A 56,345-nucleotide genomic window follows, 5' to 3' on the forward strand; every position below is an offset into this window, starting at 1 on the left:
GGCTTGCGGTTGTTTTCTTCTGTTCTCTCAACTTAACCCGCAACTTGGATTAGTACTTACATCTAGAGAAAGCCTTTGAGAATTGATTATCAGATTGAAGGATTGAGAATGCGGTAGGGTGAGAGGACAACGATTTCTAAGAAATTATGCGGGCAAGCAATCCTACTCTTTTGGCGCTCGACTTTGATGGTGTGATTTGTGATGGGCTGAAAGAGTATTTTCAAACGGCGTGGAGAGCATATTGTCAGATTTGGCAGCCTGATCAAACGGTTCCACCACAAGGTCTTGATGAAGGCTTTTATCGATTGCGCCCTGTCGTCGAAAGTGGTTGGGAAATGCCAGTTTTGCTGCGGGCATTGATATTGAAAACGAATGAAGATGAGATCTTAGAGCGATGGGCCGCGATCGCATCGGAAATCATCGCCGAACATGAGTTAAAACCTTTAGAAGTCAGTGCGATCGTAGATACCATTCGGGATCACTGGATTGCATCTGATTTAGATAGCTGGCTGGCAGAACATCGATTTTATCCAGGTGTACTTCAGCGACTTCAAAAAGCCATTGCTCGTTCAACTACTTCGGTCATTATTAGTACTAAAGAAGGACGATTCATCCAACAGCTTCTGCAACAGCAAGGATTGAATTTCTCAGATTCTCAAATTTACGGTAAAGAAGCAAAGCGTTCAAAATACCAAATTTTGCAAGAGCTGCAAGAGAAATATGGTGCTGATTCGGTGATCTGGTTCATTGAAGACCGATTAAAAACATTGCAAGTTGTGCAACATCAACCTCAGTTAGAAACGGTAGAACTTTTCCTTGCAAATTGGGGTTACAACACTCCTGAAGAACGACAAGCCGCATTTAAAGATAATCGGATTCACCTCCTTTCGCTGGATCAGTTTTGTCGGGATTTTGCTGTATGGCGATGATTCTGCTGTAATTATTTTTTTCAAGTTTTTCCAAGATAGATGGCAAAGCGCTATGCTACTAGTGCAAAAGAACTGGTAGTAAGCGAATGCTGGATCTAACCAAACTAGCTCAGCAGATGCAAGGCATTAGCCAACACCTAACCGTAGAGGCAACTGCAACTCGTCAACGAATCGAACGAGCCGAACTACTTATGGCACAAGCCCATGAGCGGCAAGCCGAGCTAGTAGAAATGCAGAAAACGTGGCGCGATCGCTTCATATTCACCGCCGCCGAGCCGATTGAATCGTTGAATAGCCGGATTGACATTGACTCGGCTCCGTCTGCTCACACGGTTATTGCTACCGATGGTTCTCAAATTGCGCCAAGTCACCACGAAATTGCGTACTGTTATCTAATCAACATTGGGCGTATTGTTCTACATTATGGCCAAAGCAAATTTCCCCTGTTGGATAGCTTGCCCGAAGCATTTTACCGTTCTGAAGACCTTTATGCGTCGCGGCAGTGGGGCATCCGGACTGAAGAATGGATGGGATACAAGCGTACAACTCAAGAAGCGTGTGTGCTGGCAGAATTGGCGGAAGCGTTGGTCGAAGAAGACCGCGATCGCTTAGCGCCTGCGATCGCGCTCGTTGATGGCTCACTACTGTACTGGTTTCTAGAACCATTGCCTGCTGAAGCGCGGGATCAAATCTTGACGCCCATTTTGGAGGCGTGGGATAAGCTGCGATCGCTTGACGTTCCGTTAGTTGGATATATTAGTGCGTCTCGCAGTGGTGAAGCGTTAAATTTTTTGCGGCTCCAGAGTTGCGCCTATCTTGCCCCTGATTGCGCCTCTCATTGTGCCGGACAAACAGGTCGCGAAGCGTCTTCCAATCGCGCTCCCTGCCAAGTGCTTGATCCTTTGAAAGACACAGCGTTGTGGAGAAGACTGCTACAGCCTGGGCAGCGCAGCCCCTTATGGAAAAGTTCGGCACGAATTCAAGAGTTCTATGGAGATCATGCAATTCATTTCTGCTACGTGCATGTGGGTAGCGAGATTGCGCGGGTTGAGGTTCCAGGCTGGGTGGCGAGCGATCGCGAGATGTTAGATTCAGCATTAAGTCTGGTGTTAGCCCAAGTCCAAAAGGGCTATGGCTATCCGGTAGCCTTGGCAGAAGCGCATAATCAAGCGGTGGTAAGAGGCGGCGATCGCGCTCGGTTTTTTGCCTTACTTGAACAACAAATGATTCGAGCTGGACTCAAAAATGTGGGAACGTCTTATAAGGAAACTCGTAAGCGGGGCAGCATTGCATAATGAACTTTCAAGACTTGCAAGAAAAGCGGGATGAAATATTAGCGATCGCAGCAAAACACGGCGCTCTTAATGTCCGTGTCTTCGGTTCTGTGGTACGTGGTGAAGCAACTCCAGAGAGCGATGTTGATTTTCTGATTGATTTAGGCGAAAAACGAAGTCCCTGGTTTCCAACCGGATTAATTCGCGATCTTGAAAGCCTATTGGGTCGAAAAGTTGACGTCGTAACTGAAAGATCGGTGCATTACTTTATCCGCGACCAGATTTTAAGAGAAGCAAAACCACTATGAGAAACAATAGGGTTTATCTCATTCATATACGAGATTGTATTTCTAGATTAGAAGAGTATACAGTTGATGGAAAAGCTGCATTTTTAGCAGATATAAAGACACAAGATGCAGTAATCAGAAATCTGCAAACCATGTGTGAGTCGACCCAACGATTACCGCTTGAGTGGAAAGCAATTTGCTTGGACATGGACTGGCAAGGAATTTCTGATTTCCGTAATGTTCTGACTCATCAATATTTAGAGATTGATCTTGAAGTCGTCTGGGATGTTGTTGAAACCTACTTGCCGCCTTTAAAGATAGCAATCGAAGAGATTTCTCAAGAATTTTGGAACGTTTAGAATTCAGCTTCGTCGGTCAATGTTTCAATTAACAAGTCAACTTGTTTCTGTCGTTCGGCTAGAAAAGATTCGCATTGGCGCAAGTACTCGACTGCCGCAGAAAACTCTTCAAAAACAGCCGCAAGCTCTAGTTCGCCAGATTCAATTCTTGTCAAAATTTCTTCAACTCTAGCAACCGTTCTTTCGTAATTCCAATGCTCGTAATCAGGTGAAGATGGCAAGCGAGTTACCTTAGCAGCAGTTTTGGGACTTAGCCATACGTTACCCTAAAAACAAGCGAAGTAGGCGTTCTCTTCTCTGTTAGTTCCTATTTAGAGAACTTAGGTGAAGCACCTGATACATCAGTAACTGTAACCTTAATGTGTCCTTGACCGAGTTGAATGGTTAAATTTTCGTTCTGATTTACATCATTGATTGATCGCACAATTCTGCCGTTCTGCTGCCTTACCACCGCATAGCCTCGCTGCAAGACGGCTTGAGGATCAAGAGTCGTCAATTTTTCTTGCAGCATTTGATGATGTTGCTGTGCGGATTGAAAGCGACGTTGGGTGGATTGAATCAGCCGTTGCTGTAGCCAAGACACGACTTGATACTCTTGTTTAAGTAACCGATCGAGCTTTAATCGACCGAAGCGATCGCGCATTGTCTGCACGCGATCGCGTTCACCGCTCAGATATCTGTTCACAGCCTGGTTTAAGGCGTTCAGCCGCTCCCCATGCTCAACCCGCAAATCTGCAAGACAAGGAACCGCTAATTCGGCAGCAGCAGTGGGCGTGTGGACATGAACATCTGCTGCTAAATCCGCCAACGACTCGTCGCGCTGATGCCCAATGCCCGCAATGACCGGAATGGGACAGTTTGCCACCGCTCGTACCACAATTTCATGATCAAAACAGGCCATATCCTCGATCGCACCGCCGCCGCGTGATAGAATTAGTACATCCGCTCTATTGTCGCGTTCGACTCGAGCGATCGCGGCCACAATAGACGCCGGAGCCTGATCTCCTTGGACAAGTGCCGGAGAGAACAGGACACGCAATCCTGGATAGCGACGCTTTAGCGTGCGTTGGATATCACCCCAAGCTGCAGCCTGGGGTGAGGTGACAACGGCTACAGTTTGCGGATGAAGCGGTAGAGGACGCTTTCGCTCTGGGTCGAACAGTCCTTCTACCTCTAGGCGATGCCGCAATTGGCGGTAGCGCAATGCTCTTAATCCTTCTCCTGCGGGCAGGGCTTGCCACACAATCAGTTGGTAAGTACCCCGGTGGGGTTGCACATGCACCCGACCCAGCAAAATAAATTGCTCTCCCTGAACCGGTAACGTCGCTAACTTATGCAACTGACTGTTCCAGATCACACAACTGATTGCGGCTTTAGCATCCGGGTCTTGCAGCGTGAAAAACAAGCCACTCTTGTATTGCGTTGCGCTCGATACTTCTCCCGTAATCCAAACTTGGCGCAACTGATCATCTTGCTCAAGCAGGAGCTGGATGTACGCCGTGAGACCCGCCACAGAAAGGGCGGTATCTGGCACCAGTAAAGACGGCAAATTAGAGGTCATCGTGTGTACCCTGGAAGAAGAGCCAATTTACACCTTACCGAGCAACTTGACCGAGCAAATCGTAGAATAGCTGCTTCCATGCTACATAAGTTTGAGAATGAGTTGTTCGTCCTACATCGTTAGTTGTTAGATACTAGTCATACCTAACCTCGACCATTCTTTCCCCCACCCCATACTTTCATTTTCTGAGGCGCTAATGGCAACAAAAACAGAGAGTTCTGACAAGCAAAAAGCACTAAGCATGGTGCTGACTCAAATTGAGCGCAACTTTGGTAAAGGCAGCATTATGCGCTTGGGCGATGCCACCCGAATGAAGGTGGAAACGATTTCGAGTGGCGCACTGACGCTAGATCTGGCACTTGGTGGTGGCTTGCCCAAAGGTCGAGTGATTGAGGTTTACGGTCCTGAAAGTTCGGGTAAAACGACGATCGCGCTTCATGCTGTGGCAGAAGTTCAGAAAGCTGGTGGCGTAGCCGCGTATGTCGATGCAGAACATGCCCTTGATCCGGCGTATGCCGCTAACTTAGGGGTAGACATTGAGAATCTGTTAGTGTCTCAACCGGATACTGGAGAAGCGGCGTTAGAAATTGTTGATCAATTGGTGCGATCGACGGCTGTAGACATCGTGGTCATTGACTCGGTAGCTGCTCTCGTGCCTCGCGCTGAGATTGAAGGTGAGATGGGCGATTCTCACATGGGTCTGCAAGCGCGTCTAATGAGCCAAGCCTTGCGCAAGATCACTGGAAACATTGGTAAATCTGGCTGTACGGTAGTATTCATCAACCAGTTGCGTCAGAAGATTGGCGTCACTTACGGTAGCCCTGAGACGACCACAGGTGGACAAGCGCTGAAGTATTACGCCTCGGTGCGACTCGATATTCGCCGGATTCAAACGCTGAAGAAGGGCAACGAAGAGTATGGCACTCGCGCCAAGGTGAAAGTCGCGAAGAATAAAGTCGCGCCGCCATTCCGCATTGCGGAGTTTGACATCATCTTTGGTAAGGGTATCTCGACGCTGGGCTGTCTGATTGATATGGCAGAAGAAACGGGCGTTGTGGTTCGCAAGGGGGCTTGGTATAGCTACAACGGCGACAATATTAGCCAAGGTCGCGACAATGCGATTAAGTACATGGAAGAAAAGCCTGAATTTGCCGTGGAAGTTGAGAAACTGGTGCGCGAGAAGCTAGAAATGGGCGCTGAGGTTTCGGCGAACACGGTTGGTGTAGTCGATGAGCATGATATCGACGATGATGGTGAGCTAGAAGAATAAGCGCAGTTTGCCTCACAGAAACTTGCAAGAGCGCGTTAATAGTTTAAGAGTACTAGGGTAGGCGGTTGCCTACCCTTTCGAGTATTAGGAATCAAATTTGAGAAAAAACAATTCTGAGTGTTACAAGCATTGCTTTTACTCTATTGTTATGGATTAAGAATAGTTGCGTTGATCCGTGAAGTATCCAGTATTCTGAAACTGTGATAATTCCCGGCTTCTACATCACTGCTTAACCCATATACCTTTGCTCCGCAGTCTTTTTGACACTATGAAACTTTGCGTTTTTCATACTCCTGAACTTACTCCTGACCAGAATCATGCGGATTGCGCGATCGCGATCGATGTGTTGAGAGCCACAAGCACGATCGCAACGGCATTAGCGGTAGGAGCTGAAGCGGTTCAGGTCTTTAGTGATATGGACAAGCTGATGCACGAAAGCGAAAGCTGGATGCCAGAGAAACGGTTACGGGCGGGTGAGCGGGGTGGCAGCAAGGTGGCAGGCTGCGATTTAGGAAATTCTCCGCTTGACTGCACGCCTCAGTTAATGGATGAAAAACGTCTCTTCATCAGCACAACGAACGGAACGCGGGCGCTCCAGAAAATTCAGGCATCGCCAACCGTTTTAGCGGCAGCATTGATTAACCGCAAGGCGATTGTCGAATATTTGCTCAAGCAGCGACCGGAAACCGTATGGATTGTGAACGCAGGATGGGAAGGCTCGTTCGCGTTAGAAGATACGGTCTGTGCAGGTGCGATCGCGCATACTCTAACTGAAAGACTTGACTGCTCACTGGAGGAGATCACGGGCAACGATGAAGTAGTGGGCGCAGTGACTCTCTATCAGCAGTGGAAAGAGAATCTATTGGAACTCTTTCACCATGCCAGTCACGGTAAGCGCTTGCTTAAACTCGATTGCCATGACGATTTGAAATATTGCGCCGGATTAGATGTGCTAGATGTTGTGCCAATTCAGCGTGAGATTGGAGTGCTGGTGAAAAACAGCTAGTCTGAGGAAGTTTTAGCTAGGGCGATAAAAGTGCTAATTTTTGACATCTGATGGATTTAGATATCGTTAGAACTTTTCGCAAGACTATTGAGTAAAGTTCTGTTTCAACCAAAAAGAGAGGCAAGCGCTTGCCTCTCTTTTTCTATGCCTAATCTCTTTTTCTATGCCTAATCTAGAGTCAGAACCGCTTGCTCTATCAGCGCTTCAGCCAAATATTAAGTTTTTATGCAATTCAAAAACACACGCCTATAATATGAACGATTGTTAAGCAAAGCAAAAGTAGACGCTTTCAGCCGAAAGGAACTGGTTTTATAGCTTATTGGATCAGCAAATTCAGCGATCGCGCCTTTCTGAACGCAAGCTTTCAATCAAAAACCGTCACACTCTGTTTTTAAAGTTTAATAAACTTCATCAAACTAGAGTAAGATGAGTCAGTAGGTATTAATCCTCATCGGATTAACCTCCTCCTTTCTCGATCCGCTCAATACAGCCTTTTGGTTGATTGAACTGTGGGATTTGTGGATAGTCACCGCCTCGCCTTGAGACACTTCGATTCACTCGCGAATCCTGCTTAGCTCACTTATCGATTTAAAGATTTGGCACACTACAGCCTCTTGCTTCACCCGATACACGAGCCTCTTTGCGGATTGATTAGGTGTGCTTCACATCGAACCGACCTCTCTACATCCCTACAAACCTGGTTTCAGTTCTAATGGTGAGTACCTCTTTTCCTTGGCTAACGACCCTAATCCTGCTGCCCCTGGTAGCCTCTCTCTTAATCCCGATCCTGCCTGACAAACAGGGCAAAACAGTACGCTGGTATGCTTTGGGCATTGGACTACTTGATTTTGCGCTCTCGGTCTACGCGGTTTGGAGCCACTACGACTTCCAAAATCCTGATTTTCAATTGGCTGAGAGCTATGCTTGGGTGCCGCAAGTTGGTATTAATTGGTCGGTTGCGGTCGATGGAATCTCGATGCCGCTCGTTGTTTTAGCGGGATTAGTTACCACTTTATCGATGCTGGCAGCCTGGCAGGTGAAAGAAAAGCCCAGGCTTTTTTATTTTCTGATGCTAGTGATGTATTCCGCTCAGATTGGCGTCTTCTGCGCTCAAGACATGATTCAGTTCTTTCTTATGTGGGAAGTTGAACTGGTTCCGGTCTACATCCTGATTTCGATTTGGGGTGGTCCGAAGCGGCTCTATGCGGGTACTAAATTTATTCTTTATACGGCAGTTGGTTCTATCTTCATTCTGGTTGCTGCTTTAGCAATGGCATTTTCGGGCGATGTGATTACCTTTAACCTGCATGAGTTGGGCTTGAAGGAATACTCCTTGCCGTTTGAGCTATGTGTTTATGCTGGATTGCTGATTGCGTATGGCGTTAAGTTACCTATCTTCCCGCTTCACACATGGTTGCCAGATGCTCATGGTGAAGCATCGGCTCCGGTTTCAATGATTCTGGCTGGAGTATTGCTAAAGATGGGTGGCTATGCCCTCATTCGTATGAATGTGGAAATGTTGCCTCATGCTCATGTTTACTTCGCCCCAATTCTGGCGATTCTCGGTATTGTCAATATTATTTACGGAGCATTAGCGTCTTTTGGTCAGCGAAATCTGAAGCGTCGGATGGCGTATTCGTCGATCTCTCACATGGGCTTTGTGCTGCTGGGAATTGCCTCATTTACTGAATTGGGTATGAATGGGGCAGTGCTACAAATGCTCTCTCACGGATTGATTGCACCCGCGTTGTTCTTCTTGGCTGGAATTGTCTACGATCGCACCCATACTCTCAATATGGATGATATGGGCGGATTGGCGAAGAAGATGCCGACAACCTTTGCTCTATTTACCATCTGTTCAATGGCATCCTTGGCACTGCCAGGAATGAGCGGCTTTGTCGGGGAATTGGCAATTTTCTTAGGCTTCACCACGAGCGATGCTTACACTTCTGCCTTTAAGGGCGTTGTGGTTCTACTAGCAGCGGTGGGTCTGATCATTACGCCGATTTACCTGCTGTCGATGCTGCGCGAAATGTTCTACGGCAAAGAAGGTAAAGCGGTTGCACAGAACATTGTGTTAGATGCGAAACCAAGAGAGTTTTTCATCGCGGCTTGTCTGCTACTGCCAATCATTGGGATCGGGTTGTATCCAAAGCTGGCGACTCAAACCTATGACGTGAAAACGGTTGAGATCGCAAGTCATGCGCGCAATGCAATTCCGGTAATTGCCAGCCAAGCGTATCAAGATTTGCCTCAGTTTGCGATCGCGCCAAAGCTGCCTGCTGCAAATGCTGAGCTTTTAGGCATGGTCAAGTAAATCTCTCGTAAATATTGCTGCACGCCTGGGGGTTCTCCCCCAGGTTTTTTTTGGACTCATATTTATGATTTACAGAAAGCGACCTGAACAGACGTAGAGCAGTAGATGCAAGAAACGTTTGCATTTACAAAGGATGAGCAAAGAAGGTCTACCGTTCACGGGGTGACAACGACCTTGAAGCGCTTGTCTAGTAGGAAATTCAGGCATTGAGCAGCAGAAAGAATCTGGTTTTGATTCTATTAAAAAATACATATCGCTGCTTGGATCAGGCATTTTATCAGGCCTTAGCTAGAGCGAATGTTCTACAAATAGCAAAAGCAATGCCGTTTTTTATCGGTAGCAGAATGGCTGTAACTGCGCTGTAGTGATGATTACAGGCTCGTTGTCACCCCCTGAAGGTCTACCGATTCCTGGGCCAGCAACGTGCCATGAAGTTACTGGAAGGGGATCAGTATGTGGAAGTTGGCATGTTCAGAAAAAATGACGGCATTCAATACCAGACATTTTTAGGATTCAACCTAACCCCAACCCATATTTTTCAAGCGGTGTAGTGATGATTAGGCTTCTGGGAATTGATGCGATCGCACTTCGCCACAATACTCCTGTGTCGCTGTCGTAATCAACTCATATAAATTGAGATAGGACTTTGCAAACTTTGGCTTCCACGTGCCCAGCCCCAACACATCTGACGTGACAAGGACTTGACCATCGCATTGGTTTCCCGCTCCAATGCCAATTGTGGGAATCGCTAGTTTCTCGCTAATTGTTTTGGCTAAATCCGACGGAATGTGTTCTAACACAATCGAGAATGCGCCTGCTTGCTCGAGCGCGATCGCTTCTGCCACAATCCGCTTACGGTCTTCACTGGATTTCCCTTGCTGACGAAAGCCTGTTTGCCGAACAGACTGAGGTGTTAATCCAACATGCCCCATGACCGGAATGCCAATGTGAACAAGTTTAGCAACGGTTTCTGCCATCGCAGGATGACCGCCTTCGAGCTTTACGCCGCCTGCGCCAGTTTCTTTTAGCACCCGCCCTGCCGATCGAATTGCCTGCTGCGGACTTTCTTGATAACTCATGAATGGCAAATCGACAATCACTAATGCCTGCTTGACCCCGCGACAAACTGCTTTTGCGTGATGCAGTGTTTCCTCTAGCGTGAGCGGCAGGGTTGTTTCATGTCCTAAGGCCACCATTGCTAACGAATCGCCGACCAAGATCACATCGACGCCTGCTTGATCCAAAATTTGGGCAATGGCATAGTCCCAAGCGGTGAGGACTGCGATCGCGCGTCCTTGCTGCTTCCACTGAATGAGTTGCTGCGGAGTAAGCATAGCGTAAGTCGTAATTTGGAGTTTCTCAAATTACGGGTAGATTAGTTCTATTTTACTCTGCTCGTTAAGGGGAACGATGGCTGAACATGATATGAGGCTTGGTTTGGTAGGTCGTCATGCTGACCCACGCCAGTCCTTCGGTTGTGCCGACCCAAAGTTTGTTGCCCGTGTCAGGAGACAGGGTCAGTACTCGGCTTGATGGCAAGTTTGGAACCTGACCGACGATCGCACCATTGCCAGGATTGACCCGAAATAATCCTTGGCTCGTTCCAGCCCAAATGCTGCCCACTTGATCAGTTCCGAGGGATAAAACGTTTCGTCCTCTTAGTTGAGTGAGCGAGCGCACAATTTTTCCGTCTAGAGGATTAATCTGCGTTAAACCACTGGGAGTGCCTGCCCATAGCGAACCCTTGGAATCTAACGCCAGAGTTTGAACAGAGCCACCTGAGATTCCACTCATTTCATGCAGGACTTGAGCGCTGGCAGTATCGACTTGGACAAGTCCTTCTAATGTACCGACCCAAAGTTGACCTTCAGAATCTAGGCTGAGTGCATTGGCGCTGACTCCGGGTAGTTCTTTCAAAGTAGTCATCACAAGTCCTTTGTCTGGGCTAACCAATACCAAACCTTGGTCGGTTCCCACCCAGAGGTAACCCCGTTGATCGACGAGCATCGATAATACTCGGTTAGAAGGAAGCGTGATGGTTTGAACCGTCACCTGGTTGGTACGCGGATCGATGCGCCAGATACCTTCGTAAGTTCCGACCCAAATTCGCCCGACGCGATCTTGGGCGATCGCCGCGATCGCAAGATTCGGGAGCGACACTCTCGCCAACACTCGACCTGTGTTGGGGTCAAGTTTTGCAACGCCTTTTGAGGTTGCAATCCAAAGGTTGCCTTTAAAGTCACGCTGCGAGGCACTGACCCGAAATTCTTCAGTAGCGTTGTCCTGGGTGGAAGTAGCCGGTAGATTTGGCGGCGGAGCGATGGGAGTATAAGGCAGCGTTTGGGCGCGGCTCACAGAAGAAATACCAAGAGCCAACACTACAGAACTGAGAACAGAACTGAGACCGATCCCCATGCGCACGGGTAAACCCAACATAATTAATACTCCATCGCCCCTTGAACAGCCATAGTGTGCCCTAAGCGATAGAACAATGCTGCAACGAGACCGCTGACGAGTAGAAAGGATTAATGCCCCAGCAGCTTATCGCGCAAGTGTTTGATTTTGTCACGGTATTTAGCGGCGTCCTCAAACTCCATCTTTTTAGCGGCGTCTTTCATCTGAGCCTCTAGCTGAGAGATCAAAGTTGGAATATTTTCAAGCGGGATATCGCTGGCGTGTTCGTAAACTTGGTCGAGTTCTTGAGCGTTTAATCGACGAGAAACCTCTAGAAATGACAAGATCGCATTATTGGATTTCTTAATAATCGGCGTTGGCACAATGCCGTGCTTTTCGTTGTACGCCATCTGAATCACGCGACGACGCTCCGTTGCTTCGATCGCTTTCGCCATGCTGTCCGTATAGTTATCAGCGTAGAGAATCGCTTTGCCCTCGACGTGACGTGCTGCCCGTCCGATCGTTTGGATCAGCGATCGCTCGGCCCGCAAAAAACCTTCTTTGTCTGCATCTAAAATCGCGACGAGCGACACTTCGGGGAGATCCAATCCCTCTCTCAGCAAGTTGACGCCAACTAACACATCAAAGATGCCTTCGCGTAAATCCTGTAGGATCTCGATTCGCTCGATGGAGGTAATCTCTGAGTGCAAGTAGCGAACGCGAACGCCGCGCTCCTGAAAGTACTCCGTTAAGTCTTCTGCCATCCGCTTTGTCAGCGTCGTGATCAGCGTCCGTTCGTGTTTTGCAACACGCTCTTGAATTTCGTGCAACAAATCATCGACTTGCCCATTGGTCGGGCGCACAAACACTTCCGGATCGAGAACGCCAGTGGGTCGAATCACTTGCTCCGCAATGTGATCTTCAGAGATTTCAAGCTCCCAGTTTCCGGGAGTCGCTGATACGAATATGCACTGATTCACCTTCTCCCAAAATTCTTCCGCCTTGAGGGGACGGTTGTCTGCAGCACTCGGCAGGCGGAAGCCATGCTCGATCAAGACACTCTTTCGAGCTTGGTCGCCGTTGTACATCGCTCGAATCTGAGGAATTGTGACGTGAGATTCGTCAATCACCAACAGCCAATCTTTCGGAAAATAATCGATCAAGCATTCGGGCGACTCTCCTGCTGCCCGTCCAGCTAAGTGTCGAGAATAGTTTTCCACCCCGTTGCAAAACCCAACTTCTCGCAAGACTTCTAAATCGTATCGAGTGCGTTGCTCTAAGCGTTGGGCTTCGAGTAACTTTCCGTTAGTTTCTAGCTCAACTAAGCGTTGTTTGAGTTCTAATTCGATTTCATCGCACGCCAATTGCAGCCGGTCTTCTGGCGTGACAAAGTGACGAGCCGGATAGACGTTAACGGCTTCCATGCTTTGCAACGTCGCGCCTGTAACCGGATCGACATATCGAATTGCATCAATTTCATCGCCAAAAAACTCGACGCGGATGATCCGATCTTCGTAAGCAGGTCCAATTTCTAATACGTCGCCTTTAACGCGAAACTTTCCGCGACCTAAATCTAAATCATTGCGGGTGTACTGCACCGAGGCAAGATCGCGCAGGATCTGACGCTGGTTGATTTCTTCCCCCACGCGCAGAGGAATCGAGGCATTCAAATATTCCGATGGAATTCCCAAGCCATAAATGCAGCTAATCGAGGCGACGACGATCACATCTTTACGCTCAAATAGCGATCGCGTGGCGGAGTGCCGCAGCATATCGATTTCATCATTGATCGATGCAGTTTTTTCGATGTAGGTGTCGCTGACCGGAACGTAAGCTTCGGGCTGATAGTAGTCGTAGTAACTGATGAAATATTCGACCGCGTTATCAGGAAAGAATTCTCGCAACTCGTTACAAAGCTGCGCGGCAAGCGTTTTGTTATGAGCTAAAAGCAGAGTCGGTTTACCAATCTTGTCGATCACCCGGGCGATCGTATGCGTTTTTCCGGTTCCCGTTGCACCGAGGAGGGTCTGAAAACGGTTGCCAGCGTGAATGGACTTGGCGAGTGCTGCGATCGCGGTTGGCTGATCGCCCTTCGGTTCAAACGGCGCTTGGATGTTGAAATCTGCCATAGTGATGAAGAGGTTAAGTGGCGACCATCCTCTAGTGTAACGAGTTCTACTCGAAGCGGGATGTCGCTACCATAGACGTTTTTGAGTAGCTTCTCGTACCAAATTGTTCTATAAATTTTTATCTCGACATTTTATTAGGTTGACTTAGCATCAAATGACCTATTCTGCTCAGGGTAAGGGCTTTGTCCTTAGAGAGATGACATTGATTAACTTTTGCTGAGACTCTAAAACCTAATCTTTGAAGTTGTGTTCCTATGTCGTTCAGATTTGCCTTGGTTGCTCTAGCCGTCAGCCCCTTGGCATGGCTTAGTGCAGGTTCTGCTATGGCTGCAAGCTTTTATTCAGTTCAGCAGATTCCGTTTACGCCTACTGATCTCAACGATCGCGGCGACGTAGTTGGAGGACAGTATGTATGGAATAGCGGCAATCTAACAGATTTAAAGTCGCAGCTTGGAGTCACCAATACGACGTTTGCAGCAAAAGCAATCAACAATTCGGGGCAAATCTTAGGAGATGGACTGGTCGTTAGTCAGCCTGCTACCGATGCGCCTTTCACTCCCACACTCAGCTCAGATCGAGTTTTTTTGACCGATGGCAAAACGGTTTCTCAAATTAGCCTCAATGCGTCCTGTGTGGGTTATGCCTGTCCGACGACCACTGCCATTGACATTAACGATCGCGGACAAATTCTCTATGGGGTACAGGTTCCGTCAGGTTCCTTTAGTCAGGGACAAAACCCTGATGGTAGTAAATTTACATTTAATGGAGGTCAGCTTGCTACAGGCATTAATAACCAAAGCCAAATTGCGGGGCAGCGGTTTGGTTCAGGTCGTTCTGGTCCGGGCGTTGGCATTTTTGAAGAGGAGCAAACGCTCGTTTTGACAGGAACCGTTTATTGCCCAATCCCAACGGATTGCTTTCCGCGAGAAACCGTAGCTAAGGGCATCAACGATCGCGGACAGGTTGTCGGCTACGGCCCAATTGACGTGGCATTCAGTAGTCCGCTTCGGGCGCTGTTTTGGGCAGATCCTAAACGGCATACGGTCGGACAAGATTTGGGAACGTTGGGGGGAAGCAGCGGCTATTTTTCTTTCTCAAGCGTTGCCAATAGCATCAACAACAGTAGCCAAATCGTAGGCTATTCCTACACACCCGACGGAGAGCAACGAGCAGTGATCTGGGAAGATGGTGTCCTCGTTGATCTCAACACTCAGCTGCCGATCGAGGCGGGATGGACGCTTTCATCGGCAACGCGGATTAATAATGCCGGACAGATTATTGGAACCGGACTGGTCAATGGGCAGGAACAAGGCTATTTGCTAACACCGGAGCCTATACCCGAACCCGATGGCGCGATCGCATCGTTTGCGGGATGCAGCATTCTTCTATCGGTTGCCGGATTCAAATATCGAAAGCAACTCCGCTAGTTGTCGTTCGCATTGCCGCTTCTATGCGAACGCATAAATGTAAGAAACAGTAACAGTAAATCTGCTTTCGATATTGAACGTAACTCTAAACACTAAAGAAGTAGTAAGAAGCGATCGCGAAATGACACTTTGTGATTGAATTTGTGTGTGACAGAAAGTACAAAATTATATAAAACCAAATGTCCTTAGATTGATTAATAGTATTAACTACGAACACAGACACACAAGCGATTACTACGTTAATCTATGCACCCCGCGGCCCCTCCAGAGTTGCGTTAGCGCTAATCGCACAACGTGAAATTCCTGTCTAATTTTGGAAGCATCACGCTCTCATATGAGGAAATCAATCACTCCTTGGAAGCTTGCCACTAATCGCGTTTTGTGCTGTTTCGGACTAAGTTGGTCAGTATTCTCGCGTAGTCACAAAGATAACTAGCACAAGGCAAAACTTCAGAGAAACCGCACTCAATATAATATTCCAAAACCGTTTTAAGGTTTTCCTAACCTCTGTTAGGAATTAACCTGCAAACTGCTGTGCTTAATTTTATTTCCACCGTCTATGGTTCGTCATTCTATGGTTCGTCATTTTCTCTCAGATAGAGAACTCAATCGCTCTGCTTGTCTCCGCTCTATTACTGTCGCTACTGTGACCCAAACATTTGGAGGAGCAAGATGAGAATTCAAGACATCTATCAGTTTTTTCAGGCTCCACAACCGATCTTTCTCAACCAAGAGTTGGCAGTATGCTACATTCTCAAAGTCTTGTCTGAGCAACATTCGTATGGAACTGAATTGATTCAGCAGCTAGAAACTCAACATCCCCAATACAGGCTGTCGGACACAGTACTATGTGCGGCACTTAAATTTTTAGAACGGGAAGAAGTGGTTACTTCCTACTGGAAGAAAGTTGAGGGGCGAGGGCGTCCGCGCCGAATGTATCAGATTCAATCAGAGAAGAGGGGCAAGGCTCATAGTTTGGCTCAACTGTGGCACCAGTATGCTGAACACTCAGAAACTGTAGAGTATCAGTCCACCAAACCTACATAGTGCTTCCTCAAAGAGCGTTCGTCAAAGAGCGCTTCGTCCTTCGTCAAAGTAGGGACACCGCAGGCGTCCCTTTCCAAACCCATCAGTCTAAGTTTGACAAACTTTTCTACTAGTACCGCGTCAAGCTGGGGATGAGAGACGCTTTACAGCAGATGCAAACTATCTCTCTGTTCCGAACGACTGTACACAGCGAGTTGGTCTCAAAACAGTAGAGCAAGAAGTTGAGGAAATCTCCAGGTTTAAGATTTCCTCAAACCTGCCAGCAAAATAATCAAATTAGAATTAAATCATGGTTACCACACTAAAACCTGTGAGTAAGCTCCATCAATTGCGAATTACACATAGCGAATTACTATGAAGCTTTCCAAGAAAAATCTCGAAGAGCGGCTTGACCACGTTTATGATGCGATCGTTGTGGGCGGAGGTGCCGGAGGTTTATCTGCCGCTATCTATCTACAACGCTATCGGTTGTCTACTTTAGTCATAGAAAAAGGACGTGGGCGATCGTTCTGGATGCAAGAGCTTCGCAATTATTTAGGATTACCTCCCGAAACCCCCGGAAGAACTCTATTACAGCAAGGACAATCTCACGTGCTGTCCGTCGGTGGAGATTACCTTGCAGGCTTTGTAGAACAGGTGACAGACGAAGGAGACACGTTTGCGGTCAAGGTCAAAGTTGGCAAAACGGGTGACAGCTATCCCGTCTTTCGCTCTAAATATTTAGTGTCCGCTAGTGGCATCATCGATCATTTGCCGCAGTTAGAAGATCAGCAGAATGTCTTTGATTATGCCGGATACAACCTCCATGTTTGCCTAATTTGCGATGGCTACGACATGGCAGATCAAAAGTGCGGGCTATTCGTTAATTCTGAAGCGGCAATTAATACTGCCTTCGTCTTGAACTGGTTTACGCCATACATCACGGTGTTTACGCAAGGACTGTGCGAGGTCGGTCAAGACATGCGAGACAAGCTCAAAGCTCACGGTTATCCACTCATCGAAACTCCCCTACGTCGGTTCCTCGGAGAGAACCATCACATGACGGGCGTTGAACTGACTGATGGAACCACCGTAGAATTAGAGACAGGACTCATCTCAATGGGTTCCCATTTTTACAATCAGTACTTGCAAGGGCTTGACCTGGATTGGAAAGGCGGTAATCTAGTCACAGACGATATGTGTCGGACATCTCACCCTCGAATTTTTGCTCTTGGTGACCTCAAAGAAGGACTAAATCAAGTTTCAATTGCGGTTGCAGATGGTACATTGGCTGCAACTGCAATTTGGCGAGATATTCGTCGAGCATCTCCTCCCCGTCTATGGGAAGACCATGTTCAACTGACTCAAGCGAAATAGCAAAATTTAGCCAACAACGGAGTACCTCTATCGTGACTGATATCCCCCGTCCCCAAGAATTTCAGGCTGAAGTGGTGCGTCTGCAAGAAGAATTGCAGATGCGCGATCAGTTGGTGCAACAACTGTCGCAAGAGCTATTTCGCTTAGTGAAAGGAAACGTCAATGCCAGTACTGCTGCGACTCCTGGCCATAGTGAACCCTCAGAACGGCATCTCACTGAAATGTCCGCCCTGCGCAAACAGCTTCATGAGATTGAAGAGCAGGTGACGTTTTATCAGGGGAGAATCGAAGAGCAAAACACAGAGCTTCAGCAGTCCAGGCAATCGGTCGAAGAACTGACCGAGCGCTCTAGAATGCTAGAACAAGTTGTGCAGGAATTGCCTAAGATTTATCGGCAAAAGTTTGCGGAACGGATGGCTCCGGTAAAAGAGAAAGTGGCGATGATTCAGCGCGAGAATCGTCAACTCCATGCGGAGCTACAGAGCGTGAGCTACCGCTTGGCAGTGAAGAACCGCCGTGCCTCTGACTTAGATTTACCCAGTTTCTCGCAAGGTAACCTTTCGCTCCCTAGCCTTGGTAATGCCTAGAGGTTGATGTTTAGGTTTCAGCTTGCTAGGGAGCAACGCCCGTCACGAGAGAAGTTACGTCTGTGGTAAATGCTTTGCAAAGTGTTACCGCAGACGTCTCTACTTTGATCAAGCCCTAGGAGAGCAAGCCACTTCTAGAGCGGGCGCAATCTCTTCAGAGACTTGCAATGACAAAAGTAACGCATCATAGTCCTCAAAAATGGTGAAGACTCGATCGAGTTGTGTAATGTCAAAAATTAATTTTGCTGAAGGAGGCAAGCCGCATAAGATTAGCCTTGCACCTGCTTCAGTTGCCACCTTTAGCCCTGATACAAGGGCAATCAGCCCAGAGCTATCGATAAACTCTACGCTGGACAAATCGATAACCCAAAGTTTGTAGCATCTTGGAGCGATAGACTCTAGCTGCTGCTGCAACCAATTTGCTCCTCGCGAATCTAGATGACCACAAGGCTGTAGCAAGATTTCTTCACGGTTGTTGGCTAAAGCCATAACGTCGTCCCCGTATGTATTACTCCTCAACCCTTCCATCAACACCCTGCACAATGCCAGATTTTTACTAGATTTCTGATTGTGCCCATCTGAGACAGGCTATTAGCTACTACTGTGGCTTGTGTCTGCGTAGCACTTGTGCCCGTACGAGATAACTTAGACCAGATGCACAGTAATATTACATAAAAGTAATATTACGGACTGAAGATTTAATTCCAGTACATTTACTGAAGTTAGCGTCTTCACTATAGGAACTAAATTCCATTGGCGCATCTAAGATTTCAAAGGTTTATGGAAACTTTATGTCTCCTCTAACTGCTTTCTAGTTTTAATGAAGTCTTCGATGAAAAGTTGCACGAAGGTTACAGGCAGAAGGATTTAGGATTTGTAACCGGCCTTTTTAGATATTTGCTACTTCTTGATTCGCTACTTTTTGTGGCAAGTATTCAAGCTCTGGTTTCATTACAATTCATTCTGTGCCTAACTTTGCTAAACCTATGATTCTGCAAAACTTGGCAATGCTCACTATTGCCCCACTGAAATCTTGGCATTGACACAACCAGTCAACCTACGCCAAGATCAGAAGGATGAAGCTTTGTAAAGGTTGCTCTAATGTCACTCGACTTTCTCTCGCCAGAAGTCATCCAAGAAATTGCTCAGCAGTACGGTTATTGGGCTATTTTTTTCGGGATTTTACTTGAAAATTTGGGGTTGCCGATTCCGGGGGAAACGGTCACGATCGTGGGCGGTTTTCTCGCAGGCAGCGATCGTTTAAACTATTGGCTTGTTCTCGGAGATGCGGCGCTTGGAGCTGCAATCGGGGGCAATTTCGGTTACTGGATCGGTCGGCTTGGTGGATGGGCGTTGTTGCTGAGGCTAGGCAGCATTTTCCGTTTTCAAGAAACACAACTGCAAGAATTAAAGAATCAGTTTACTCAGAATGCAGGAAAAGCGGTTTTTCTAGGTCGCTTTATTGCATTGCTGAGAATTTTCGCTAGTCCACTAGCGGGAATTGCAGAGATGCCTTACTGGAAGTTCATGCTCTACAACGTGACTGGAGCTATTTCTTGGGCATCAGTGATGGTGACGCTGGCATTTTTTGCGGGTCAGCTTGTGCCGCTTGAGAAGCTAGTCACGTTGGCCTCTCAGTTTGGTGCAGTGGCGTTACTTCTAGTTGTGGCCTGGATTGCGGTGCCGCTTTGGTTGGAGTCTCGCAAAGCTAAACAAACGATCGCTGATCCCCCAGTTTCGGGCGACAGCGAGTAGTTCCCAAGTTCTCAAGACTTAGCCATTCGCAGCGGATTTTGTAACAGATCCACCAGATGCGAGGATGATGTTCGGAGGCACTTTGCTAGGCGCGGAGTGTGGTCAAAAGCGTGTGCTACAGCCGCTATTAATCCCGTTATCAGGAAGAGCTGATTGCTTCTGTCCTGATGTCTGTTGACCTAAGACCAAAGAGAGGCATACCCTGTGTGGGATGCCTCTGATGAATCAAATCTGAGTTTATCTGTTGAGGGTAGAGCGTCTACTTACTGAGATTCTGCGACCACACGCGAGTCGGCAAGCCCCAAACGTAAATGAACCCTTCTGCTGCTTTATGGTCGAACTTGTCGTCTGAACTGTATGTTGCTAGGTCTGGCGTGTACAGCGAATGAGCCGACCGACGGCCAACAATCGTAGCATTCCCTTTGAACAATTTAATCCGAACTGATCCCGTGACTCGCTCTTGAGTTTTGGAAATGAACGCATCTAGCGCCTCTTTTAGGGGACTGTACCACAAGCCGTTGTAGACAATCTGAGAGTAGGTTTCCTCGATCCCACGCTTGTAGTGCATCACATCAGAAGTCAAGGCTAGGCTTTCTAAATCCCGGTGGGCGTGAATTAGCGTCAGCAAGGCAGGTGCTTCATAAATCTCACGAGATTTGATGCCGACGAGCCGATTTTCAATCATGTCGATGCGTCCGATGCCGTGGTTGCCGGTGCGATCGTTCAGTTGCGTCAGCAAATCAATAGGGTTAAGGGGCTGGCCGTCTAGACTAACCGGGATGCCTCGCTCAAATCCAATCTCTATATACTCCGGTTCGTTTGGAGTATCGGCGATCGCTTTGGTCATTAAGTAAACTTCTTCGAGCGGTTCGGTCATCGGGTCTTCGAGCGGTCCGGCCTCGATACTGCGCCCCAACAAGTTGCGATCGATGCTGTACGGAGACGACTTTTTGACCGGGGAGGGAATGCCGTACCGCTCGCCGTATGCGATGGTTTCTTCGCGGCTCATGCCCCACTCACGAGCAGGCGCAAGAACTTTGAGATCGGGATTGAGAGCCGCGATCGACACATCAAATCGGACTTGATCATTTCCTTTTCCGGTGCAGCCGTGTGCTACGGCATCCGCGCCATATTCTTTGGCAGCATCAACGAGCAGCTTCGCAATTAATGGACGAGCCAGCGCTGTTGAGAGCGGATAGCGATTTTCATAAAGTGCATTGGCTTGAATGGCAGGAAATGCGTAGTCTTTGACAAAGCTTTGCGTTGCATCTGCGACCAGCGATTGAGACGCACCCGACTTGAGGGCCTTTTCACGAATCGGTTCGAGTTCATCTCCTTGACCTAGATCCGCGGCTAAGGTGATCACTTCCTCGACGCCCCATTCTTCTTTTAGGTAGGGGATACAGACCGAGGTATCCACCCCACCTGAATATGCCAGCACAACTTTCTTGGCTCGACCCATGACGTTTCCTCGGTTTGATTAGAACAACAAGCTTATAATTATGCAGCTAATTGTTGATTTCAACCGTTAGGAGATGCACAGAATTAAACCTAGTAGGGATGATAAGCGGTTGAAATTTGTTCATGAACCCGAAGTGGAACTGAGTTTGACGTTGGGCGTCTGTTAAAGAGGACCATACCTTGATTGAGCTAAAACACTTTGATTGAGCTAAAACTTGATTGAGCTAAAACTTGATTGAGCTAAAACCGAGATGAAACCAATGGCGCTTGAGAGGAAAGCCGTGTACTTCAGTGTTGTTATTCCCACGTATAACCGCAAACCGATTTTGGAAAAGTGCTTGCGATCGCTAGAAGACCAAGTATCAAGTCCGCTGTTTTCGGCGTACGAAGTCGTCGTCGTAGATGACGGTTCGAGCGATGGCACAGTCGATTGGCTCAAATCAGATCCGTTTCCTCACGTTCGGTTGATTTGCCAAGCGCATTTAGGACCGTCTGCGGCTCGGAATCGCGGTGTTGAAGAAGCAAACGGCGACACGATTATTTTTATTGATAGCGACCTAGTGGTGACAGATATTTTTCTCAAGTCCCACGCTGAAGCGCTGATTCAGGGTCAACACGACTTGGGTAGCGATCACTTGTTTACCTACGGACGGGTGATTAATACCTGTAATTTTGAGCGTCCGACATCAGAGCCTTACAAGGTAACGGATTTTTCGGCGGCGTACTTTGCCACGGGAAACGTTGCGATCGCGCGTCATTGGCTGATTGAAGCTGGACTGTTTGATACCGAATTTCAACTCTATGGCTGGGAAGATCTCGAACTTGGCGTTCGGCTCAAAAAACTCGGACTCCAATTAATCAAATGCCCTGATGCAGCCGGATATCACTGGCATCCAGCGTTCTCGTTAGATCAGATTCCAAGCTTGATTGACAAAGAAATTCAACGCGGTCGAATGGGAGTTTTGTTCTACCAAAAGCATCCAACATGGGACGTGAAAATGATGATTCAGATGACGTGGATTCATCGCACGCTATGGGGATTGCTGACGCTGGGTGGATTGCTCAACGAACAAACAATGGCTCCGCTACTGCGGTGGCTGATTCAACAGGGCAAACCGCAATTAGCGTTAGAAGTCGCTCGAATTTTCCTCAATTGGTACAACGTCAAAGGCGTTTATGCTGCCTATGCTGACGCTCAGAAGAATTAGATTATCGTAATTCTCCACGTTCAACTTTATGCCAAATCGATATTCTCTAGTGACGATCGCTCTAGTTTCCTGGACAATTTTTGGGACGCTTATCCTAGCACCCGGCGCGCATTTCATTCTCGGTTACGGGCTGATCCAAAACGCGATCGCGGTTGGAGCCTGTTTTGGGGCCATCATCGGGTTGGTTGTTGGAATAATTGGAGTTTCTCCTCTCATCAGTGCCAATCGGGTTTCAGCCTTTCGCTGGGTACTATTTGGTTCAATGATTGGAGCCGTGATTGGAGCCGTTGCTCTACTCTGGATTGGTGGTTTTCCGAGGAGATCGCAAGCTGACCTGTCACTCGTGTTTTTAGCGCCAGCGAGTCTAGTTGTAGGTGCTGCTTGTGGGATAATTTGTGCTGGAGTACTGTGGCGCAATCAGCGATCGCACTGACGCGGGTTCAATCGCTAAACGTCCTCCAAAACGTTAAACTAGATTCTCCACACCTCTGCTTTCCATGCCTCAACTCGTTGCCACCTTCTACAAATTCGTGCGGCTCACGGATTACGCTGAAAAACGAGAGCCTCTACTGACGTACTGTTTGGAGCAGGGGTTGAAAGGAACCATTTTGTTAGCAGAAGAAGGCATTAACGGCACGATCGCAGGCGATGCTACTGCCGTTCATAACCTGCTTGCCGTTCTAAAAACCGATTCGCATTTAGCAGATCTAGAACACAAAGAATCAATCACCCAGTCTTCCACTTTCGATCGGATGAAGGTGAAGCTGAAAAAAGAAATTGTCACTCTCGGAATGCCAGAGATTGATCCCAGTCAGGGAACCGGAACCTATGTCAAGCCACAGGAGTGGAACGCCCTACTTTCCGACCCGGATGTAACCGTGATTGATGTTCGGAATGCTTTTGAGGTGAGTGTCGGCACATTCAAGCGATCCTTTGGAGCTTCGTGCAGCGAATCGCACAATCCTCAAACCGACTCGTTTCGGCAATTTCCGGAGTACGTAAATCAGCTCGATCCGCAGCAACACCCGAAGGTCGCTATGTTCTGCACGGGTGGCATTCGGTGTGAGAAAGCATCCGCGCTCATGCTAGCTCAGGGATTTGAACAGGTCTATCACCTGAAAGGCGGCATCCTCAGCTATCTAGAAGCCGTCCCAGCCGAAGAAAGCCTTTGGCAAGGAGAATGTTTTGTTTTCGATCAGCGCGTTGCCGTGACCCAAGGCATGGAAGACGGCATCGAAGACGGCTCTTATGCCATGTGTCGTGCCTGCGGACATCCCCTTTCCCCCGCCGAGCAAACCACCGAATATCAAGCTGGAATTGCTTGTCCCTACTGTGCTAATTCGTAATTGATTGCGGGAGACGACCGATAGCTTAGCTCTATGTCGTCAGCGTCGGGCATAACGGCAAGAGAATCGGGAGCGGTTAATATCAGAGGTTGGTGCAGACGCTTTGCGATCGCGCCCACTAACGGATGCTTCCTAAGCTGATTGTCGCGGCGCAATTCCCATCGCAAAGCAGAGCGCACGATCGTATCTAAATCATCAAACTGCGGTTGCCACTTCAAAATCTGACGAATCTTATTCGCGCAGGCTTTGACACACGCCGGATCGCCCGGACGCCGCTCTGTCTCAATTACCGAGAAATTGCTGCCCGAAATTGCCTTCACCCGATCGATCACCTGCCGAACGCTATATCCCTGACCGTAGCCACAGTTTAGAATTTGGCTTGGCTGTTCCGCTTCGAGATATGTGAGAGCGGCTAGATGGGCTGAGGCCAAATCTTCGACATGAATGTAGTCTCGAATGCCCGTGCCATCGGACGTTGGAAAGTCAGTTCCAAAAATGCGCACACCTGGTTTACGGCTAAGGGCAGCATCGCACGCTACGCGAATTAAATGAGTTGCATTGGCAGAGAGTTGCCCAATGCGTCCGCCAGGGTCGGCTCCTGCCACGTTGAAGTAGCGCAAAATCACATAGCGTAATCGAGATGCATTGGCCGCGTCTTGAATGAGCCATTCACTCATCAATTTTGAGCGTCCGTAAGGATTGATTGGCGCGGTCGGGCAACCTTCGGTGACAGGCGTGAGTCCAGGTTCTCCATACACGGCGGCAGTACTAGAAAAAATCAATTTATCAATGCCAAAGGCATCACAGCAGCGCAAAAGATTCAATGTGTTGCGCGTGTTGTTGGCGTAATAGTCTAGAGGATTGACGACCGATTCTGGAGCGATCAAACTAGCCGCAAAATGTAAGACAGCATCAAATTGATGACGAGCGAACGTTTGATACAGTCGATCGAGATCGGCTAAATCGCCAACGATTAATTTTCCAAACAACACCGACGAGGCAACCCCGGTCGAACAGTTGTCGTACACTACGACCTCATAGCCCGCCTCGCCCAGTTGTCGCACCACATGCGAACCGATATAGCCCGCCCCGCCCGTGACCAATACTTTCTTCATCTGCCCTTGCCTTGTAAAATAACTTGAACGGTTCTCACTGCGATCGCAACATCCAACCAAATAGAATAGTTTTTGATGTAGTAAAGGTCATACGCCACCTTTTCGTAAGCATCCTCAACCGATGCTCCATACGGATACATCACTTGTGCCCAGCCCGTGATGCCTGGTTTGACGCAGTAGCGCAACTGGTAATGAGGAATTGTTTGAGCCAGTTGAGCATCAAATTCAGGACGCTCTGGGCGCGGCCCAATGAGGCTCATGTCTCCCCGCAACACATTCCAGAGTTGTGGCAGTTCATCAATTCGGGTCGATCGCATCCAGCGACCGACTCGCGTTATCCGAGAGTCGCCTTCCTGCGCCCACTGTGCGCCTAGCGTCTCAGCATCCTCACGCATTGAGCGAAACTTATACACCCGAAAAGGAACCTGATTCAGGCCGGTTCGGATTTGGCTATAAAAAATTGAACCTGGACTGTCTAATTTGATTAGCGTCGCAGCAATGAACATGATCGGAGCAGTAGCCACTAGTAACGATATCGATGCTAATAGGTCGACCAATCGTTTTAGATGCTGAACTAAGCCGTTAGAAACCAAGGCTAGATTGAAGTTTAAAGCAAACCACGCGGGCGTTAAATAAACAGATGGTAGTTTTAAGTAAAACGCTTCGTAGAATCCTGGTAAATCGCAGATTGGAACGCCTTGCAACCGAAGTTGTATCAATCGTCTTGATTGATGCTCAGTTAACTCAGACGGTTGAGTAACAATCACCCCTGACCACACCTTAGACAGGTCTTCGGTTGAGCAGGACTGGTGAGTGAGCGTCGTAATTGTGGGCGGTGGTGATGCGCTCTGTAAGGCTTTCTCTACTTTAGCAACAGCGTCGTCAACAACAGGATCGTCTGACCCTAACACTAACCACTGCGGCGACAGAGAGAGAACCCGCGCTCTTCGAGACTTCGCAAAGCGAATTCCTTTCGAGTGTGGCAGAACCGATCCTTCGGAGCTTGGCGGAGCCAATCGCGAATTTGTAATACTGAGAGAACGAATACTATTTATTGACATTGGCATCGCCGACCTGCAAAAAATACGGAGACAACCGAATTAGTACCTAGGATGCCCTGAAACTTGAAAACCTCACCTTACTGTTGAAAATTCTGCGTAAGAATAGTAATTCTACTGAGTCAGCTAAAATCACTTCAGAAGTTACACGGATGCTCAGTAAAGCCTGTTAAAGCACAGTCATGGGGAAACTAAGTATCCTCTCTATCGTGACTGAGCTTGCCATGCAATCGACTCGCGCTGACCAAGATTCGGTGAATGTTCAACAGTACTGGCAGATCCTAAGGCGACGATGGCTGCCTGCCTCTCTGTTAATGGGGTCTGTGTTTGCGTTAACAACGGCTTTTACGCTGCTGCAAAAGCCGACTTACGAAGGCGAGGGAAAGCTCCTGTTTAATAAAACAAGCCGAGTGTCATCGCTAACGAGCCTCAGCGAGAAAGCCGGTGAACTGAGCGGCTTAACCCAGTTAAGTAATCCACTTGATACCGAAGCAGAAGTCATTCGATCGCAGCCGCTTGCTAGAAAAGCGATCGCAGAACTGCGCCTCAACGATCGCCAGGGAGAACCGCTTTCGATCGAGGAGTTTCTCAAAAAACTGAAAGTAAAAAGCGTTCGTGGAACCGATATTCTCGGAATTTCTTATCGCAGCACTGATGCCAAAGAAGCGGCTGACGTGGTTAATTTTCTCGTTCAGACGTATTTAGAGAACAACATCCGCAACAATCGGGCTGAAGCCACTGCCGCACGAGAATTCATTACAAAACAACTGCCCGAAGTCGAGGCGAGAGTTTCACAAACTGAATTGTTGCTGCGGCGCTTTAAAGAGCAAAACCGAGTCGTCGCCCTAGGAGAAGAGGCAAAGGTCGCAGTAGAAGGATTGAAAGAGATTTCAGATGAGATTACCAAGGCAAAAGCCGAATTTGCAGACGCGAACTCGCGATCAATTCTGCTGCAAGGTCAATTGGGCTTTACTGCCTCTCAAGCAACGGCTCTAACGGCATTGAGCCAGTCGAATTCGGTGCAGCGGGTGCTGTTAGAGTACCGACAAGTTCAAGATAAATTAGCGGTGGAACGGACTCGCTACACCCCCAGTCATCCTGAAATTGTGAACTTGAGAGCCAAAGAGGAGGCACTGCGATCGCAACTCAACACCCGAATCGCTCAAACGTTAGGAACGCCCGAAGCTGTACCCGATCAAAACCTGGAATTGGGAGCGCTAAGGCAAACGCTCACCTCAGACTTACTGAAAGTTCAAGCTGAGCGGCAAGGACTGCGCGATCGCGTTTCGGTGTTAACGACCGCTTTAGCAACGGATCAAAAACGAGCCGACCAATTGCCTCGGCTAGAGCAGCAGCAGGGAGAATTGCAGCGCCAAGTAGAAGTAGCGCGGTCGACCTACGAGCAGTTGCTTAAACGCCTGCAAGAAGTGCAGGTGATTGAAAATCAGAATGTCGGCAATGCTCGGATTGTCTCAGCCGCGTCTGTTCCTGACAAACCTGTTGCGCCTCGCATCTTGCTCAATCTGCTGCTGGGTGGTTTTGTAGGCGTGATGCTAGGGTTTATGGCCGCACTCTTGCTAGAAGCGATCGATAAGTCTGTGAAGACCGTCGAAGAGGCAAAACGGTTCTTAGACTATCCGTTACTAGGAACAATTCCTCAACTAGAACAGAAACCGAATAAAGAAATTGATTCGTCAGTTTTACCCGTGCGAGATAATCCTCATTCTCCCGCGAGTGCAGCGTTTGAAATGCTAGAGACAACGCTAGGGTTTACGCTAACAGACAAATCGTTGAAAATGATTACGGTGACAAGCGCATTGCCTACAGAAGGGAAATCATTTGTTGCAGCAAATCTAGCAGTGGCAACAGCGCAGATGGGGAAACGAGTCTTACTGATTGATGCGGATATGCGGCGTCCGACGCAGCATCATATCTGGAATCTGACCAATCTAAAAGGACTCAGCGATATACTAGTGGGTCAGGCAAATAGTCAGACAAGCGCTCAGGAAGTGTTGGTCAACTTGGATGTGTTAACCGCAGGTACGATTCCACCTAACCCAATGGCACTTTTGAACTCTAAGCAAATCGCAGATACCTTAGAAGAAATCCGGGATGAGTATGACTTCATCATCATTGATACACCCCCGATCGCGCTGACGGCAGATGGTTTAACCTTGGGTAAATTAGCCGATGGCGTATTATTAGTAATTCGTCCAGGAGTGGTTAACTCAGATGCTATTCACACGATGACATCGCTATTCTCGCAAGCGTCTTCTCACGTGTTGGGAATTGTTGCTAATGGCATTACTTCTAAAAATGAATCTGGCAGCTACTACAACCGCGATCGCTACTACGGTAATTCCCCTCACACTGGAAAGAAGGGGATCAAAGCGGTCTTCAAATAGCTTGTCGAGATAGGATGATCAAGAAAGAGTTAGCGGCTAGGGGTTCGTCTGATTTGTTAGGCATCGAAACCTTTTCCCTAGTCGCTAACTAGCAACTGCTCGAACAGTTCCACCATAGGTTAGAGAAGAACGAACTGACAGTACCCGAACGGGTGAGTTTAAGCTGGAGCTTAATGTTTAGAAATGATAAGAGCAACGCGTTTCATTCTAGAGACTTCGGAGTTTAATCTCGGAGCCTAATGTTTAGAAATAATAAGAGTAATACGTTTCATTCTAGAGACTGACGATATAACGTCAATTGCAAGAAACACTAGAGTTAGATCACAACTGACAATAGCTATGATCTAGCTTTTACAAGCAATTTGATGGCGAGTTGTCGATTGCAAATTAATGGGAATTCAGTTATGGCAGACACAACTCAAAATGTAAATGTTGATTCCACGATCGCAACGCTGCAAGGCGGCTTAACCTCAATTCCTCCAGAAGCGGCGGTGAGTACAATTGAAGCGTGGCAACAGCAGCTACACGGAACCGCGATCGCAGAAACCCTCGGTCAACTGAAGCTGGCATTGACTGGCGGAGGAAGTGGAGTATCTGGAGTGAGACAACTCTTGGTCGATCTGAGTTCTCAAGCCGAAACTGCTGCTGGCTCTGCAACTGGAAGTGACGCTTCTAAGCTTCAGCAACTTGCAAAATCGCTTTCAGACGTGAGTAACTCGATCTCATAACGAACGCTGAAACCTAACTAACACTGAAGCTATAAATAGATTAGGAGGTGTGAACGTCACACCTCCTAGTTTTTTAACAACGTTGTAGAATTCCCCATCTATCGATGCGGTGGAGAATCAATATAAGAATACTAAGCCTGTTTGCTCGACTCTGAGCGTAGTTGCGTCAGCGCTTAAATCTGTTGTCGTATTCAACAACACCTCTAATGTTTCTGGAGACGTAGCCGAGGGTGTAGGCGTAACGAGCAGCAATCCGGCGTCTTGTCGGTCGAGCGTGAGCGTTACAGGCGCTCGAAGACCTTTTAGCGTGACGCGGGTTCGTCCTTGTAGAGTTCTGGGCTGCGTGTCTCCCACAGCTTGATACGCGATCGTGGCATAGGTATTGTTAATCAGCGTAATGTTGGTGCGATCGCTGTTTAGTTGAATCCGGGCTTTGGGAACAAATTGCGATTCAGGAGCAGGAGTGACCACCGTGGCAGGTTGGGCGATCGCAGGTAAGGTTGCGCGATCAGCCGCAACGGCACTGACTATGACTCCAAGACCCATCAGACCCAAAATCGGTTTTCCTAATAGTTTTTTCACCATATTGACCTCATGTTTGAATGGAATTACTGACAATCATAGCTACGAAAACGAAGCTACATTTCAAACCTAGTCTATTTTTACGACACGTAGGGTTTTAATGAACACCTTGAGGCGGATCGGCATATGATAGGTGCGGAGTCGCTCTAAGCTTACTCATGAAGTCTCAGCCTGCATCTCTTCTCAGTCTTCTCTCGCTCATAGTCCTAACCAGTTGCGGAAAAACTACGCAAGCTTGGTTGCCTCAGGAGATATCAACCCCGCAACCAACTTGCTCATTTAGCGCGTCCAAACCTATACCTGCTAATCAACTAGGTTCGCTGAACTATCAGATGCAAACTTATTCTAGCTCAGCATTGGGTGAAGACCGGAAGTATGGCGTTGTGCTGCCACCGGGGTATGAGCAACATCCCGACCAATGTTATCCGGTGATCTTTTTGCTACATGGAGGGCACGGAGAACCTAAAACGTGGTTTGTGTTTGGCAAAGCGATCGCAACTCTCAAACAGCTCTATACGACAGGAACACTGCCGCCTAGCATCATCATTACGCCCGATGGCAATGATCTACGAGGATCAAGCCCATATTGGGATCCGGCCTATATAGACGGGCAAAACGGCAACGTGATCAGCGCGATCGCGGATGAACTGGTCGAAACCGTGAAGCAGCGCTATCGAACGCTAGATGATCAGAAGTTTTGGGCGATTGGTGGGCTGTCGTCTGGTGGATGGGGCGCGATGAATATTGCTTTACATCGACGCGATCGCTTTTCAATTGTGTTTAGCCACAGTGGATACTTCACAGATAAAAGCGGAATTGAGAACAGCCCCATTGAGTTTGTGAGAACGCTGCCGCCACAAGAGCTAAAACAGTTTCGCATTTACTTGGATACCGGAAATTCTGATCCAACGTACTTGAGCCAGAATCAACAGTTTCATCAAGTTTTAACCGAACTGGGAGTAGAAAATCAATTGAAAACATTTTCAGGTGAACACACTTGGAAATACTGGCAAACTCACTTATCAGATTCCCTAACCTTTGTAGGAGAGCAGTTTAAGCAGTCTGAAGTTGCCAACAAGTGATGGCGGATTCTACAAATTAGTCCACAAATTAATCTACAACGAAGAATTCTTCTGCTGAAGAGGGATGAATGCCGATCGCGTCATCAAGTTCTTTTTTAGTCACACCTTTTTGGAATGCGAGTGCAAAGCCCTGCAGAATTTCAGCCGCTTCATCACCAACCATGTGAATTCCCAACACCCGATCGTCTTCGTCATTCACCACAAGCTTAATGATGCTCTTAGCAGACTGTCCACTTAAACGATGAAAGAGTGGCTTAAATTCAGTCTCATGACAACTGATCTGATCGGGTCTGTTAAGCTCCGAAGGATTGCTATTTTCTCTCGCTTGCGCTTCTGTCAATCCCACAGAAGCGGCTTCAGGGCGAGAGCAGACCGCAGAAGGAACACTACCATAGTCCACACCACACGATCGGATGCCAAACACAAGCTCTGCAAACACCTTTCCTTCAGCTTTTGCCACCGGAGTGAGTTGCATTCGATTCGTGCAATCGCCCACTGCGTAGATGTTGGGTACGCTGGTGAGGCTCGACGAATCTACTGCGATCGCTTTCCCTTCAACCTCAACGCCGATTTGTTCTAATCCTAGCCCGTCTAAATTTGGAGAACGCCCAATCGCGCACAGTACTAAATCTACCGTGAGTGTCTCGGTCTGCTCACCTTGTAGCTGAACAGAAATTTCCGTTCCGGTTTTCTCAATTGCCTTGACCGTCGTGTTGCAATAAATCGAAATTCCGCGCTCCTGCAAGCGATCACGGACGGTAGTGCAAACGAAATCATCAAACCCAGAGAGAATACAAGGTCCTCTTTCGATCAAAAAAACCTCAACTCCAAGTCCTTGCATCATGCTAGAAAATTCAACTCCGATGTAACCGCCTCCCATGACTGCCATCCGTTTCGGAAGTTCGGTCAACTGGAACATCTGATCCGAGGTAACGGCATGCTCAATTCCTGGCAAGTCTGGTTTAGAAGACTTCCCGCCTACGGCAATTAGAATTTTATCGGCTGTAATTTTGCGATCGCCACCGTTGATCTCTAGCCTCTGCGTATCGACAAATTTAGCTTGCCCGTGGATTACCTCAATTCCTGCATCTGCTAGCGATCGCGCTTGGCTTTGACGGATGCGATCGAGTTCCTGATCTCGCGCTGCAACAAACTGTTTCCAATCAAATTGCGGCTCGCTCGGCATTGTCCATCCATAGCCTTTATAAGCCTCCACGAGCTTAGGAAAATCGGCAGCGTAGACCATTAGTTTCTTGGGAATGCAGCCCAAATTAGAACATGTTCCGCCGAGTTGACTCGACTCAGCGATCGCGACCTTCGCGCCATATTTCGCGGCTCGTTTCGCCGCAGACAATCCACCTGGACCTGCCCCAATGACGAATAGATCATAATCATGAGTCATAGCAAAACTTCTTTAAATCTGAAATTACTAACAGCAAAAATAGAGAAGACGTAACGCGTATTCAACTACCGAAAGATAGGTAAGTGAATATAAATTGGTTGTGAAAATTGTAGACTATCAAAAGATAGAGGTTGCTTTGGGATCGTGTGCCTATGCTGGGGCAGAAGCATACAGAGTAAGGAAAATGACAGATAATCTAAAGAAAGGCGATCACGTTGAATGGAACACTTCCGGTGGCAAAACCGAAGGCGTAATCGAAGAAAAAATTACGAAGCCGACTGATTTCAAAGGTCATCATTTTGATGCATCCAAAGACGATCCTGAATACAAGGTGAAGAGCGATAAATCTGGTAAAGACGCGATTCACAAGCCAGAGTCTTTGAAGAAAAAGGACAAGTAGGTATGGCACATCACACCGAAGCAGAGAACAAAACTTCTCTCAAGGAGTTTAAGGCGGCAGTCAACATGTCGGCTAAAGAACTTCAGTCCTGGCTAGACACCGAAGAGTCAAAGTCAGTTGGCATGAAAAAGCATGAGGGTGACGAATCTACTGGTCATGAATCTGGGCGTCAGATCGTCAACTTGCTGCACAAGAAAGAGGCGGACTACACAGAAGAGGATTATGGGCAGGTTCGACGAGTCATTAGCTATATTCATCGCCATTCGGCACAGCGCCCTTCTAGCGAGATTGAGCATTCGCGCTGGCGCTACTCCCTAAAAAACTGGGGGCATGACCCACTCAAAAATTAAAGAGTCAAGGTTAAAGAGCTAGCACTAAAAAGTCATTGAATGAATAGGCGCTTTAAATCGCCAACCTCTTGTGAATTCTCAATGTGAGCCATGCGATCGCGTCTTAAACAAAGTGCGATCGCATGGCTTATCCTACCTGGAATTTGAAGCCACTAAATTTAGTCATATCGGTTTATGAGCCTCGGTTTATGAGTAATTCTTTAGCCACAAACTTAATTACAAATCACGAATTGCAAACTACAAATTATCCACTGGGCCTGGTCTGTATTTCAGCGTCCAAAACGGTTCGATTTAAAACCGTGACGCGCAAGCGATTGTTGCAGTTCGAGACGGCTGAGCAAGAGAGAATATTGCGAGATTTGTATGCTGAGAACCTAAGGCGACTGGGCATTGCGCTCGATTTTTGCGCCGCAAATGGGATTGGGCTATATCGGCTTGGTTCGGGCTTATTTCCGTTTGCAGATGACGCGAGCGGATCAGAAATTTTGACAGAATTTGCCGACGGCATGAGTTTGATCGGAGACCAAGCTAGAAGACTCGGCATTCGATTGGTGCTGCACCCTGAGCAATTTATCGTCCTCAATTCTGATCGCCCAGAGGTGATTGAAAACAGTATCAAGGTGCTATCCACCTACGCGCGCACTTTCGATTTTCTGGGGTTGCCGCGATCGCCGTGGGCACTGATGAATATTCATGGCGGCAAGGGCGATCGCGCCGAGCGATTGGTACAAGTTGTACGAGACTTACCAGATAATGTGCGACTCCGGCTCACCTTCGAGAATGACGAGTACACCTATGGCGCAACCGATATTTTAGAAATTTGTCATGCTACCGGAGTTCCAATGGTGTTTGACGCGCACCATCATGTGATTCACGAACAAGCGGAGAGCTACGAAGATCCAAGTGTAGCATCTGCCTTTAACGCAGCCCGAGCAACATGGCAAATTCCCGACTGGCAACTGGTGCATATTTCCAATGGGGCAGAGTCGTTTGCTGATCAGAAACACAGCGACTACATTACCGTGATGCCAAGCTGCTACCGCTCTGCGCCATGTTGGATCGAAGTCGAAGCGAAGCAAAAAGAATTGGCGATTGAGAAATTACAAAACGAATGGTGGAACTCTAACATCAATGTCTTAACGCCTGTATCAACGCTTGTGAGTGAATCAGAAATATCTGAAACTGAAACATCGGAAACAGTAGAAGAACCAGCATCGCAAAGCACAATGAAGGAACCGCAAACAGAACCTGTAACGTCATCAGCTTTAAACGAAGATATTCCTAAATACGTACAAGAAGCCGTTTAGGTATTGCCCCTTTGTGTCTGAAGCTATTCAAAAAACATTACATCTATTCGCAAGATTTAACCTTCCAACCTGTAATTAAAATAAAACATGCTATAACACGCTAAGCTTGGGTAAACTTTGATTCCCGTAATTATCACTGTTGTGAGGGCGTTTATAGAATGCGAGTTCTGCTGATTTATCCGATTTTTCCACAAAGCTTTTGGTCATTTGAGAAAGCGCTACAACTGGTCGATCGCAAGGCAATGCTGCCTCCTTTAGGGCTGATTACAGTTGCGGCTATTTTGCCTCAGGAGTGGGAATTTAAACTCGTCGATCGCAACGTGAACACGCTGAGCGATGCAGATTGGGATTGGGCAGATCTCGTGATTTTGTCCGCCATGATTGTGCAAAAAGAAGATTTTCTCGCTCAAATTCGGGAAGCGAGACGACGGGGTAAGCCAGTCGCAGTCGGTGGACCTTATGCAACCGCCCTCCCTCAGGAAGCAGAAGCTGCTGGAGCCGATTATCTCATTTTGGATGAAGGCGAGATTACACTCCCGATATTTGTTGAGGCAGTCCAGCGAGGCGAATCGCAAGGCGTCTTTCGTGCTCCTAACGGCGATCGCCCGGATGTGACGATCACGCCAATTCCCCGCTTTGACCTGCTGAGCTTGGAGCTTTACGATAATATGTCGGTGCAGTTCTCTAGGGGCTGCCCCTTCCAGTGCGAGTTCTGCGACATTATTGTGCTGTACGGGCGCAAGCCACGCACTAAGAGCCCGGAGCAACTTCTAGCCGAATTAGAGGCGCTCTACCAACTGGGCTGGCGACGCAGCATTTTTATGGTGGATGACAACTTTATTGGCAACAAGCGCAACGTTAAGTTATTTCTCAAAGAGCTGAAAGTGTGGATGGCGGAGCATGAGTATCCGTTCCACCTCAGTACAGAAGCGTCGGTCGATTTAGCCAACGATCAAGAATTAATGGATTTGATGGTTGAGTGCAACTTCAATGGCGTCTTCTTAGGCATTGAAACGCCTGATGAAGCGAGTCTCACGCTCACCAACAAACATCAAAATACACGTAACTCGCTTAGTGATGCTGTCGATGCGATCGCGTCTACCGGACTGCGCGTGATGGCAGGATTCATCATTGGGTTTGACAATGAAGCGCCGGGAGCGGGCGATCGCATCGTGCGATTTGTTGAACAGACGACTATCCCAATCGCCATTTTCAGTATGCTGCAAGCCCTGCCTGACACAGCACTGTGGCATCGGCTGAAGCGAGAAGGACGCCTGATGGAAGATGTTGCCAACATCAACCAAACTACGTTAATGAACTTTGTGCCGACTCGCCCGTTAGAGGAAGTCACCCGCGAATATGTGCGCGGATTCTGGCAGCTTTATGATCCGAGCAACTACCTCAATCGTACCTACCGCCATTTCTTGAAGCTCGGCGCACCCCGGCATAAATCTAAGCTCAGAAAAGTTACCTGGAAAGTCCTACGAGCTTTCCTAACGGTGTGCTGGCGACAAGGTGTGGCGCGAGAAACACGTTGGATATTTTGGCATCACTTGTTTAGCATTCTCAAACGTAATCCGGGTGTGTTCGAGCATTACCTTTCAGTGTGTGCGTTAAACGAGCATTTTCTGGAATATCGCCAGGAGGTGCGATCGCAGATCGAAGCACAACTGGAGGAGTATTTGAAGAACCAACGTCTGCACGCGGTATCTGAGAGCCGAGAGCGAGACGCGATTAGCGCAACTCCGTAGGAACCGCGAGTTACGCTAATCCCGAATGTTTAGGCGGAAGATTGAGTGAGCCATTCAATCTTCCGCCTAACATTTGCCTTTTGTAACGTGAATTCGGGATAAGACGAGATGTGTTAGAGCGGGTTGGGTGGCGCTGCCACAATTCGGGGGACTTTCCCCCGCGCCCCCGCCCGTCAGGAGACGGAAGCCGTCCCCCGACACCCCCTCGCTAAAGGAAATGAGAGGGGACGGGTCGAGAAGCTAGGGCGGGTTGGAGCGTGGCTTTGGCACTGATGGCTTAACCCGAATTAACGTTTTTGTAAGAAGCCCAGATGAACAAACGGAATTCTTAGAATTAGGCATTAGACTGCGAGACGCTGATTGATCTGATCTGCCCACGTTTGGTTTTGTTCGATCGTTAAGACAATTTTTTGATAGAACTCGTCCCTCAATTCCAACGTTAGATAATTGCTGCCGCGAGTCACATACCAAAATTCTTTTCCCCGCGACGTGTAATAAGTTCCGGCCTTAATCACGCCCGGAATGGTAGTTCCCGGCATCCGAACTTCTCGCCAATCGCTGGATGGCTCCTCGGTTGATGCCCGAACGATGTGAGCCAAGGGAATATGTAAATCTGCGTTGAAATAAAACGCCCAAATTCGTTCCCAAAGATCTAAATCAATTTTGAAATGAGTATCAGAAATAGATAATAGCATTGAAGATTTCCTTTAATATTTTGTTTGCTTTAGTGCAAAATAATTGGCTCTTGAACTGATTGCTCTTTAACTATCTGTCTCGATTTATCAATCAGTTGTTTTGCTGCAACGTGAAGAGGTAATTCTGTCACATCAACTGATTGAATGATTGTATTTCGGCGTTGCAGATCATATAAGTAAGTTTTGTCGTAGTAATTTAATACGATGTTGATTGCAGGCGCTAAATTTCCTTGACGGATATACTCAGTCGCTTGTTTCGTGTGTTGTCCTCCTAACTTTTTACTAATGCGTGCGGTTGCCACGATCAACTCTTCAGGATTGGCAGAACCGTATACATCCAACAGTAAATTAATTCGTTCTTGCCGCGATCGCACCATTCTCACAACGGGCGATCGCATCATTTGCGTAAACAGTTCATCCGGTACACGACACATACCAACCCGCCGACTTTCCGCTTCAATCCACACCGGGCGAGCCGGATCAAATTTCATCCACTGCATCGCGATCGCATTCTCAAACTGCTCGGTGGTTGGCTGATCGGGCAGTCCTAACGCTCCGTAACTGCTGCCGCGATGATTGGCTAATGCTTCTAAATCTAAAATTTGTTCTCCTTGCTCAGCCAAGGCATACAGCATCTGAGTTTTGCCTGTTCCGGTCATGCCACCAAGCGTGAGAATGAGTCGAGGTGTAGAAAGTGTCGATCGCACCCATTCCCGAAAGGATTTGTAGCCTCCTTTCAGGCGTGTCACATCAAAGCCTGCGGTTTCTAAAAGCCATGCCATGCTGCTGCTTCGCATTCCACCACGCCAACAGTGCAACCGTACTTGCCGAATTGGGGCAAGCTGCTTTGCGGTTCTAACAAATTCCACCATCTTCGGCGCAACTAGTTCTAACCCCAGTTCGATCGCGTCTTCTTGTCCTTGCTGTTTGTAACACGTGCCGACTTGCGCCCGTTCTGCGTCAGAAAAGAGCGGAAAACTGGTTGCACCCGGAATTCGTCCTTGTTCATATTCTCCTGGGCTTCGAGTGTCTAGAAGCAGGGTAGAACGATTTAGAAAATCATCAACAGAGTAGCTTTGCGACATGAAGATACGGTGTAATCGCCACTTAACTATTGTGCGATCGTAACGGGTTCTAGACCATCGTAGTGAGAACGGACAGATCCGATGATAGTGCTGTGAACGTATCCTGCGGCTTTAAGAGACGATAGACAGGGATTGGCATGAGCCGATGGCACAGCAGCAAGCAATCCACCTGAGGTTTGCGGATCAAACAGGAGTGGGAAGGCTGGGTGAGAGCGGACAGCAGAAAGGTCTTCGATCCATTGACTCGCTCGGATATTCTGCGGGTAAAGAGAACTGAAAATTTCTTGCTCAACACAAGCTTGCGCCCCTTCCAGAAAGGAAAGTGCTTCTAAAGACAGCGTGACCGCAACCTTTGAAGCGCGTACCATTTCAAGCAAATGTCCCAATAGCCCAAATCCCGTAATATCGGTGCAAGCGGTTGCGCCATGCTTGAGAAAGCAGTCCGCCGCGTCTTGATTGGACAGGAGCATCGATGCGATCGCACCATCGATCCATCCTGCTTTTGCTTTTTGGCGCATCTCGGCAGCAAACAGGGTTCCGGTGCCCAGAGGTTTGGTCAGAATTAGAACTTGTCCGGCTTGCATTCCGGTTTTTCGCAGCAATCGATCTGGATCTGCGACTCCATTACAAGTTAAGCCAAACGCGAGTTTTTCGCCTTCAACAGTGTGCCCGCCAATCAAAACAGCCTGCGATCGCTGCAAGGTTTTAACGGCTCCTGAAAGGAGTTGATAGAGCATTTCTTCTTGTTTGACTTCGGTTGCGTAGGGGAGGGTTGCGATCGCAAGAGCGCTCTGTGGTGTTGCACCCATCGCAAACAGATCACTCAAACTATGATTCGTGCTAATTTGCCCAAATAAAAATGGATCGCTCACTAACGCGGGAAAGTAATCGATTGTTTGCACCATTGCTGTTCCCGATGGAATTTGCATCACAGCCGCATCATCAGGATCATCAAGTCCAATCAAAATATCATTGCGTTGAGGATTGGGTAATTCATCTCCAATGCGTTGTAAAACTCGTTCTAAGATGCTACTACCGACTTTTGCACCACAGCCTAGACAGCGCATTTGCTCCACAATAGCGCGAGTGCGATTCGTCTCCTTCGTCCTAGGTGTTGTCATTGATGTTGCCATTGTCGCTTCTAACTCAGTAAAGCGATTCATAAACGCTCGATCAATACGATCTTTGACTGTCCACAACCAGCCCGCCTGAAATCCCAACTGCCCATAAGATGCAACGGCTGACTGGTCGCCAGTTCCAATCAAACTGAGATAGTTTTTCTGCGGTCGATAGGGCTTCAATGGTTTTGCCAGCAGAGCATGTTGGAGATTTCGGAATAGCGGCTTTCCCTGACGCACTGCAAACACACCCGCTTTTGGTCGAGAATAGTTCACCATTGTGGCAACATCTCCCGCCGCAAAAACTTGGGAATGGGAGACCGATTGTAAGGTGTCATTAACTAGAACGAATCCATCCGAGTCAACGGTCAATCCCGATTCTGCTAGCCACTTTGGAGCCGTTGCTTGCGTCACCCAAACGGTTTCATCACATGGAACCATTAGTCCCGATTCACATACGATCGCATCATTCTCAATTTCCTGAACCGTTTCTCCTAAATGGAGTTGAATCCCGCGATTGGCTCTATTAAGCTCCGAAGAACCACGCAAAAGTTGCTCGAAATGCCGTTGCACCCACGCATTATGCTTTGGCATTAGCGTTTGGCTACGCTGAAATAAATGAATTGTGAAATCATCCGATTCGGGTTGACAACGCAGATCACGCAATCGATGTTGCATATTCAACGCAAGTTCAACGCCACCAGTTCCACCACCAACAATGCCAAGGCTCAGATTCGGTGGAACATTTTCACTTAACCGATACCACCACTTTAGAAACGTTGCAATTGGTTTTGCGGCTACGTGGTGTTTAGAGTCCGGAAACGCTGACGGTAATTTTGGTGTGCTGCCAGTATCAATCGATACAACATCAAATGCGATCGCAGGATGATTAGCACATTGCACGCGATCATGGATCAGATCTAATCCGATAACGCGATCGCGGATGAAATTAACCTGAGCTATTTGACAAAGCGATCGCAGATTAATATGACATTCCTCATACGAGTAAAATCCGGCTACATGTCCTGGCAACATGCCCGAATACGGCGTATCTGAAGCGTCGCTAATCAGCGTTATTCGGACTCCGGGTAGAGGATGCATGGCAAACATGCGAAGCGCGATCGCGTGGCTGTGCCCACCACCAACCAGAACAAGATCTTTAGAAATAGGGTGCGTTGCTCGGTTCATCTCTCCATTCTAGAAAAGCCAGCGAATGAATTCTCCGTAAATCTTCTCTATTGAAATAAAACTGTTGGAATAAAACTTGCGTTGGGAAGAATAGAAAACATCCTGAGAGAAATGAACCCCGTGTGAGTAAAAAGTCAGTATGAAAACCCTAAAATTAGTGACTGGTCTAGCTTTAGCAGCATTAGTACTGTCAAGCTGCCGTAGCAATAATGTCGCCAACCAAGCAAAGGCACCTTTACCAGCACCTCAGACTTTTTCCCAGCCTACTGTTCCTGCCGCCAATCCTCCTCTCTCTCCCATCCCGATCGCAGGCATGATTCAAGTTACGAACGGATCAACGCGATTAACTGAGGTTGCAACAAATTCCTCTCAGCCTGACACGCCCGACCGTGATCCGTTTGCAGCATTACCGCCGGGTGACTTAAGAGCGAGCCCAACGGTGGCGGCTCAGTTTGCAGCAACTACCCCTCAGCCTGCTGCTACTAAGCCACAAGCCAGTAAATCACAGGCCAGCGCCAAGCTCAGCTTTAGCCAGTCGATGCCATTGCCAAGAGTACAAGTCAAACCAACGGCGCTAAGTTCGCAACCTGTGCAAACGGCGATTCTACCTGTCCCTGCGCCTATTACGGTTCTTCCTTCTTTACCCGTAGCGCCTCCCCCAGCCGAAACGTTTCAAGCAGCACCCCCAACCCTTACAAACTTAGCCGACACCGTAGCAATTACTGGTGTGCTGCAAGTGGGCGGTAAGTTGACAGCGATCGTGCAAGAACCCGACGCTTCAGCGCGATATGTGCAGTCTGGAGACTACCTTGCCAATGGGAAAGTTCTGCTGAAGCGCATCACCATGAGCAAAAACGGACAGCCTACCGTGATTCTTCAGCAAAATGGTCAAGAAGTGCTGAAAACGTTGGGTGCGTAAGCGCAGCCATTGAACAACATTCGTGACTCAACATCAAATAACGTCACAACAGGGTTGGTTTGAACCTCCAGAGACATCTAATGTTAGATGTCTCTTTTTATTAAGAGATGAATCATTTTGGAGAGTGAAACCAATCGGCAAACTCGATCGTTTAGATTGAAGGAAGCCTAGAGTTGAAGAAAATCCTTCCCATGAAGGAATCAATTATGCCGCATTCTAAACACGCTTCTGGTTCTCACGATCCGCTCCGCGAAGCTCCGAAGGGTTTGGCAAAGCCAAGGCTAGAAGATCGACGCGCTCTCACCTTTCAAGAAACTTACATTTGTCCGATTTGCCGCCACGGTCACATCGAGTCTCTGACCTTGATGGATGCGTTTGCCTGTAATTTTTGCCGTCACATCTTCACCGCCAATCTGCGAGAGCAGTCTATTCATGTTGAAGATAGTTCTCAACCCATGACTTGGCGGTGGACGGGGCGAAATTGGCAAGCCGCAAATCAGCTTGATGTCGATCTAACGGTCGTGATCTGGCTAGTAAGCGTGGCGCTGGTGGTCTTGCCTCCTTCGCTGATTTGGCTTTCGTCTCACGCTTTTCCACCGCTTGACGACAGCCCTGGGTCTTGGCTACCTACGGTTTGGCTCGGGCTGACTTTTGGGCTGCATTTTGCGTTTGTGTCGTGGTTGATGGCAGAACACTATCAGTTTCCGTTCTATGTCTCGACTAAGGTGCGACTGCAGCGGTTGTTCGATCAGCGTTAAGCAATTGCGGAAAAAGATTTAGCGTTTGGACGGGGGATCTGCCAAACCTTTTTCGCCTATCGTAGAAGCTGAACCTCCAGTGTAAAGCTCTCATTATGCCGATGGACTTCAGTGCAGCAATTCCCACGTTTATCATTACTTTGCGGGAGGGTGTCGAGGCGGCTTTAGTCGTTGGAATTGTCTTGGCATATCTCAATAAATCTAACAAATCTAATCTGAATGGCTGGGTTTACAGTGGCATCGGAACGGGCATTTTAGCCAGTGGTTTAGTGGGTTGGCTGTTTGTCTGGACGCTGCAACTTCTAGAGCGCTCAAATCAACCTTATGCGCCAGCCTTGAAACCGATTTTAGAAGGCGTGTTTGGAGTCGTTGCGATCGCGCTACTCAGTTGGATGCTGATCTGGATGACGAAGCAAGCTAAATCTCTCAAATCCGAGGTCGAACAGGAGATTGGTAAAGCGGTCAACCGTGGCGCAGGTTGGGGAATTTTTGGAATTATTTTCTTTGCAGTTCTGAGAGAAGGGTTTGAAACGGTTGTCTTTATTGCGGCTCAGTTTCAGCAAGGCTGGCTTCCGGTCGTTGGCGCGATCGCTGGGTTAATTGGCGCGATCGCGATCGGAATCGCGTTGTTCAAACTGGGGATCAAAATCAACTTACGGCAGTTCTTTCAAGTGATGGGTGTGTTTCTCCTGCTGATCGTTTCAGGATTGGTGATCTCAGCACTTGCCCATTTCGATAAAGGTGCGTTTATTCTGTCTCAGCTTGATTCGCGGTTTGCTTCGGTTTGCGTTGCCGCCACACAGCAGTCCTGCGTCTTAGGAAGTTTAGTCTGGGACACGTCGCAAGCATTACCAGCTAAACAATTTCCCGGCATTATTTTGCACACGCTGTTTGGATATGTGGATCATCTGTATTTCGTCGAAGCGATCGCATACGTTCTATTTTTGCTAACTGTCGGCGGTCTTTACTTGCAAAGCTTAGGTACAACATCGGCTCCTCCTCAGCGTAACGCCGTTGAAAGCTGATAAAATTTGGGCGCTAACCGACAGCATGATTTGCCAATTTATCAGAACGACTCGGGTGATGCTCCTAGCTTTGTCTGGAACAATACTTACAGTATTGAATCTGTAAAGTGTGAGCAGTCATATAGCGCTAGGTGAACAGTGGGATTTAAAAGATCTGAAGAAAGAAGCGATTTTTTGGAAGCGGCAGCACTTCAAAAGCTAATTGTTGCGGCTATGAAGAAAGCCTCTGAAAGACATCCGCAAGAGCTAGCGGCATTGCTACATCAAATTTGCGATCAATACAATGCCGCTAGTTCACAAGTTCAATCTGAAGTTGCAGAATTAATTCAAGAACTTAAAAACTTAGTTGGAGAGTTTGATACATCAACCTCAGCCAATCAAGCTTCAATCCCCTCAAATTCAAACCCCTCAAATCCAAAGAGGTGGATTGCGGTTACGGCTGCATGTGCTGTGGTCTCCGCTCTCAGCGTCATCGGATTTCAATCAGTGCGTCAATCTACTGCAATTAGCCCTCCGCGCAACTCCGAAGGAATCGCGCCTCAATCTCCATCGTGGGGCAACGAATCTGGCGTCAATTCAGCTTTAGATTCAGCGTGTTCTGGAGTCAATCCAAAGCGAGTAGCGGTCAGCGGCTATCGTCGCAGCAACGGGCAATACATCTTCCCTCATGAGCGAACTGCACCAAATCAAACTACGTCTGACAATTTAGCAACTTGTCGATGAGAATCTAAAGTCTGAAATTGGGAGTTCCGGCTTAGATGAAACTAGGTTTTGTCCCGATGAAGCCAGGTTTTGTCCAAAGTCTAAAATATTTTTCTCCACTTTCTAGAGATACGTGCTATTGTGGTTAAGGTCAAAACACCGCAAGGGTCGCTAGCTCAGCGGTAGAGCATTCGGCTTTTAACCGACTGGTCCCGGGTTCGAATCCCGGGCGACCCATAAAATAGCTGTTAGTTCGTAGTCTGTCAGTCGTCATTAGGAAAAACTTTTCCAGTGCGAGTTGTGGGCTACGAATTCTTTTTCCGGTACGATGAAAGACTCCCTTCAGCATAGACACTCATGGGCAGTACATTTGGGCATCTGTTTCGCATTAGCACATTTGGAGAATCACATGGCGGCGGTGTGGGTGTGGTAATTGATGGTTGCCCACCGCTCATTGAGATTTCAGCAGAAGAAATTCAGGTGGAGCTAGATCGGCGGCGTCCAGGACAAAGCAAAATTACGACGCCTCGCAAAGAAGCGGATCAGTGTGAAATTCTATCGGGCGTGTTTGAAGGAAAGACGCTGGGAACGCCGATCGCAATGTTGGTGCGAAACAAAGACCAGCGATCGCAGGATTACGATGAGATGTCGGTGAAATATCGTCCGTCTCATGCGGATGCAACCTATGACGCAAAGTATGGGATTCGCAACTGGCAGGGCGGCGGGCGATCTTCGGCGCGAGAAACGATTGGACGAGTCGCAGCAGGCGCGATCGCTAAGAAGATCCTCAAAGAAGCGGCAAATGTTGAAATCATCGCCTATGTCAAGCGCATCAAAGACATCGAAGCGATGATCGATCCGAGTGCTGTAACGATGGATCAAGTTGAGAGTAATATTGTGCGGTGTCCGGATGCGGAGTGCAGCGATCGTATGATCGATTTGATCGAGCAAGTCCGCAATCAGGGCGACTCGATCGGTGGCGTAGTCGAATGTGTAGCAAGACGGGTTCCGGTGGGGCTGGGCGATCCCGTTTTTGACAAAGTAGAAGCCGACTTAGCGAAAGCGGTCATGTCCTTACCTGCAACCAAAGGGTTTGAAATTGGCTCAGGCTTTGCCGGAACGCTGCTCACTGGAAGCGAACACAACGACGAGTTCTATTCTGATAGCGGCACAATCCGAACGATGACGAATCGCTCTGGCGGTGTGCAAGGCGGCATCTCGAATGGTGAAGACATTGTGATACGAATTGCCTTCAAGCCAACGGCAACGATTCGCAAAGAACAGCGTACTGTGACGAATGATGGAGAAGAAGTCACACTGGCAGCGAAAGGTCGCCATGATCCATGCGTATTGCCGAGAGCTGTGCCAATGGTTGAAGCGATGGTGGCGCTGGTGTTGTGCGATCACTTCTTACGGCAACGCGGACAGTGCGGATTGTCCTAGAAACATCTCACTCAGGTTTGTATCAATGTCTGATAGCTTCTATGCGCTAAGGGCCTTGCTAACACTGCTTTTCTGCCTGTTTCTTACGAATACCGTTTTATCTTTTCGTTGAACCTCAAATAGGTCAATTGCCTTAATTAAACCGCTCAGCTTTGCGTATCCGTAGTTGCGTGGGTTAAACCATGCTTGATTTGAAAGGGAAATGCCAATTTGCCCCAGCTCTGACCAGCCGCTGTCATCTTGAGTGTCAGCAACAGCACTCCTGAGTAGCGCAACCAGTTTGGCGTCTTGTCTCAACTCCTTCGTAGATTTCCTCGCCCCTGCGGATTGCTTTGCAGTATCTTTTGTGGCTAATACCTTGCACTGTTTCAACTCTTTCGTAGACTTCTTCGACTCGTTGGCAGGTGTAGATTTCTTCGACTCGTTGGCAGGTTTCTTTGCATCCGCAAGGTTCTCAGAAGGCTTAGCTTCTCTAGCTTGGCTGAGCTTCTCCAAGTACAAAAATGTAGAACAAGCAGAGACAAAAGGGAGAGGTGTTTTCGCTTCACCAAATCCATACACCTTTAAGCCGTTGGTCAAAATACGCATTACCAATGGAGTGAAGTCGCAATCACTAGACACTATTGCAAAGGCATCTAGACGCTGCGTATACAGCAAATCCATAGCGTCAATAATTATTGCTGCATCAGTCGCATTCTTTCCTTTTGTATAGTCAAACTGTTGCACAGGGCGAATAGCACACTTATGCAAACAGTCCTCCCAAGACTTCATTGCAGGACTCTTCCAATTCCCGTAAGCCTTACGGATGTTAGCAACTCCGTATTTTGCGATTTCAGACAAAATGGCTGAGACTTTTGAAGCGGGAGCATTGTCTGCATCAATTAGGAGAGCAATTTTCAATTCCGATTGCTGCATACTCGACTAAGGTTTGACATCTACCTTGTCATTTAACCCATAAAGTAGCAGAAACCTATCGCCCTATTTGGGAAATGGCATGCCTTGCGTTGTTACCACAGACTAACCTTTATCCTGCGATCGAGGATGATAGATTCTCTTCTTGAGCGCCTTCACCAGGTAGTTCTAAACAGTAGCCTGCACCATAGACCGTTTTGATGTAACGGGGATGACGCGGCTCGGGCTCTAGCTTCGTTCGCAGATGTCGCACATGCACACGAATGGTTTCAATATCATCATCGGGATCGTAGCCCCACACCTCTTTGAGGATCTCGCTGGGGGATACCGTTTGTCCGTGACGCTGAAGCAAGCAGTGCAACAATTCAAATTCCAGGTGGGTTAGCTTCACCGTTTGACCAAACCAAATCGCTTCAAACCGCTCTGGAACCAGTACCAACGGGCCATAACTGAGAATTTCTGTATGTTTTGCCGCTTGAGGAATGCGATCAGTACGGCGCAACAATGCCCGAACCCGTGCCAGCATTTCTTCAACTTCAAACGGCTTCGTCAAATAATCATCCGCCCCTGCATTGAAGCCTTCTACCTTGTTTGAGGTTTGGCTGAGTGCCGTTAGCATCAAAACCGGGATGTCTGCCGTGCGATCGTCGCGGCGCAATCGCTGACAGATGGTAAATCCATCCACCTGCGGTAACATTAGGTCGAGCATGATCAGGTCGGGCTGAAGCTGCAACGCCATTGCTTGACCACGAATGCCATCGCCAGCTTGGCTGACATCATAGCCAGCCATCTCTAAATTGACGGCGACCAACTCAGAAATAGCAGCATCATCATCTATAACGAGTATCCGAGGCATTGTGTAAGGCGTTCTGCTAAAGGGTCTTCGATCCAAACTGAAATCTTCAAATAGTATGAAGATTCCTGCTCAGATTATACGCAAGGATCCTATTTCTTTCGCTATATAAATTTTATTACAAAAAAGAAATTTTTATGCCCTTAGATTAACCTTTTGTATCGGAGGCGTTACAAAGAATGATAATGCCGACTTTATTCCTGTTTATGTAGCGTTATCGGAGGTGTCCCTCCTCACGAAGCAGGTCGCAATCCCTTAATTCATTGCTTGACAAAGCATTAAATTATTGCCTTAACGATCACTCAATCCAATACACGTAGAGGAACGCTAGAATCTGATCCCCGATCGTTAGAATCTGATCCCCATAGAACTTTTTATCTACCAATTTGCTTTACAATTTGGGCAATCGATCGCTAACTAGTTCTCAAAACATCCTATGAGTATCGGATATGTTGCTCTCGTCCTGCACGCTCATCTACCCTTTGTGCGTCACCCCGAAAGTGATTATGTGCTGGAAGAAGAATGGCTCTATGAAGCGATTACAGAAACGTATGTCCCATTAATTCAGGTGTTTGAGGGACTGAAACGCGATGGAATAGATTTCAAAATCACAATGAGCATGACACCGCCGTTGGTGTCTATGCTGCTCGATCCGCTGCTGAAAGAACGCTACGACGAACACTTAGCGCAGCTAGAAGAATTGACTGAACTAGAGGTCGAACGCCACGCCCACAATGGCCACATGCGCTACTTGGCAGAACATTATGCCAAAGAATTTAACGGAGTGCGGCAGACTTGGGAGAAGTACGATCGCAATTTGGTTAAAGCCTTTAAGCAGTTTCTCGATAGCGGCAACTTAGAGATCATCACGTGTGGCGCAACGCATGGCTATCTGCCGTTGATGAAGATGTATCCGCAGGCTGTGTGGGCACAGCTTCAGGTGGCCTGTGAACATTACGAAGAAACGTTTGGTCGTGCGCCAAAAGGAATTTGGTTGCCAGAATGCGCTTACTACGAAGGATTGGAGCGCATGGTTGCCGATGCAGGGTTGCGCTATTTCCTTACCGATGGACACGGCATTCTTTATGCTCGTCCTCGTCCTCGCTTTGGCAGCTACGCGCCCATCTTTACTGAGTCGGGAGTCGCTGCGTTCGGACGCGACCACGAATCGTCGCAGCAAGTTTGGTCATCGGAGGTCGGCTATCCCGGCTCTGTGGAGTATCGCGAGTTTTACCGCGATTTGGGCTGGGATGCAGAGTACGAGTACATCAAGCCCTATGTGATGCCCAACGGTCAGCGCAAGAATGTGGGCATCAAGTACCATCGGATCACGGGAAAAGGACTTGGACTGTCAGATAAGCAGCTTTACGATCCGTACTGGGCGCGCGAGAAAGCCGCCGAGAACGCCGCTAACTTCATGTATAACCGAGAGCGGCAAGTCGAAAATCTTTATAGCATGATGCATCGTCCGCCGATCGTGGTGTCACCTTATGATGCAGAACTCTTCGGGCATTGGTGGTATGAAGGCCCGTGGTTTATTGACTACCTATTCCGCAAATCTTGGTTTGATCAGGGCACGTTTGCCATGACGCATTTGGCGGACTATTTGCAGGCCGAACCGACGCAGCAGGTCTGCCGCCCATCACAGTCAAGCTGGGGCTACAAAGGGTTTCACGAATATTGGTTAAACGATACGAATGCTTGGATTTATCCACACTTGCATAAATCCGCAGAGCGCATGATCGAACTGAGTAAGCGCGAACCGGCGGATGAGTTGGAATGGCGATCACTGAATCAAGCGGCAAGAGAACTACTGTTAGCGCAATCGTCAGACTGGGCGTTCATTATGCGAACTGGAACGATGGTTCCTTATGCCGTGAGAAGAACGCGATCGCACCTCCAGCGCTTCAACAAACTCTATGACGATCTAAACATGGGTAAAGTCGATTCGGGCTGGCTAGAGAAGGTCGAAGCGATTGACAATATCTTTCCCAGCATCAACTACCGCGTTTACCGACCGCTTTAGTTAGCGATTGCAGTAGCGATTAATCATAACAAGAGCAGAGATGATGCACATCCCTGCTCTTTGTTTTAGGTATCTTTTTAGATATTTATTTCACACCTGTGTTTGCAAGTGCCAACGTTAGCACAAAGCCAAGAACATGCCCAAAGCTCATGGATGCTAAAAATCCAGCAACGCTAATGTTATTGAATAAAGATTTAGAAAACGGTAACGGCATTCTCGCGCCGACATGCGGATATTTGATAGTGCGGCTAGCAATGAACAATACAAAAAGACAAGAGCCGATAATCAGGGGCGTTCCTTGCCAGTTAAATAATGCAGTGGATGGAGCCTCTGGAAATGCGGCGGCAAACAAATGAAGCATAGAGCTTACTCCCAAACCTTTTTTCTGTTCTCTAGTCTTTCGTATTTACTGATATCTAGCGTCCTTCCTATGTCGTACCTTCTGATCTGTCTCGTGAGAGATTGATCTAGGTTAAGTTATTTGAACTTTATGTAGGGGTACGATCGCAGATTAATTCTTAGGCTTGCATCAGCACTGTTTAAGAAGCGAGGCACACATGACATTTACGAATACAGACGCTACTACTTTGGTGTCTAAGTTCAAACAACTTCCGATTAATGACCAAATTGCGGCACTAGGTCAAATCTATTCCCAAGTAGCTGCATCGGTGCCATCCACTGCCTCAAAACATGTTGAAGATGTGGTGAAAGGAGTTCTGGGAATGCGCCATGAAGGACAACTTCATTTTCTAGAAGATGTGTTGTCTGATACCGATCGCGATGAAGTAGCGCTTGACATTAACCCAAGCAAAGCAATGGCAGAACTGGCTCCAGGCGATGGTGTTGAGCCACCACTTAGCGCATACGAAGCACTGACTCCAAGCGATCGCTTACTGGTCTGGTCTCAACTCGCTCGTCACATGGGCGACCAATTCATTGCGCTGCCTGCGGATTATCAAGTATCGGATGCTGCAAAAGAGGTGCTCACAGCGCTTCAGTCGGCGGGTACTGAAGACAAGGTGAATTTCTTGAGTCAGATTGTGTAATTTGATCATGTAATTTGACCTTCATTTCAGCCGTTTGACGCCCAAGAATAGTGTAGATTCGTAGTCTGTGACTCGTTATGTAAGAGAACACTAAATTACGGATTGCAGACTACGAATTGCACGCCTTATGTCATTAAATTCTCGGTCTTTGCGCGGTTCTTCCGGAGACGTGCGTACTCATCGCACGTTCTCTTGGGGTGAACGAACTTACATTATGGGCGTCCTTAACGTGACGCCCGATAGTTTTAGCGATGGCGGACAGTTCAATACGGTAGAGACTGCGCTAAGGCAAGCGCATCAAATGGTGGCCGATGGTGCAGATATCCTAGATGTGGGTGGACAATCGACTCGCCCTAATGCAGAAGAGGTGACGCTACAGGAAGAACTCCAGCGTGTGGTTCCAATCATTGAAGCGATTCGCCGCGATCGCACTTTTGATCAAATTCCGATTTCTATCGATACGACGCGATCGCAAGTCGCAGAAGCCGCGATCGCGGCTGGAGCCGATATCGTTAACGATATCTCTGGCGGAATGTATGATCCTCAAATTCTAACAACAACAGCAACGCTTGGTGTTCCGATCATTTTGATGCACATGCGTGGAACACCAAAAACAATGCAAACGTTAACAGAGTATGATGATCTAATTGAAGAGATCCTTCAGTTCTTAGAGCAACGAATCGAAGCCGCGATCGCAGCGGGTGTTAATCGCGATCGCATCATGATTGATCCGGGTATTGGATTTGCCAAAAAATACAATCAAAGTCTCGAAATCCTGCGCCGTCTAGATGAATTTCAGCGTTTGAAGTGCCCGATTTTAGTGGGGGTTTCTCGCAAGAGTTTTATTGGTCATATCCTCAATCAGCCTAATCCAAAAAAGCGAGTTTGGGGAACAGCCGCCGCGTGTGTGAGCGCGATCGCAAAAGGGGCTGGTGTGGTTCGCGTTCATGACGTGGCAGAAATGCGAGATGCCTGTCGCGTAGCGGATGCAGTCTGGCGATCGGCTACGCCACAAAAATAAAATATTCAACAAAAATAGTTGATCAAGCTTTCTGAGCAATCACATACACATGATTTTCAGGATATTGATCGTATTCAAGGTGAAGACATGTACACTGATGCTCATCCAGAAGCTTTAGGAAAGCGTTAACGCCCAGCGTGCTGTACTCAAAGTCTTGACCTTGAAATGTACTAGAAACCTCATCTTCCATGTCTACCCCCACAGGTGAACATCAGCACGCCATCAGCTTTGAGGGCATCGCATAGCTTTTTCATAACAGGTTCTTGCAGGTTTAGTGGCAGATGGAACGTGCCGTCCCAAGCAGCAATCAAGCTGTAGAGTTTGGGAGGAGACCTACAGCAGATATCTTCCCGATAAAAGGTAATGCCTAGATGCAGTTGCTTGGCTAAATCGATCATTTCCTCAGAAATATCCAGTCCTTCCACTTGAAATCCATGTTCGTTGAGGACTTTAATAAAACGTCCGCTGCTTCCACACCCTACATCAAGAGCGAATTGCTTCTTGTGCGTGAATTTGATGGCCCGCTCCAACTGCACGATTCCATAAAGCGAGTCCTGATGCTGAGTCTGCCACCACTCAGCAATCCGATTGTATCGAGCGGCTGTGTCTTCTGGGTGCATACTTAGCCCTACTTATGACTCTCTAAATTTTGTTTATTGTCTACGAGTTAGTTCAACTTACGCGACAACTAAAAATCTAAGTAGGTTAACGGCACAAATCAGCGGCGGTAGTCAGTCCTGAAGGCACCACCAGGGGCTTGAACTGTCCGCTGCATTTGATTTGTTAGGTGGCGCAAGGGATTGTAATTTCCATCAAATGCACCTCTGGATGTCCAGGACGTGGACCAAGATCAACCCAGCCATGCTTACGATAGTATGCTATTGCTCGGTGATTGCTTGGGCTGACTGACAACTGTGCTTTGCTGACCTCTAACTTCTTGAATACCTTAATTGCATACTGATTTAGTTCATCACCTATCCCTCCGCCTCGCGCTTCAGGAATTAAGTAGAACAAATTGACATAACCAAGTCTTGGTTGCTCACGCAAACGCATCTCGACTTGACCAACAATGTGTCCATCTTCTAAAACATGGACGCATCCCTCAGGTAACTCAGCAATCTGTTTTTGCAGCCAATCGAGGTATTCCTTTCCGTCTTTACCGTTTTCTTGATCAAAACGTTGTGCTCCATTCAAAAAGCTGCACTCGTAGGAATCACGGCGGAAGCATACGCACAGGTCAGCGTGACGAGCGAGATCGATAGTGGTAAAAGTGATCCCTTTTGGCATTGTTTGTAAAATCAATGCTCAGTTAACAGTTGAATTCCAACTGCTCTATTTTGCATCGCCTACAGATGAGTTCGACTCAGTGCTGAATGCCTCGCCAATTATCTTGAAGTACCCCCTACAGATAGCCTAAGCCATCTAACGACCTGTCCACCCGCCGCTAGTAACCTTTTGGACTCAACGCAAAGACGCTATACGGTCGGTGTGCAACGGGATTGTTAGACATCTGGCACTAACGGCAAACGACGGATACGAATACGGCTCAGCTCAACCGTAATGGCTGATCCTTGTTCTAGATCCTCCTCGCATTCAGCGATCGCTGTCAGCAAAAGATCCGTGAGCGCCTGGGCACGTAATCTTTCAATCCAAATGCGAATGACTGAAGGAGCGATCGCTACATCAAGTGCTAGCAGAGTATGAAAATCTGCATCAAGAGTCGCAACGATACGCCCCTCGTCTTTGGCTCTCTGAATAATGCCTGCATCTTCAGCTTCAGACATCCCAATTTCACCAACATGGATAGTGTCGATACCTGCATCACGCAACAACGCTGCCGCAGAGAGTGGCAATCCCTGATCAAGCAACAGTTTCATAGCGATTAGGAAGCTCAATGATGCGATCGTCCAAATAGGAAGAGGCAAAAATTAGGGCTTGTCGGATATCTTCCTCCTCTAGCTCTGGAAACTCTTGATGTAATTCTTCTCGATTAGGATAAGTTGCTAATAGCTCAATCACCCGACGAACCGTAAGGCGAAGATTACGAATGCAGGGTTGTCCATTCATCCGTTTTGGATCGCTCGTAATACGATCTAGTCTCATTAGAATGATTCCAACGCTTCACTATTATTTTAACCTTCAACGAGAATAGGTCATACCTGCAATACAGGCTCTGCATATCCATTCTCCATCATCACATGAGCCGTCTCCCATGCTGTCTTTGCGCCCGCAGCTAGAGCAAGTCAGCAAAATTGGGGAGCTTGGCGAAGCCAATCGCTTTGGGAACTGCGAAGCAACCGCACTCATCACCGCCACTTGGTCTGCCGCACTGAGCGTTGCACTAATTCTGTCGGTTGACATCGGTTGAAATCTCACTGTGTTTCGGACAGAATTATCGTGCCCAAAAAATAAGCGGCTCCATCCTATCGGTGGTTCCGCTTGTTATGTTATGAACTCCATCGCTTCAATCTTTTAAGAGACAGACGTTTCCCGCCGATCCTCAACTCGATTTGCGTCCGCGATCGCAACTGGAGATTCAACGCCATGTGCATCCACAATCGGGGCGTGGGGCGATCGCAGCGTCACCAGAATGCTCTTAATCACCACGGCAGTCGGCACAGCGATAATAACTCCCAACAAACCGCCCACTCGTGCCCCTGTCAGAATCGACAGAAACACCCAGACGGGGTTCAGTCCGGTCACACTGCCCAAAATTCTCGGTGCGGCTAAGTTCTCAATAATTTGCTGCACAATCAGCGAGGCAATTAGCACCTCAACACCGAGACCAATATCCCGTAAGGCGACCAAAATCGAGACGATCGCAATTCCAACTGACCCACCAAATGGAACTAGCGCCATCGTGCCGATCGTCAGTCCAAACAGTAGCCCAAAGGGAACTCGCAGCGTCAGAAAAGTCACCGTCAAGACAAATCCCATGCAGGTCGATGAGATCAATTGTCCAAAGAAAAAGTTTTGAAAGCTGAGGCGAATCGTTTCGGTAAACGGCTCTCGAATCCTGAGAGGCAGCCATTCGACCAAACTCTCCCACAAGCGATCGCTAAACTGTAGCAGATAGAACGTCAAAACCAACGTCAGCAGTACATCAAGCAAGCTTGTGACCGTCACTACCGCCAATCCTAAAATATCGCCCGCCAATCGCTGAAGCTGAATTTTGACCGGGGATGTGATTTGGTCTGCTAACACATCTAGACTGATCGGAAAGCCCGCTTTCTCTAACTGATCGTTTAAAAGAATCAGTTGTCGTTGTCCAGAATCGATCCATTCGGGTAAACGAACCACGAGTTGCTCAGCCTGCTGGAGCGCAATCGGCACAAGCGTCACGCCCAGCCCTAACAGCACCGCGATCGCAAACAAAAACACCACGATCGCCGCTCGTCCACGGGTGGCTCCATGTTGCTGCATGTAGCTCACTGGATAGTTGAGCAAAAACGTCAGCAGTGATGCCCCCAAGAGGATCACAATCAGCGAATTGAAGTAAGTAAAGATCGACGCTAACGCCCACGCATTGAGAACAACGAGTGGAATGAATAAAGCGATCGCGATCGCACGGAATAAGGGAGACAACGACTCCCACCAAGTTAATAGCCTGTTGCGTTGGGGCATGATGCAGCAAGAAGTAACGGTGACGTTCCTGACTCTTTTGGGAAGTCTCTAGTTATTATTATCTCTCTTGATCCCATTGTTCATCTTCCTTAATCACTACTCCCTGTCTTATGACTGATTTTCTAGAGCGTGACGAGAGCCGTCATATTAAATTGTTCCTCTATCTATTGCCTGTGTTCGGCTTTTTCCCAGCGCTCTGGACGCTCTATCGTCGGGGAGGCGGTCGCCAAGAGCGCGCCCTCAGTCGTCTGGTCATTAAGGTCTGCCTTGGTTGGCTAGTTGCCTATCTTTTGCTGGGATTTGGCGCGACTGCCTCAGAATCTTCCCAGATTCCAATTTTGATTACGGCTAGTCTACTCACCTCTGGTTATTTTTTGGTTAACTTCTGGATGATGGTGCAACTGTGGCAGCGCAAATCGATTGGATTACCCATCATCGGACGGGTGGGACGGATGCTTTGAGCTTAAGGTCGTGAAAGAAGGCTCGGATTTGCCCTCACCCCAACCCTCTCCCGCAGGAGAGGGAGCAAGAGTTGATTCCCCTTCTCCCAGTGGGAGAAGAGGCTAGGGGATGAGGGCACGCCTCCCAAACTTAGCCCAAGCACTGGATCGTTTGATTCAATTCATGCCCCTAAGCGGTGGAGCGCCAAGGCTTCTTTCAAGTGCTTCATGCCAATTTTTGCCGTTTCTCCTTCCCCTGCTGCGAAGAATGCAGCCGATCGCGCGATCGCACTAATCTCTCCCCCCGTCAGCGCAAATTTTTCCGCCAACTCTGCCCAATCAATATCCTCATCTAGCGGAACGTGAGGCGCAAACGCTTGATTCCACAACAACCACCGCGCCGCTAAATCGGGAGTTGGAAACTTTAGAGTGAACTGAAGCTGCGATCGCACCTCAGCCCGGAGTGCAAGCTGCGATCTCACGCTAAATACAGTCAAGCCTCGCTGCGATCGTCGCGACTGAAGCAACTTAGCCATCTCAACTGACGGTAGCGCCGACATCCGCCCAACCCAAACCTCAGCCGATCGAATCAGCAACACCATCGGGGCTTGAATCGTGATCTCTAATATCAATGCACGCTGCTCGGCGGGCGTTAGCACTGCCAAATCAACTTCTACAAATGGCACGTCTAGCCGATTTGCGATCGTCCGGGTTGCCATCGCCTTGCCTGTTCCAGGTTTGCCTGTCATCAGGACGACCGTTCCTGGCGAGTCCCCTCCGGTTTGAAAGTCCCATGCCACATCAACCTGATCGCAATGCTGAATGCGATCGCCCAAATGCTTGAGCGACTCCTGCAATTCTTCCGGCAACACCAACGGCGCAACTTGTTCTACCTTCGTTGCTTGGCAAAATTGAACCCATCCTGGCCCTAATACCTCTGTTGCCTCAGTGGGTATCAGTTCTGCGTTCCACTGCGGCAACTCCGACAATAAATAATCCACCCACTCATCTGCCACCTTGAAGGTTCGACTGAGCAATGGCAACGGTAGCTCATTGTCAAGCTCGACTAGCTGATGTCGAAGTAATGCTCCTGCTTCGGTTAGCTGCGATCGCGCCGCTCTCCACTCGCCATCATTTCGGCAGAACAACCGCAACGCTAAATCTACCGTCGGCAAATCCTGACACTCGCGGCCTGTCTGCAAATATCCATACAGTAGGGCATATCGTCGATGCACTTCCGGCGCAAGCCCCACGAGCAGTACATTTTTCTCAAACGCAGACAGATTGAAGCGATCGCACAGCGTCGGTAAGGCTAGTTTAATCCCGCGATCGCGGCTGGCTTGAATCCGCGCTGCCATCTGCTGCTGATACGTCTCCGGATGTCCCTCCGAATCCGCCTTCTTTCGTGCTGGCGGCGTGTCATAAGACGCATTTCCCTCCAGGCTCACAATCCCTTTCCACCAATGACTCGTCACCCGGTCGGCTTTCGTCTGAGCCACCCGCTCCACTTCTTTCAAATCTTTGCGTTGCCGAGCCACCGTCATCAACAGCAGCTTCTCTAGCCAGTTAAGTTCAACCTTGAGATAGGTCCAATTGT

At 48.1% G+C, this 56,345-nt stretch carries 56 protein-coding genes and 1 tRNA gene (1 of these 57 running past the window's edge); 33 read left to right on the plus strand and 24 right to left on the minus strand.

Going from position 1 to position 56,345, the window contains the following annotated elements:
- Positions 1 to 146 precede the first annotated feature (146 nt).
- The 4 genes from AC5JLB_RS12400 to AC5JLB_RS12415 all read left to right on the plus strand — a co-directional run bounded on the left by AC5JLB_RS12400 (position 147) and on the right by AC5JLB_RS12415 (position 2,849).
- Positions 147 to 929 carry an HAD family hydrolase gene (locus AC5JLB_RS12400; RefSeq protein ID WP_495874135.1) on the plus strand — a complete coding sequence of 261 codons (783 nt, stop codon included), beginning with the start codon at positions 147 to 149 and terminating at the stop codon, positions 927 to 929.
- Between the two features lie 86 nt (positions 930 to 1,015).
- Complete coding sequence (locus AC5JLB_RS12405; RefSeq protein WP_495874136.1) at positions 1,016 to 2,224, plus strand: DNA double-strand break repair nuclease NurA; 1,209 nt, start codon at positions 1,016 to 1,018, stop codon at positions 2,222 to 2,224.
- Entirely contained in the window at positions 2,224 to 2,511 is a 288-nt protein-coding gene (locus AC5JLB_RS12410; protein WP_495874137.1) for a nucleotidyltransferase family protein, read from the plus strand. Before AC5JLB_RS12405 ends, AC5JLB_RS12410 begins: the two co-directional genes overlap by 1 nt.
- The gene (locus tag AC5JLB_RS12415) at positions 2,508 to 2,849 is read left to right on the plus strand and encodes a HepT-like ribonuclease domain-containing protein (protein ID WP_495874138.1); all 342 of its coding nucleotides are present in this window, start codon (positions 2,508 to 2,510) and stop codon (positions 2,847 to 2,849) included. The genes AC5JLB_RS12410 and AC5JLB_RS12415 overlap by 4 nt, the downstream gene beginning before the upstream one ends.
- On the opposite strand, the gene xseB is transcribed toward AC5JLB_RS12415, so the two are convergent.
- Entirely contained in the window at positions 2,846 to 3,070 is a 225-nt protein-coding gene (xseB, locus tag AC5JLB_RS12420) for an exodeoxyribonuclease VII small subunit (RefSeq protein ID WP_495874139.1), read from the minus strand. The genes AC5JLB_RS12415 and xseB overlap by 4 nt on opposite strands.
- An 86-nt stretch (positions 3,071 to 3,156) precedes the next feature.
- A complete protein-coding gene (xseA, locus tag AC5JLB_RS12425; protein ID WP_495874140.1) occupies positions 3,157 to 4,410 on the minus strand; it encodes an exodeoxyribonuclease VII large subunit in 1,254 nt (417 codons plus the stop codon).
- A gap of 196 nt (positions 4,411 to 4,606) precedes the next feature.
- Here xseA and recA point away from each other — a divergent pair, with 196 nt between their 5' ends.
- From recA to AC5JLB_RS12440, 3 genes are all read left to right on the plus strand, one after another.
- Positions 4,607 to 5,680: a recombinase RecA gene (recA, locus tag AC5JLB_RS12430; protein WP_495874141.1), complete on the plus strand. Its 1,074-nt coding sequence runs from the start codon at positions 4,607 to 4,609 to the stop codon at positions 5,678 to 5,680.
- Between the two features lie 268 nt (positions 5,681 to 5,948).
- Entirely contained in the window at positions 5,949 to 6,686 is a 738-nt protein-coding gene (locus tag AC5JLB_RS12435) for a 2-phosphosulfolactate phosphatase family protein (RefSeq protein ID WP_495874142.1), read from the plus strand.
- 712 nt (positions 6,687 to 7,398) lie between these two features.
- Positions 7,399 to 9,003, plus strand: a complete 1,605-nt coding sequence (locus tag AC5JLB_RS12440; protein WP_495874143.1) for an NAD(P)H-quinone oxidoreductase subunit 4 — start codon at positions 7,399 to 7,401, stop codon at positions 9,001 to 9,003.
- Positions 9,004 to 9,560: 557 nt separating this feature from the next.
- On the opposite strand, the gene panB is transcribed toward AC5JLB_RS12440, so the two are convergent.
- The 3 genes from panB to uvrB form a co-directional block, all read right to left on the minus strand.
- Positions 9,561 to 10,337 (minus strand): 3-methyl-2-oxobutanoate hydroxymethyltransferase, encoded by a 777-nt coding sequence (gene panB / locus AC5JLB_RS12445; protein ID WP_495874144.1) that lies wholly within the window; start codon positions 10,335 to 10,337, stop codon positions 9,561 to 9,563.
- A gap of 64 nt (positions 10,338 to 10,401) precedes the next feature.
- Positions 10,402 to 11,439: a ligand-binding sensor domain-containing protein gene (locus AC5JLB_RS12450; RefSeq protein ID WP_495874145.1), complete on the minus strand. Its 1,038-nt coding sequence runs from the start codon at positions 11,437 to 11,439 to the stop codon at positions 10,402 to 10,404.
- An 89-nt stretch (positions 11,440 to 11,528) separates the two neighbouring features.
- Entirely contained in the window at positions 11,529 to 13,526 is a 1,998-nt protein-coding gene (uvrB, locus tag AC5JLB_RS12455) for an excinuclease ABC subunit UvrB (protein ID WP_495874146.1), read from the minus strand.
- A gap of 254 nt (positions 13,527 to 13,780) precedes the next feature.
- Between uvrB and AC5JLB_RS12460 the strand changes: the two genes are divergently transcribed.
- From AC5JLB_RS12460 to AC5JLB_RS12475, 4 genes are all read left to right on the plus strand, one after another.
- Complete coding sequence (locus tag AC5JLB_RS12460) at positions 13,781 to 14,953, plus strand: hypothetical protein (protein WP_495874147.1); 1,173 nt, start codon at positions 13,781 to 13,783, stop codon at positions 14,951 to 14,953.
- 672 nt (positions 14,954 to 15,625) lie between these two features.
- Complete coding sequence (locus AC5JLB_RS12465) at positions 15,626 to 16,000, plus strand: PadR family transcriptional regulator (protein ID WP_495874148.1); 375 nt, start codon at positions 15,626 to 15,628, stop codon at positions 15,998 to 16,000.
- A 354-nt stretch (positions 16,001 to 16,354) separates the two neighbouring features.
- Positions 16,355 to 17,356: an NAD(P)/FAD-dependent oxidoreductase gene (locus AC5JLB_RS12470; RefSeq protein WP_495874149.1), complete on the plus strand. Its 1,002-nt coding sequence runs from the start codon at positions 16,355 to 16,357 to the stop codon at positions 17,354 to 17,356.
- A gap of 32 nt (positions 17,357 to 17,388) precedes the next feature.
- A complete protein-coding gene (locus AC5JLB_RS12475) occupies positions 17,389 to 17,943 on the plus strand; it encodes an Npun_F5560 family protein (RefSeq protein WP_495874150.1) in 555 nt (184 codons plus the stop codon).
- Between the two features lie 108 nt (positions 17,944 to 18,051).
- Here the strand turns inward: AC5JLB_RS12475 and AC5JLB_RS12480 are convergent, their stop codons facing one another.
- On the minus strand, positions 18,052 to 18,432 hold the full coding sequence (locus AC5JLB_RS12480; RefSeq protein WP_495874151.1) for an STAS domain-containing protein: 381 nt from the start codon (positions 18,430 to 18,432) through the stop codon (positions 18,052 to 18,054).
- Positions 18,433 to 19,044: 612 nt separating this feature from the next.
- Here AC5JLB_RS12480 and AC5JLB_RS12485 point away from each other — a divergent pair.
- A complete protein-coding gene (locus AC5JLB_RS12485; RefSeq protein WP_495874152.1) occupies positions 19,045 to 19,698 on the plus strand; it encodes a DedA family protein in 654 nt (217 codons plus the stop codon).
- 259 nt (positions 19,699 to 19,957) lie between these two features.
- On the opposite strand, the gene AC5JLB_RS12490 is transcribed toward AC5JLB_RS12485, so the two are convergent.
- Entirely contained in the window at positions 19,958 to 21,160 is a 1,203-nt protein-coding gene (locus AC5JLB_RS12490) for an argininosuccinate synthase (protein WP_495874153.1), read from the minus strand.
- Between the two features lie 280 nt (positions 21,161 to 21,440).
- Between AC5JLB_RS12490 and AC5JLB_RS12495 the strand changes: the two genes are divergently transcribed.
- The 3 genes from AC5JLB_RS12495 to trhO all read left to right on the plus strand — a co-directional run bounded on the left by AC5JLB_RS12495 (position 21,441) and on the right by trhO (position 23,713).
- Positions 21,441 to 22,367, plus strand: a complete 927-nt coding sequence (locus AC5JLB_RS12495; protein WP_495874154.1) for a glycosyltransferase family 2 protein — start codon at positions 21,441 to 21,443, stop codon at positions 22,365 to 22,367.
- A gap of 28 nt (positions 22,368 to 22,395) precedes the next feature.
- Complete coding sequence (locus tag AC5JLB_RS12500) at positions 22,396 to 22,800, plus strand: hypothetical protein (protein WP_495874155.1); 405 nt, start codon at positions 22,396 to 22,398, stop codon at positions 22,798 to 22,800.
- 64 nt (positions 22,801 to 22,864) lie between these two features.
- The gene (gene trhO / locus AC5JLB_RS12505; RefSeq protein ID WP_495874156.1) at positions 22,865 to 23,713 is read left to right on the plus strand and encodes an oxygen-dependent tRNA uridine(34) hydroxylase TrhO; all 849 of its coding nucleotides are present in this window, start codon (positions 22,865 to 22,867) and stop codon (positions 23,711 to 23,713) included.
- Here the strand turns inward: trhO and galE are convergent.
- Both galE and AC5JLB_RS12515 read right to left on the minus strand, forming a co-directional pair.
- Complete coding sequence (gene galE / locus AC5JLB_RS12510) at positions 23,695 to 24,828, minus strand: UDP-glucose 4-epimerase GalE (RefSeq protein ID WP_495874157.1); 1,134 nt, start codon at positions 24,826 to 24,828, stop codon at positions 23,695 to 23,697. The two genes, trhO and galE, sit on opposite strands and share 19 nt — an antisense overlap.
- Positions 24,825 to 25,889 (minus strand): sugar transferase, encoded by a 1,065-nt coding sequence (locus AC5JLB_RS12515; protein ID WP_495874158.1) that lies wholly within the window; start codon positions 25,887 to 25,889, stop codon positions 24,825 to 24,827. The genes galE and AC5JLB_RS12515 overlap by 4 nt, the downstream gene beginning before the upstream one ends.
- A gap of 179 nt (positions 25,890 to 26,068) precedes the next feature.
- Here AC5JLB_RS12515 and AC5JLB_RS12520 point away from each other — a divergent pair, with 179 nt between their 5' ends.
- Together AC5JLB_RS12520 and AC5JLB_RS12525 are read left to right on the plus strand one after the other, a co-directional pair.
- Positions 26,069 to 28,291, plus strand: a complete 2,223-nt coding sequence (locus tag AC5JLB_RS12520; protein WP_495874159.1) for a GumC family protein — start codon at positions 26,069 to 26,071, stop codon at positions 28,289 to 28,291.
- A 404-nt stretch (positions 28,292 to 28,695) separates the two neighbouring features.
- On the plus strand, positions 28,696 to 29,019 hold the full coding sequence (locus tag AC5JLB_RS12525; protein WP_495874160.1) for a hypothetical protein: 324 nt from the start codon (positions 28,696 to 28,698) through the stop codon (positions 29,017 to 29,019).
- Positions 29,020 to 29,136: 117 nt separating this feature from the next.
- Here AC5JLB_RS12525 and AC5JLB_RS12530 read toward each other — a convergent pair whose 3' ends face one another.
- The gene (locus AC5JLB_RS12530) at positions 29,137 to 29,604 is read right to left on the minus strand and encodes a hypothetical protein (protein WP_495874161.1); all 468 of its coding nucleotides are present in this window, start codon (positions 29,602 to 29,604) and stop codon (positions 29,137 to 29,139) included.
- A 329-nt stretch (positions 29,605 to 29,933) separates the two neighbouring features.
- Here AC5JLB_RS12530 and AC5JLB_RS12535 point away from each other — a divergent pair, with 329 nt between their 5' ends.
- Positions 29,934 to 30,683, plus strand: a complete 750-nt coding sequence (locus AC5JLB_RS12535) for an alpha/beta hydrolase (protein WP_495874162.1) — start codon at positions 29,934 to 29,936, stop codon at positions 30,681 to 30,683.
- 28 nt (positions 30,684 to 30,711) lie between these two features.
- Here AC5JLB_RS12535 and gorA read toward each other — a convergent pair whose 3' ends face one another.
- Positions 30,712 to 32,085 (minus strand): glutathione-disulfide reductase, encoded by a 1,374-nt coding sequence (gene gorA, locus AC5JLB_RS12540; RefSeq protein ID WP_495874163.1) that lies wholly within the window; start codon positions 32,083 to 32,085, stop codon positions 30,712 to 30,714.
- Between the two features lie 100 nt (positions 32,086 to 32,185).
- Here gorA and AC5JLB_RS12545 point away from each other — a divergent pair, with 100 nt between their 5' ends.
- From AC5JLB_RS12545 to AC5JLB_RS12560, 4 genes are all read left to right on the plus strand, one after another.
- Positions 32,186 to 32,485 carry a hypervirulence associated TUDOR domain-containing protein gene (locus AC5JLB_RS12545; RefSeq protein ID WP_495874164.1) on the plus strand — a complete coding sequence of 100 codons (300 nt, stop codon included), beginning with the start codon at positions 32,186 to 32,188 and terminating at the stop codon, positions 32,483 to 32,485.
- A gap of 2 nt (positions 32,486 to 32,487) precedes the next feature.
- The gene (locus AC5JLB_RS12550; protein ID WP_495874165.1) at positions 32,488 to 32,835 is read left to right on the plus strand and encodes a DUF3140 domain-containing protein; all 348 of its coding nucleotides are present in this window, start codon (positions 32,488 to 32,490) and stop codon (positions 32,833 to 32,835) included.
- Between the two features lie 188 nt (positions 32,836 to 33,023).
- Complete coding sequence (uvsE, locus tag AC5JLB_RS12555) at positions 33,024 to 34,142, plus strand: UV DNA damage repair endonuclease UvsE (RefSeq protein WP_495874166.1); 1,119 nt, start codon at positions 33,024 to 33,026, stop codon at positions 34,140 to 34,142.
- Between the two features lie 158 nt (positions 34,143 to 34,300).
- Positions 34,301 to 35,893, plus strand: coding sequence for a B12-binding domain-containing radical SAM protein (locus tag AC5JLB_RS12560; protein ID WP_495874167.1), 1,593 nt, complete (start codon positions 34,301 to 34,303; stop codon positions 35,891 to 35,893).
- 341 nt (positions 35,894 to 36,234) lie between these two features.
- Here AC5JLB_RS12560 and AC5JLB_RS12565 read toward each other — a convergent pair whose 3' ends face one another.
- From AC5JLB_RS12565 to selD, 3 genes are read right to left on the minus strand one after another with little or no spacing between them, the layout of a single operon-like run.
- Entirely contained in the window at positions 36,235 to 36,588 is a 354-nt protein-coding gene (locus tag AC5JLB_RS12565; protein WP_495874168.1) for a hypothetical protein, read from the minus strand.
- 29 nt (positions 36,589 to 36,617) lie between these two features.
- Positions 36,618 to 37,673: a tRNA 2-selenouridine(34) synthase MnmH gene (gene mnmH, locus AC5JLB_RS12570; protein ID WP_495874169.1), complete on the minus strand. Its 1,056-nt coding sequence runs from the start codon at positions 37,671 to 37,673 to the stop codon at positions 36,618 to 36,620.
- Between the two features lie 26 nt (positions 37,674 to 37,699).
- Positions 37,700 to 39,979, minus strand: coding sequence for a selenide, water dikinase SelD (gene selD / locus AC5JLB_RS12575; RefSeq protein ID WP_495874170.1), 2,280 nt, complete (start codon positions 39,977 to 39,979; stop codon positions 37,700 to 37,702).
- A 139-nt stretch (positions 39,980 to 40,118) separates the two neighbouring features.
- Here selD and AC5JLB_RS12580 point away from each other — a divergent pair, with 139 nt between their 5' ends.
- The 6 genes from AC5JLB_RS12580 (at position 40,119) to aroC (ending at position 44,826) form a co-directional block, all read left to right on the plus strand.
- Positions 40,119 to 40,898, plus strand: coding sequence for a hypothetical protein (locus AC5JLB_RS12580; RefSeq protein ID WP_495874171.1), 780 nt, complete (start codon positions 40,119 to 40,121; stop codon positions 40,896 to 40,898).
- A gap of 206 nt (positions 40,899 to 41,104) precedes the next feature.
- Positions 41,105 to 41,656: a hypothetical protein gene (locus tag AC5JLB_RS12585; protein ID WP_495874172.1), complete on the plus strand. Its 552-nt coding sequence runs from the start codon at positions 41,105 to 41,107 to the stop codon at positions 41,654 to 41,656.
- A 95-nt stretch (positions 41,657 to 41,751) separates the two neighbouring features.
- Positions 41,752 to 42,681, plus strand: coding sequence for an FTR1 family iron permease (locus tag AC5JLB_RS12590; RefSeq protein WP_495874173.1), 930 nt, complete (start codon positions 41,752 to 41,754; stop codon positions 42,679 to 42,681).
- A 138-nt stretch (positions 42,682 to 42,819) separates the two neighbouring features.
- Complete coding sequence (locus AC5JLB_RS12595) at positions 42,820 to 43,404, plus strand: hypothetical protein (protein WP_495874174.1); 585 nt, start codon at positions 42,820 to 42,822, stop codon at positions 43,402 to 43,404.
- Positions 43,405 to 43,548: 144 nt separating this feature from the next.
- A tRNA-Lys gene (locus tag AC5JLB_RS12600) sits at positions 43,549 to 43,620 on the plus strand.
- 120 nt (positions 43,621 to 43,740) lie between these two features.
- Entirely contained in the window at positions 43,741 to 44,826 is a 1,086-nt protein-coding gene (aroC, locus tag AC5JLB_RS12605; RefSeq protein WP_495874175.1) for a chorismate synthase, read from the plus strand.
- Positions 44,827 to 44,865: 39 nt separating this feature from the next.
- Here the strand turns inward: aroC and AC5JLB_RS12610 are convergent, their stop codons facing one another.
- Both AC5JLB_RS12610 and AC5JLB_RS12615 read right to left on the minus strand, forming a co-directional pair.
- Complete coding sequence (locus AC5JLB_RS12610) at positions 44,866 to 45,741, minus strand: NYN domain-containing protein (protein ID WP_495874176.1); 876 nt, start codon at positions 45,739 to 45,741, stop codon at positions 44,866 to 44,868.
- A gap of 109 nt (positions 45,742 to 45,850) precedes the next feature.
- Positions 45,851 to 46,594: a response regulator transcription factor gene (locus tag AC5JLB_RS12615; RefSeq protein ID WP_495874177.1), complete on the minus strand. Its 744-nt coding sequence runs from the start codon at positions 46,592 to 46,594 to the stop codon at positions 45,851 to 45,853.
- Positions 46,595 to 47,027: 433 nt separating this feature from the next.
- Between AC5JLB_RS12615 and AC5JLB_RS12620 the strand changes: the two genes are divergently transcribed.
- Positions 47,028 to 48,617, plus strand: coding sequence for a glycoside hydrolase family 57 protein (locus tag AC5JLB_RS12620; protein ID WP_495874178.1), 1,590 nt, complete (start codon positions 47,028 to 47,030; stop codon positions 48,615 to 48,617).
- An 85-nt stretch (positions 48,618 to 48,702) separates the two neighbouring features.
- Here AC5JLB_RS12620 and AC5JLB_RS12625 read toward each other — a convergent pair whose 3' ends face one another.
- The gene (locus tag AC5JLB_RS12625; protein ID WP_495874179.1) at positions 48,703 to 48,978 is read right to left on the minus strand and encodes a photosystem I reaction center subunit X; all 276 of its coding nucleotides are present in this window, start codon (positions 48,976 to 48,978) and stop codon (positions 48,703 to 48,705) included.
- A gap of 196 nt (positions 48,979 to 49,174) precedes the next feature.
- Here AC5JLB_RS12625 and AC5JLB_RS12630 point away from each other — a divergent pair, with 196 nt between their 5' ends.
- Together AC5JLB_RS12630 and folP are read left to right on the plus strand one after the other, a co-directional pair.
- Complete coding sequence (locus AC5JLB_RS12630; protein ID WP_495874180.1) at positions 49,175 to 49,663, plus strand: orange carotenoid protein N-terminal domain-containing protein; 489 nt, start codon at positions 49,175 to 49,177, stop codon at positions 49,661 to 49,663.
- 127 nt (positions 49,664 to 49,790) lie between these two features.
- The gene (folP, locus tag AC5JLB_RS12635) at positions 49,791 to 50,684 is read left to right on the plus strand and encodes a dihydropteroate synthase (RefSeq protein WP_495874181.1); all 894 of its coding nucleotides are present in this window, start codon (positions 49,791 to 49,793) and stop codon (positions 50,682 to 50,684) included.
- 22 nt (positions 50,685 to 50,706) lie between these two features.
- Here folP and AC5JLB_RS12640 read toward each other — a convergent pair whose 3' ends face one another.
- The 5 genes from AC5JLB_RS12640 to AC5JLB_RS12660 all read right to left on the minus strand — a co-directional run bounded on the left by AC5JLB_RS12640 (position 50,707) and on the right by AC5JLB_RS12660 (position 52,787).
- Positions 50,707 to 50,874 (minus strand): hypothetical protein, encoded by a 168-nt coding sequence (locus AC5JLB_RS12640; RefSeq protein WP_495874182.1) that lies wholly within the window; start codon positions 50,872 to 50,874, stop codon positions 50,707 to 50,709.
- Entirely contained in the window at positions 50,864 to 51,304 is a 441-nt protein-coding gene (locus AC5JLB_RS12645; protein ID WP_495874183.1) for a class I SAM-dependent DNA methyltransferase, read from the minus strand. The genes AC5JLB_RS12640 and AC5JLB_RS12645 overlap by 11 nt, the downstream gene beginning before the upstream one ends.
- A gap of 163 nt (positions 51,305 to 51,467) precedes the next feature.
- Positions 51,468 to 51,986: a GNAT family N-acetyltransferase gene (locus AC5JLB_RS12650; protein WP_495874184.1), complete on the minus strand. Its 519-nt coding sequence runs from the start codon at positions 51,984 to 51,986 to the stop codon at positions 51,468 to 51,470.
- A 200-nt stretch (positions 51,987 to 52,186) separates the two neighbouring features.
- Complete coding sequence (locus AC5JLB_RS12655; protein ID WP_495874185.1) at positions 52,187 to 52,561, minus strand: DUF5615 family PIN-like protein; 375 nt, start codon at positions 52,559 to 52,561, stop codon at positions 52,187 to 52,189.
- On the minus strand, positions 52,545 to 52,787 hold the full coding sequence (locus tag AC5JLB_RS12660) for a DUF433 domain-containing protein (RefSeq protein ID WP_495874186.1): 243 nt from the start codon (positions 52,785 to 52,787) through the stop codon (positions 52,545 to 52,547). The genes AC5JLB_RS12655 and AC5JLB_RS12660 overlap by 17 nt, the downstream gene beginning before the upstream one ends.
- 109 nt (positions 52,788 to 52,896) lie before the next feature.
- Here AC5JLB_RS12660 and AC5JLB_RS12665 point away from each other — a divergent pair, with 109 nt between their 5' ends.
- Positions 52,897 to 53,052: a hypothetical protein gene (locus tag AC5JLB_RS12665; RefSeq protein WP_495874187.1), complete on the plus strand. Its 156-nt coding sequence runs from the start codon at positions 52,897 to 52,899 to the stop codon at positions 53,050 to 53,052.
- Between the two features lie 104 nt (positions 53,053 to 53,156).
- On the opposite strand, the gene AC5JLB_RS12670 is transcribed toward AC5JLB_RS12665, so the two are convergent.
- The gene (locus AC5JLB_RS12670) at positions 53,157 to 54,308 is read right to left on the minus strand and encodes an AI-2E family transporter (RefSeq protein ID WP_495874188.1); all 1,152 of its coding nucleotides are present in this window, start codon (positions 54,306 to 54,308) and stop codon (positions 53,157 to 53,159) included.
- A 110-nt stretch (positions 54,309 to 54,418) separates the two neighbouring features.
- Between AC5JLB_RS12670 and AC5JLB_RS12675 the strand changes: the two genes are divergently transcribed.
- A complete protein-coding gene (locus tag AC5JLB_RS12675; RefSeq protein ID WP_495874189.1) occupies positions 54,419 to 54,769 on the plus strand; it encodes a hypothetical protein in 351 nt (116 codons plus the stop codon).
- Between the two features lie 161 nt (positions 54,770 to 54,930).
- On the opposite strand, the gene AC5JLB_RS12680 is transcribed toward AC5JLB_RS12675, so the two are convergent.
- A protein-coding gene (locus tag AC5JLB_RS12680; protein WP_495874190.1) for an AAA family ATPase crosses the window boundary here: on the minus strand, positions 54,931 to 56,345 show its 3' portion. 31 nt of this gene lie beyond the right edge of the window; 1,415 of the gene's 1,446 nt are visible here — the last part of the coding sequence; its start codon lies beyond the right edge, outside the window; its stop codon occupies positions 54,931 to 54,933.

This window comes from Myxacorys chilensis, assembly GCF_059505265.1.

Excerpts from the sequence above, each read along its gene's own strand:
- AC5JLB_RS12560 (WP_495874167.1), top strand. The coding sequence starts at position 34,301 with ATGCGAGTTCTGCTGATTTATCCGATTTTTCCACAAAGCTTTTGGTCA.
- selD (WP_495874170.1), bottom strand. The coding sequence starts at position 39,979 with ATGAACCGAGCAACGCACCCTATTTCTAAAGATCTTGTTCTGGTTGGT.
- AC5JLB_RS12465 (WP_495874148.1), top strand. The coding sequence starts at position 15,626 with ATGAGAATTCAAGACATCTATCAGTTTTTTCAGGCTCCACAACCGATC.
- AC5JLB_RS12550 (WP_495874165.1), top strand. The coding sequence starts at position 32,488 with ATGGCACATCACACCGAAGCAGAGAACAAAACTTCTCTCAAGGAGTTT.
- AC5JLB_RS12565 (WP_495874168.1), bottom strand. The coding sequence starts at position 36,588 with ATGCTATTATCTATTTCTGATACTCATTTCAAAATTGATTTAGATCTT.
- AC5JLB_RS12585 (WP_495874172.1), top strand. The coding sequence starts at position 41,105 with ATGCCGCATTCTAAACACGCTTCTGGTTCTCACGATCCGCTCCGCGAA.
- AC5JLB_RS12470 (WP_495874149.1), top strand. The coding sequence starts at position 16,355 with ATGAAGCTTTCCAAGAAAAATCTCGAAGAGCGGCTTGACCACGTTTAT.
- uvsE (WP_495874166.1), top strand. The coding sequence starts at position 33,024 with ATGAGTAATTCTTTAGCCACAAACTTAATTACAAATCACGAATTGCAA.
- AC5JLB_RS12625 (WP_495874179.1), bottom strand. The coding sequence starts at position 48,978 with ATGCTTCATTTGTTTGCCGCCGCATTTCCAGAGGCTCCATCCACTGCA.
- AC5JLB_RS12480 (WP_495874151.1), bottom strand. The coding sequence starts at position 18,432 with ATGGCTTTAGCCAACAACCGTGAAGAAATCTTGCTACAGCCTTGTGGT.
- AC5JLB_RS12615 (WP_495874177.1), bottom strand. The coding sequence starts at position 46,594 with ATGCCTCGGATACTCGTTATAGATGATGATGCTGCTATTTCTGAGTTG.
- AC5JLB_RS12415 (WP_495874138.1), top strand. The coding sequence starts at position 2,508 with ATGAGAAACAATAGGGTTTATCTCATTCATATACGAGATTGTATTTCT.
- AC5JLB_RS12500 (WP_495874155.1), top strand. The coding sequence starts at position 22,396 with ATGCCAAATCGATATTCTCTAGTGACGATCGCTCTAGTTTCCTGGACA.
- AC5JLB_RS12410 (WP_495874137.1), top strand. The coding sequence starts at position 2,224 with ATGAACTTTCAAGACTTGCAAGAAAAGCGGGATGAAATATTAGCGATC.
- mnmH (WP_495874169.1), bottom strand. The coding sequence starts at position 37,673 with ATGTCGCAAAGCTACTCTGTTGATGATTTTCTAAATCGTTCTACCCTG.
- AC5JLB_RS12670 (WP_495874188.1), bottom strand. The coding sequence starts at position 54,308 with ATGCCCCAACGCAACAGGCTATTAACTTGGTGGGAGTCGTTGTCTCCC.
- AC5JLB_RS12610 (WP_495874176.1), bottom strand. The coding sequence starts at position 45,741 with ATGCAGCAATCGGAATTGAAAATTGCTCTCCTAATTGATGCAGACAAT.
- AC5JLB_RS12665 (WP_495874187.1), top strand. The coding sequence starts at position 52,897 with ATGCTGTCTTTGCGCCCGCAGCTAGAGCAAGTCAGCAAAATTGGGGAG.
- AC5JLB_RS12460 (WP_495874147.1), top strand. The coding sequence starts at position 13,781 with ATGTCGTTCAGATTTGCCTTGGTTGCTCTAGCCGTCAGCCCCTTGGCA.
- AC5JLB_RS12645 (WP_495874183.1), bottom strand. The coding sequence starts at position 51,304 with ATGCACCCAGAAGACACAGCCGCTCGATACAATCGGATTGCTGAGTGG.
- AC5JLB_RS12620 (WP_495874178.1), top strand. The coding sequence starts at position 47,028 with ATGAGTATCGGATATGTTGCTCTCGTCCTGCACGCTCATCTACCCTTT.
- recA (WP_495874141.1), top strand. The coding sequence starts at position 4,607 with ATGGCAACAAAAACAGAGAGTTCTGACAAGCAAAAAGCACTAAGCATG.
- AC5JLB_RS12525 (WP_495874160.1), top strand. The coding sequence starts at position 28,696 with ATGGCAGACACAACTCAAAATGTAAATGTTGATTCCACGATCGCAACG.
- AC5JLB_RS12630 (WP_495874180.1), top strand. The coding sequence starts at position 49,175 with ATGACATTTACGAATACAGACGCTACTACTTTGGTGTCTAAGTTCAAA.
- AC5JLB_RS12530 (WP_495874161.1), bottom strand. The coding sequence starts at position 29,604 with ATGGTGAAAAAACTATTAGGAAAACCGATTTTGGGTCTGATGGGTCTT.
- AC5JLB_RS12440 (WP_495874143.1), top strand. The coding sequence starts at position 7,399 with ATGGTGAGTACCTCTTTTCCTTGGCTAACGACCCTAATCCTGCTGCCC.
- galE (WP_495874157.1), bottom strand. The coding sequence starts at position 24,828 with ATGAAGAAAGTATTGGTCACGGGCGGGGCGGGCTATATCGGTTCGCAT.
- AC5JLB_RS12590 (WP_495874173.1), top strand. The coding sequence starts at position 41,752 with ATGCCGATGGACTTCAGTGCAGCAATTCCCACGTTTATCATTACTTTG.
- AC5JLB_RS12435 (WP_495874142.1), top strand. The coding sequence starts at position 5,949 with ATGAAACTTTGCGTTTTTCATACTCCTGAACTTACTCCTGACCAGAAT.
- AC5JLB_RS12655 (WP_495874185.1), bottom strand. The coding sequence starts at position 52,561 with ATGAAACTGTTGCTTGATCAGGGATTGCCACTCTCTGCGGCAGCGTTG.
- AC5JLB_RS12400 (WP_495874135.1), top strand. The coding sequence starts at position 147 with ATGCGGGCAAGCAATCCTACTCTTTTGGCGCTCGACTTTGATGGTGTG.
- AC5JLB_RS12450 (WP_495874145.1), bottom strand. The coding sequence starts at position 11,439 with ATGTTGGGTTTACCCGTGCGCATGGGGATCGGTCTCAGTTCTGTTCTC.
- xseA (WP_495874140.1), bottom strand. The coding sequence starts at position 4,410 with ATGACCTCTAATTTGCCGTCTTTACTGGTGCCAGATACCGCCCTTTCT.
- gorA (WP_495874163.1), bottom strand. The coding sequence starts at position 32,085 with ATGACTCATGATTATGATCTATTCGTCATTGGGGCAGGTCCAGGTGGA.
- AC5JLB_RS12675 (WP_495874189.1), top strand. The coding sequence starts at position 54,419 with ATGACTGATTTTCTAGAGCGTGACGAGAGCCGTCATATTAAATTGTTC.
- AC5JLB_RS12660 (WP_495874186.1), bottom strand. The coding sequence starts at position 52,787 with ATGAGACTAGATCGTATTACGAGCGATCCAAAACGGATGAATGGACAA.
- panB (WP_495874144.1), bottom strand. The coding sequence starts at position 10,337 with ATGCTTACTCCGCAGCAACTCATTCAGTGGAAGCAGCAAGGACGCGCG.
- AC5JLB_RS12490 (WP_495874153.1), bottom strand. The coding sequence starts at position 21,160 with ATGGGTCGAGCCAAGAAAGTTGTGCTGGCATATTCAGGTGGGGTGGAT.
- AC5JLB_RS12485 (WP_495874152.1), top strand. The coding sequence starts at position 19,045 with ATGTCACTCGACTTTCTCTCGCCAGAAGTCATCCAAGAAATTGCTCAG.
- AC5JLB_RS12515 (WP_495874158.1), bottom strand. The coding sequence starts at position 25,889 with ATGTCAATAAATAGTATTCGTTCTCTCAGTATTACAAATTCGCGATTG.
- folP (WP_495874181.1), top strand. The coding sequence starts at position 49,791 with ATGTCATTAAATTCTCGGTCTTTGCGCGGTTCTTCCGGAGACGTGCGT.
- AC5JLB_RS12535 (WP_495874162.1), top strand. The coding sequence starts at position 29,934 with ATGCAAACTTATTCTAGCTCAGCATTGGGTGAAGACCGGAAGTATGGC.
- AC5JLB_RS12405 (WP_495874136.1), top strand. The coding sequence starts at position 1,016 with ATGCTGGATCTAACCAAACTAGCTCAGCAGATGCAAGGCATTAGCCAA.
- AC5JLB_RS12520 (WP_495874159.1), top strand. The coding sequence starts at position 26,069 with ATGGGGAAACTAAGTATCCTCTCTATCGTGACTGAGCTTGCCATGCAA.
- aroC (WP_495874175.1), top strand. The coding sequence starts at position 43,741 with ATGGGCAGTACATTTGGGCATCTGTTTCGCATTAGCACATTTGGAGAA.
- AC5JLB_RS12640 (WP_495874182.1), bottom strand. The coding sequence starts at position 50,874 with ATGGAAGATGAGGTTTCTAGTACATTTCAAGGTCAAGACTTTGAGTAC.
- uvrB (WP_495874146.1), bottom strand. The coding sequence starts at position 13,526 with ATGGCAGATTTCAACATCCAAGCGCCGTTTGAACCGAAGGGCGATCAG.
- trhO (WP_495874156.1), top strand. The coding sequence starts at position 22,865 with ATGCCTCAACTCGTTGCCACCTTCTACAAATTCGTGCGGCTCACGGAT.
- AC5JLB_RS12580 (WP_495874171.1), top strand. The coding sequence starts at position 40,119 with ATGAAAACCCTAAAATTAGTGACTGGTCTAGCTTTAGCAGCATTAGTA.